The organism is Pseudomonas fluorescens group sp. (genome assembly GCF_020093335.1).
Taxonomy (GTDB): Bacteria; Pseudomonadota; Gammaproteobacteria; order Pseudomonadales; family Pseudomonadaceae; genus Aquipseudomonas; species Aquipseudomonas petroselini.
In genome coordinates, this window is record NZ_JAIOKW010000010.1 from 1 (window position 1) to 57,275 (window position 57,275).

A 57,275-nucleotide genomic window follows, 5' to 3' on the forward strand; every position below is an offset into this window, starting at 1 on the left:
CTCCTGCGTGCCCCCACCATGAACCTCGCCCCCAACTTCCCCGAAGACCCCGTCATGCAGCAACTCCTGCAACTGCTGCACGAAGAAATCGGCCTGCCGAAACACAAGACGATCCGCCTGCAAACTTCACTCAATTTCGACCTCGGTTGCGATGGCGGCGAGGCCAAGCAACTGATGGAAGCGCTGGAGCAGGAATTTGCCCTCGACCTGGGTGACTACGACACTTATCGTTACTTCAACCCGCCGGTGTTTGATGTGTTCCTCAAACGCAGGGCCAAGGGGCGCGGCGAAAAAGTGCCGCTGACCATCGGCATGCTCTACCTGGCCATCAAGACCCATAGCTGGGATACGCAGACGCTGGAAAACCTGAGCTGAGGAAACACGAATTCCAGGCACACCGGAACTCAAATGTGGGAGGGGACTTGCCCCCGATAGCAGAGTGTCAGTCAGCAGATGTGCGGCTGATACACCGCCATCGGGAGCAAGCCCCCCACATTGGATCTCCGCTAAGTTGGCGAGCTGTGTTGCAAACATATGGACGTAACAATGGGCCTGCTGGGGGCCTGCTGGTCGGCGCTGTGGTTTTGCACATCGCCGGCTAACATTGCACCCACAAAAAAGCCGCCCACAAGAGGCGGCTTTTTCACAACGATGGACTCTTACAACTTAGGACCCGCAGCCTTGATCGCATCGCTCACTTCAAACTTCTTGAAGTTCTCGATGAACAGACCGGCCAGCGCCTTCGCCGCTTCGTCGTAAGCGGCCTTGTCAGCCCAGGTGTTACGTGGGTTCAACAGGCCAGTCTCAACGCCCGGCACTGCCAGTGGCACGTCGAGGTTGATGGTGTCGAGGTGTTCGGTTTCAGCACCGATCAACGCGCCGCTCTGGATCGCTGCGATCACACCGCGAGTGGTCGGAATGTTGAAGCGTTTGCCGACGCCGTAGCCGCCGCCGGTCCAGCCGGTGTTGACCAGGTAGACCTTGGAGCCGAAACCGCGGATGCGCTTGATCAGCAGCTCAGCGTATTCGCCAGCCGGACGCGGGAAGAACGGTGCGCCGAAGCAGGTGGAGAAGGTCGACTTGATGCCGCCGCCGGAACCCATTTCGGTCGAGCCCACCAGTGCGGTGTAGCCGGACAAGAAGTGGTAGGCCGCTTGTTCTTCGCTGAGGATCGACACGGGCGGCAGTACGCCGGTCAGGTCGCAGGTCAGGAAGATCACCGCGTTTGGCTCGCCGCCCAGGTTCTTCTCGGAACGCTTGGCGACGTGCTCCAGCGGGTACGCCGCGCGGCTGTTCTGAGTGAGGCTGACGTTGGTGTAGTCGGCGTGCTTGGCGTCGTCGATGACGACGTTTTCCAACACAGCGCCGTGCTTGATGGCTTTCCAGATGACCGGCTCGTTCTTCTCGGACAAGTCGATGCACTTGGCATAGCAACCGCCTTCGATGTTGAACACTACGCCCTCGCCCCAGCCGTGTTCGTCGTCACCGATCAGGTAACGGCTTTCGTCGGCGGACAGGGTGGTTTTGCCGGTGCCGGACAGACCGAAGAACAGGGTCACGTCGCCTGCTTCGCCGATGTTGGCGGCGCAGTGCATCGGCAGTACGTCGGAAGCCGGCAGCAGGAAGTTCTGCACCGAGAACATGGCTTTTTTCATTTCACCGGCGTAACGCATGCCGGCGATCAGGACTTTTTTCTGCGCGAAGTTGAGGATCACGCAACCATCGGAGTTGGTGCCGTCACGCTCTGGCACGCATTCGAAGTTGGCGACGTTGAGCACTTGCCACTCATCACGACCGGCCGGGTTGTATTTCGCCGGGTTGATGAACAGGCAACGACCGAACAGGTTCTGCCAGGCAGTCTGGGTGGTCATCTTCACAGCCAGGTAGTGGTCTTCGGCGGACCCTACATGCACGTGGGAAACGAAGTGCTCTTGCGCGTTGTTGAACGCTTCGACACGAGCCCACAGGGCATCGAACTTGTCGGCCGGGAACTTGCGGTTGATCGGGCCCCAGGCGATAGCGTCCTGGGTGGAAGGCTCTTCAACGATGAAACGATCGACTGGCGAACGGCCGGTACGGTGACCGGTTTCGACAACCAGCGCGCCAGTATCGGCAAGCACGCCTTCACCGCGCTGCAGGGCTTCTTTGACCAGATCGTCAACACTCAGATCGGTGTATACGGCGTTATTGGCTTGCGTCATGAGGTTCCCCGTCGGCCTATGGCCGAGTGCTCCAAACGTTTTGTAGTAGAAAGTTGCGCACTACTACCGCGAAAAAAGTGGGCCGGATTATGCCAGAAAAGCCCAAAAAGAGTAGGGCCCTCCCGTCAGAACAGCGCTAATCCGGCATTTGTCAGGTGATTTACCTGTGCTTAAACGTTTTAGTGGCGGGTATCGGAAGGGCTGTCGATGCCTGCGCCCGCGAATAATTGGGCAACATCGGCGGCATCGAACAGGTAACGCTCGTTGCAGAACTGGCAGTCAATCTCGATATTTCCACCGTGCTCAACCACCAGATTTTGCGCATCTTCAAGGCCCAGGCTGACCAACGCATTGGCCGAACGCTCGCGCGAGCAACTGCAGTTGAAGCGCAGGGACTGCTCTTCGAACAGGCGCACGGCCTCTTCGTGGTACAGGCGGTGCAGGATGGTTTCGTTGTCCAGGCCCAACAGCTCTTCAGCCGTCAGGGTGCCGGCCAGGGCGGTCAGCTTGCGCCAGCTGTCGGTGCGCTCATCGTCGTCCTTGATGCGGTCAGCCGGCAATTGCTGCAACAACAGGCCACGGGCCCGCTTGCCATCGGCATTGAGCCAGAACTTGGTGCCGACTTGCTGGGACATCACGAAATAGTTGGTGAAGCAGTCCGACAGGGTTTCGCCGTCCAGATCGACAATGCCCTGGTAGCGCTGGCCTTCGGTCGGGTCCACGGTGATCGCCAGCACGCCGTTGGCCATCAAGTCGGACAAGGTCGCATCCGGGGCAATCTGGTCCGCTTCGTAACGGGCCAGGCCGCGGATTTCCCGCTCGCTGGAACATTCGATCATCAGCATCGGAACCGGGCCTTCGGAGCGTGCCTGCAGAATCAGCAGACCGTCGAATTTCATGGTGCCTACCAGCAGCGAAGCGGCCGCCATCAGCTCGCCGAGCAGTTGCGCGACCGGCTCCGGATAGGGGTGCTTGGCGAGGACTTCGGCATAGCTGCGCTCCAGCGAGACCAGTTCGCCGCGGGCGTCGTTCTCGTCGAAGATGAAGCGTTGGGTGAAGTCGGTATCCGGTAGATCAGTCATAGGTCTGGGTATCTGAATTGATGACAAAATGATTACAAGGTTTATAAAATTAAACGCTTTAGCACCATCTTGGTGCGGCTTTCTCCTGGAAACAGAGAGCTTCATAGAGCGAAGAGGGACAGTTTATGAACAATCCGGGTTTGTTCCAAGCCAAGTGGAACCTCCGGCGATGGGCTCTTTGCAATCTACTCGCTATCGGACTGCTGTGTTTTTGGCTGTGGCCCACGGGGCAGATGCTGTGTGTGATTTTCGACGAGTGGCTGTTTCATCTGCTTAATGACCCGCTGGCAACCCACTCCACGTGGCTGCACATATGGGCTGTGGCCAGTTTGCGGCCTTTTGATGCGGTGGTCGGGGTGATTCTGCTGGCGCTGCTGATTCGCGGTGACTGGGTGTTCAAGGCCGTGCAGGTGCGCCAGGCAGTGTTAGGTTTTGTCGGTGTTCTGCTGCTGTTGTTGTTTATCCGCATGCTGTTTTCCAAACTCGCCGCGCAAATGGGCTGGCAACACAGCAGCCCGTCGATGGTGATCAGCGGAGCGGTGCAGATGAGTGACTATTTCCCTGGGCTGGAGAAGACCTGGGAATTGAAGGACCGTTCGAGCCAGAGCTTCCCGGGAGATCATGCTTCGGTGTTGTTGATCTGGGCGATGTTCATGACGGTATTCGCCAGGCGCTTCGGGCAACTTCTGGTGATCTGGGGGCTGGCACTGCTATTCATGATGCCTCGGCTGGTAGCGGGGGCGCATTGGGGGCAGGACGATTACATCGGCGGGGTGTTGCTGGCGCTGTTGGCGTTAGGCTGGGGGTATTACACGCCGTTTGCGGCAAAGGTATCGAGTGGGTTGTCGCGGGTATCGGCGCCGCTGTTTGGGCTGGCTGCTCGTCTACCAGTAGTGAGGCGAATGAGCGTCGTTAGAACTGCGCAATAATTTGTGGTGAGCGAGCTTGCTCGCGCTGGGCTGCGGAGCGGCCCCAAAAAAGGGAGCGCTGCGTACTCCAGCGCGGGGCAAGCCCGCTCACTACAAAAGCCCGTTCGATTGAGGCTAGTCATCGTTGCCACTGCCGCGAAACTTGAAGAGATCGCGACGTTGTTTCTTGCTCGGCTTGCCATCGGTGGTCATGCCTGTGGCGCCCGCCTTGCGCATGGCCGCCGCGTTTTCGCGCTTGGCGATACTGGCTTCGGTCTCGGTGTAGAGCGCCTGCGCTTCGGGCGCACCACGGCGCACGATGGAAAGCGCCTGGACGACGACCGTCTTTTCATCAAATCCAGTACGAATCTGGAACTCATCTCCGACGCGCGGCTCCTTGCCCGGCTTGCAGCGCTCACCCCGATGATGCACCTTGCCACTCTCGATAGCGGCCTTCGCCAAGGCACGGGTTTTATAGAATCGCGCTGCCCACAGCCACTTGTCCAGACGGACCTTTTCTTCCTCTTCCTGCTTTTGAGCCACTTGAATTCCTCGCTCTGAAAAATGTCGCAACCTTACCGTTGAAACCCTTCGACGCATAAACCCCAAGGCTCACCTAAGATACGCCAGGTAGCACCCTGTTTTCGCGAGGATACGCTGTGACCGACTTCCCCCTTTCACTCACCTCGCCCAACCAGCGCTGCGTGGGTTGCCAGCAAAGCGAGCCCTTGGGGTTCGATTTTGCGTTCGCCTACCAGCCTATCGTAGACCTTCGGGACCATTCGATCTTCGCCCACGAAGCCTTGGTGCGCGGCACCCACGGCGAAGGGGCGCTGTCGGTGCTGGACCAGGTCAACGAAAGCAACCGCTACCGCTTCGACCAACGTTGCCGAACCCAGGCGATAGCCGGGGCGGCGGCCCTGGGGATGCAAACCCACCTTTCGATCAACTTCATGCCCAATGCCGTGTACCGTCCGGAATTGTGTATCCGTAGCACCCTGGAAGCGGCTCGCGCACACAATTTTCCACTGAACCAACTGATTTTCGAGACACTGGAAAGCGAGCATGTAGATAACTATCGCCATTTGACCAATATTCTGCGTGAATACCGCGAATTCGGCTTCAAGACCGCCATCGACGATTTCGGCGCGGGCTATTCGGGGCTGAACCTGCTGGCCGATTTCCAACCTGACCTGATCAAACTCGACATGGCGCTTATCCGCGATGTTGACCAGGATCGTGTCCGTCAGGTCATCGTCCAGGGGATTGTCACAATCTGTGAGCAGTTGGGGGTTACTGTCATCGCCGAAGGCATCGAAAGTGCCGGCGAGCGCGACTTCCTGTCCGACTGCGGAATTTTTCTGATGCAGGGTTATTGGTTCGCCAAGCCTGCATTCAACGCCCTGGCCGAGGTTTCACCCCAGGCCTGGGCGAATTGACCGGTTACCCATATTGAAGACATTTGACCATTTGACCGTTGTGGGTCTGCGTGAGTGGGTGGCACTTCCCGACCTGGGAGTGGCAGGCCTGCGTGCGAAGATCGACACCGGTGCCAGCACCTCCAGCCTGCACGCCACCGATATCGAGCCGTTTGAGCGCGATGGTGAAAACTGGGTGCGCTTTACCGCGCACCTGGGCAGCGTGGTGCAACTGCGTCACCGTCGCTGCGAAGCGCCCCTGGTGACGATGAAAACCATCAAGAGCTCCAACGGTCATGCGCAGGTGCGCTATGTCATCAGCACTACGCTGGCGCTGGGTGATCGGGTCTGGCGGGTGGAATTTACCCTGGCCTGCCGCAAAGCCATGCGCTACCGCCTGTTGCTGGGCTCCAAGGCCTTGATTGACGGCCAGTTGGTGGTCAATCCCGGCATCAAGTACGTTCAAGACAAGCCGGTGTTCCCGGTCTCCACTATTTCTGCCCCAGGTGCTGCATGAAGATTGCTGTGCTGTCGCGAAACCCGCGTCTGTATTCCACCCGCCGCCTGGTTGAGGCCGGCGTCGAACGTGGCCACGAAATGGTGGTGATCGATACGTTGCGTGCCTACATGAACATTGCCAGCCACAAGCCGCAGATCCACTACCGGGGCAAGCCGCTGGAAGGGTTTGATGCCGTCATCCCCCGGATCGGTGCATCGGTGACGTTTTATGGCTGCGCGGTGTTGCGCCAGTTTGAAATGATGGGGGTGTTTCCCCTCAATGAATCCGTAGCCATTGCCCGATCACGGGACAAGTTGCGTTCGCTGCAGTTGCTGTCGCGCCGGGGAATCGGCCTGCCGGTGACCGGCTTTGCCCACTCTCCCGACGACATCCCCGACCTGATCGACATGGTCAATGGCGCGCCACTGGTGATCAAGGTGCTGGAAGGCACCCAGGGCATCGGTGTGGTGCTGTGTGAAACCGCGACAGCGGCGGAGTCCGTGATCGAGGCATTCATGGGCCTCAAGCAGAACATCATGGTGCAGGAATACATCAAGGAAGCCGGCGGGGCCGATATCCGCTGTTTCGTGGTGGGCGACAAGGTGATTGCGGCAATGAAGCGCCAGGCCAAGCCGGGGGAATTCCGCTCCAACCTGCACCGTGGCGGCAGCGCCAGCCTGATCAAGATAACCCCCGAAGAGCGCATGACCGCACTGCGAGCGGCCAAGGTGATGGGGTTGAGCGTGGCGGGTGTGGATATCCTGCGCTCCAACCACGGCCCCCTGGTGATGGAGGTGAATTCATCGCCAGGGCTGGAAGGGATCGAGACCACCACGGGGAAAAATGTGGCAGGGATCATCATTGAGCATCTGGAGAAGAATGGCGGGCCGAATATGACTCGGACCAAAGGCAAGGGCTGATTAAACCCTGCTTTTGAAACGCCACAAACCAATATGGGAGCCTGCTCCCATATTGGCTGTGCGTTGTTGCTTAGACTGCGTCTCTAGGCAGCATCAAACCAAGCGGCAAGCGCACACGCGCTTCCAGGCCACCTTCTTCGCGGTTGCGTAACTCAACATTGCCGCCATGCATCGAGGCAATCCGCCGCACAATCGCCAACCCCAGGCCAGTCCCTTTGCCCCCACGAGCACGGTCGCCACGGGTGAACGGGTTGAAAATGCCCTCCAATTCGTCCGGGTCGATACCTGCCCCCCGGTCCATCACGCTCAACACCACATAGGGCGCGGCACTGTCGCCAGACACATAGGCCGCCACTTCCACATCGGAGCCTGCGTGGTGCAAGGCGTTGCCAATCAAGTTGTTCAACAGGCGCTTCATCGATACCCGACGCAACGCAAACGGTTGGATCGGCTCCAGGCGCATGCGTACCTGCTCACCGTTCTGGTTGTAGGGCGCGACGACCTCACGCACCAAGTCCGTCAGGTCGACCTCTTCTACCACCTCATCACGGCCATCGCGGATAAACGCCAGGAACTGGTCGAGAATAGCGTCCATGTCCTCAATGTCGCGGACCATGTCGTCGGTAAGGTCGGTATGGTTGCCCATCAACTCCAGCGACAAGCGCAGTCGCGTCAACGGTGTGCGCAAGTCATGGGAAACCCCCGCCAGCATCAGCTCGCGTTCGCGACCCGCCTGCTCGACGTCCTCCGCCATCTGGTTGAACGCGCCGTACACCTCGGTCATCTCACTGGGGGTATCGCTGACCGGCAGGCGCACACTGCGCCCCTGCCCCAGCTGACGGGCGGCAAACACCAGGCGTTTAAGTGGCTGGTTGAGCTGACGGACGAAAATCCACGCGGACGCCGTTGAAAGCAATCCGATGGCGAGGAACCATCCCAATACATTCCAGATTTTTTGTCCGCGCAACGGGTGCGGGTAAAGCGGCACCTTGATCCAGGCATCGCCAAGGCTCGGCGCTCTTACCCACAGTGCGGGAGAAACATGCATGCGAAGGCGCACTTCAGTGTCCTCTCCCAGTTCGTCGCGCATCTGGCGCTGGTAGATCTCGCTGTACGGCCAGTGCTGCTCGCCTTCGGGCACACCGGCCCCTTCGACCCGAATCAGCGTCGACGCCTTTGCCACCTTTTCGCGGTTCTCAGGATCTACGGCCCAGTAGGCACGCAAGGTCAAGGCAACACCGTGGGCGTACTGCCGGTCCACCAGCACGTCTTCGTTCATCAACAGATAAACCAGCGTGAGTGCCTTGGAAAACAGAACGACGATCAGCACCAGCCAAAGGGTGCGAGAGAAGAAACTTTGCGGGAACCACAGCGGGGTTTTCATAGAAGACAGCTAGATACCTTGCAGGAACGAGCGGCGCTCGCAGAATTGCAGACGCCGGGCATCCCGTCGACTCTGGTGGAGTCAAACACCGAGAGGCCCGCCCCGCAAATCATCGGTCAACTGGTTTTATTGCCATCCGGCACAAACACATAACCCACGCCCCACACCGTCTGGATGTACCGTGGCTTGGACGGATCCGGCTCGATCATCCTGCGTAGACGGGAGATCTGCACGTCGATAGAGCGCTCCAGGGCGTCCCATTCCCGGCCACGGGCCAGATTCATCAGCTTATCGCGTGTCAGGGGCTGGCGAGCGTTCATCACCAGAGCCTTGAGCACGGCGAATTCGCCGGTGGTCAGCATATGTACTTCATCGCCACGCTTGAGCTCACGCGTGGCCAGCGATAGTTCGTAGTCGCCAAAGGTCACGCTTTCGTCTTCGCTGCCCGGTGCGCCCGGCACAGGCAGGGCTTGGCGACGCAGTACGGCTTTGACCCGGGCCATCAGCTCATCAGGGTTGAACGGCTTGGCCAGGTAATCATCGGCGCCCAGTTCGAGGCCCTTGATGCGGCTCAGCTCATCACCCTTGGCGGTGAGCATGATGATGGGAATCTGGTTGTTCGCGCCGCGCAGGCGTTTGCAGGCGGTCAGGCCGTCTTCGCCGGGCAGCATGAGGTCGAGTACGACCAGGTTGAATACCTCACGCCCCAGCAGACGGTCCATCTGCTCGGTGTTCGGCACCGCGCGGGCGCGGTAGCCCTTGGAGTTGAAGAAACGCTCCAGCAGGCTGCTCAGCCCTGGATCGTCGTCAACGATGAGAATTTTTTCGCCTTCAGCAGTTTGTGCAGTGCTGCTCATTGGATGCTCCTCTTATCTCGGCGCGCATTATGGCCTAGCTGCCGTTATACGCACCGTGTGCATTGTTAGCAGATTTTTCCTCTACTGCCAGCGAACCCGCGCCCTACAACCGTTGGCGCAATCCCCCCCAAGGGCAGAACGCTGGTTATAATGCGGCGCCGTCGTGCAGGGCAACGTCAGATCGTTACCGTTTGATGCCGAGGCTTTTTTCACCCGCTTGTCGTGATTTTTTCGATTTCGAGGGTCAATAGGCTGCCTCTTGACCCAGGCAGCGGCGCCAGTCGGGCCGCTCAACCAGCCTCCCAAGGCCTTGTTCTCCGGGCCTGCGAGCTGCTTTTAAGAATTTCAGGTGGTTTTATGGACAGCATCAACAGCCGCATCGCCGAGGAACTCGGTGTACGCCCACAACAGGTCGAAGCGGCCGTCGCTCTACTGGATGAAGGCTCCACGGTGCCTTTCATCGCCCGTTACCGTAAAGAAGTGACCGGCAGCCTCGACGACATCCAATTGCGGCACCTGGAAGAGCGCCTGCGCTACCTGCGAGAACTCGACGAACGGCGTATCAGCATTCTCGCCAGCATCGAGGAACAGGGCAAGTTGACCCCGCAGCTTGAGCGCGACATCAAGCTCGCCGACACCAAGACCCGTCTCGAAGACCTCTACCTGCCGTACAAACAGAAGCGTCGCACGAAGGGCCAGATCGCCCTGGAAGCCGGCCTGGGCGAGCTGGCTGACGGCCTGTTCAACGACCCGTCGCTGACCCCGGACACCGAAGCGGCCCGTTTCATCGACGCCGAAAAAGGCGTCGCCGACGTCAAGGCCGCCCTGGAAGGCGCCAAGTACATCCTCATGGAGCGCTTCGCCGAAGACGCCAGCCTGCTGGAGAAACTGCGTACTTACCTCAAGCAGGAAGCCATTCTCAGCGCCCGCGTCATCGCCGGCAAAGAGGAAGAAGGCGCCAAGTTCCGCGATTACTTCGAGCACGACGAACCGCTCAAGAGCATGCCGTCCCACCGTGCGCTCGCCATTTTCCGTGGCCGCAACGAAGGCATTCTCAGTTCCGCGCTGAAGGTCGGCGACGAGCTGCCGGGCACCATGCACCCGTGCGAAGGCATGATCGGTCAACAATTCGGCATCCAGAATCAGAACCGTCCTGCGGACAAATGGCTCGGTGAAGTGGTGCGCTGGACCTGGAAGGTCAAGCTCTACACCCACCTGGAAACCGACCTGCTCGGCGAGCTGCGCGACGGCGCCGAAACCGAGGCGATCAACGTCTTCGCCCACAACCTGCATGACCTGCTGCTGTCGGCCCCAGCCGGCCCGCGCGCCACCCTGGGCCTCGACCCAGGCCTGCGTACCGGCTGCAAGGTCGCCGTGGTCGACGCCACCGGCAAGCTGCTGGACCACGCCACTGTGTATCCGCATGTGCCGCACAATAAATGGGACCAGACCCTGGCGATACTTGCCGCCCTGTGCGCCAAGCACGCGGTGGACCTGATCGCCATCGGCAACGGCACCGCCAGCCGTGAAACCGACAAGCTGGCCGCCGAACTGATCAAAAAATACCCAGCCATGAAGATGACCAAGGTCATGGTCTCCGAAGCCGGTGCTTCGGTGTACTCGGCGTCGGAACTGGCGTCCAAGGAGTTCCCGGACCTCGACGTGTCGATCCGTGGCGCGGTGTCCATCGCCCGTCGCCTGCAGGATCCCCTGGCCGAACTGGTGAAGATCGACCCTAAATCCATCGGCGTCGGCCAGTACCAGCACGACGTGTCGCAGCTGAAACTGGCGCGCGGCCTGGATGCGGTCGTGGAAGACTGCGTAAACGCCGTGGGCGTGGACGTGAACACGGCCTCCGTGGCACTGCTGGCGCGTATTTCCGGCCTTAACGCCACGCTGGCGCAGAACATCGTCACTCACCGTGACGAAAACGGCGCCTTCAAAACCCGTGCGGCACTGAAAAAAGTCGCACGCCTGGGTGAAAAAACCTTCGAACAATCCGCCGGCTTCCTCCGCGTAATGAACGGTGACAACCCGCTGGACGCTTCGGCGGTTCACCCGGAAGCCTACCCGCTGGTGCAACGCATCGCCGCCGAGACCGACCGTGACATCCGTTCGCTGATCGGTGACGCCGCGTTCCTCAAGCGCCTGGACCCAAAGAAGTACACCGACGAAACCTTCGGCGTACCGACCATCACCGACATCCTGCAAGAGCTGGAAAAACCTGGCCGCGACCCACGTCCCGAGTTCAAGACTGCCGAGTTCCAGGACGGCGTCGAAGACCTCAAGGACCTGCAGCTGGGCATGATCCTGGAAGGTGTGGTCACCAACGTGACCAACTTCGGCGCCTTTGTGGACATCGGCGTGCATCAGGACGGTTTGGTGCACATCTCCGCGCTTTCGGAGAAATTCATCAAGGATCCACGCGAAGCGGTAAAAGCCGGTGATGTGGTCAAGGTCAAGGTCATGGAAGTCGACATCCCACGCAAACGCGTCGGCCTGTCGATGCGCATGAGTGACACCCCCGGCGAAAAAATTGACGGTGCCCGTGGCGCACGCCCAGGCTCGGCGCCGCGCCAGTCGCAAAACAATGCACCGCGCAAGGAAGCCGCCACGGCAGCCCCAAGCAACAACGCCATGGCCTCGCTGTTCGCCAACGCCAAACAGTTGAAGAAACGCTGATGGAGATCCCGGCCGGGTTGACCCAGAGCGCATTCAGCGAGCTGATCGGCTGCCGCCTGCAGCGCCTTGAAGAAGGCGTTGCCGAGGTGGCCCTGACCCTGGAGCCGCACTTGCGCAACCGCGCGGGCAAACTCCATGGTGGGGCGATTTTCAGCCTGGTGGACATTACGATGGGGCTGGCCTGTTCCAGCTCACATGGTTTCGACCAGCAGAGCGCGACCATCGAGTGCAAGATCAATTACATCCGCGCCGTGGAAGACGGCGACGTGCTGTGCACCAGCCGGGTGATTCATGCCGGCCGCCGCACGCTGGTGGTCGAGGCGGATGTGTACCAGGACGAAAGACTTGTCGCAAAAGCGCAGGGCACCTTCGCTGTCCTATAGCTCCTCACCCTCGATTTGAGTTAATTTCGGCGCTGCGACAACAGCGTCGGAATTTTCTTGCCGCGCTGTAGCCAAATTCATGGAGTGAAGTAGGCATTTTCACAGCGGGTCAAATCGACTCTAAACCAGGCGATAACGCCAGTTTTAACTTCACCCTTGTAGACCGTCCTGCCCACCCCCATATTGGGGCGACTGACGCGTGAAGGAATCCAACTTGAGCGAACTTCTCAACCGCCGCCTGGCTTTGCTCGGCAAGCGCGAACACCTCTCCCTGCTAGAGCAGTGCTTGCACGGCATCGAGCGCGAATGCCTGCGCGTCACGGGTGAGGGTCGCCTGGCACAAACGCCGCACCCCGAAGCCTTGGGCGCCGCGTTGACCAACGAACTGATCACCACCGACTACTCGGAATCGCTGCTGGAGTTCATCACTCCCGCGCTGCCCAACCCGGCCGATACCCTGAGCAGCCTGGACAAGATCCACCGCTTTGCCTACACCAAGCTCGGCAGCGAATACCTGTGGAGCCCCTCGATGCCGTGCCCGTTGCCGGCCGAGGAAGATATTCCGATTGCCTACTACGGCACCTCCAATATCGGCCAGCTCAAGTACGTGTATCGCAAGGGCCTGGCCCTGCGTTACGGCAAGACCATGCAATGCATCGCCGGCATCCACTACAACTTTTCCCTGCCGGAAGCGTTGTGGCCGTTGCTCAAGGAGACTGAAGGGTTCGTCGGCACCGACCGCGACTACCAGTCCACCGCCTACATCGCGCTGATCCGTAATTTCCGTCGCTATAGCTGGCTGCTGATGTACCTGTTCGGTGCCTCGCCAGCCCTGGACGCCGGTTTCCTGCGCGGTCGTTCGCACCAGTTGGAAGTCTTGGACGCCGACACCCTGTACCTGCCGTACGCCACCAGCCTGCGCATGAGCGACCTGGGTTACCAGAGCAACGCCCAGGCCGGCCTTACGCCGTGCTACAACGACCTGGCCAGCTATACCGACAGCCTGCGCGAAGCGGTGGCAACGCCCTATGCGCCGTACGTCGAGGTCGGCACCCACAAGGATGGTGAGTGGGTGCAGCTCAACACCAACATCCTGCAGATCGAAAACGAGTACTACTCCAACATCCGTCCCAAGCGCGTGACCTACACCGGCGAGCGGCCGATCCAGGCGTTGGTGGCGCGTGGCATCCAGTACATCGAAGTGCGCTGCCTGGACATCAACCCGTTCCTGCCAATGGGCATTGACCTGCCGGAATCGCGTTTCCTCGACGCCTTCCTGCTGTACTGTGCGCTGAACGACAGCCCGCTGTTCGCCGACAACGAGTGCGGCAACGCCACCTCCAACTTCCTCAGCGTGGTCAAGGAAGGTCGCCGTCCGGGCCTGCAACTGCAGCGCCAGGGCCAGGCGGTGGACATGAAGGAATGGGCCGCCGAGCTGTTGGAGCAGATCGCACCGCTGGCCGCCTTGCTGGATGAGAGCCACGGCATTACCGAGCACAGCCAGGCGCTGGACGCTCAGTTGGCCAAGGTCAAGGACCCGTCCCTGACGCCATCGGCCCAGGTGCTGGCGGCGATGGCCGAGCGTAAGGAAAGTTTTGCGCAGTTTTCCCTGCACCAGAGCCAGCTGCACGCCGAGCACTTCCGCAAGGAGCCGCTGCCGGCCGAAGAGCAGACACGCTTTGAACAGCTGGCACGCACGTCGCTGGCACAGCAGGCGGAGCTGGAGCAGAACGAAGTGGGCGATTTCGATGTGTTTGTCGGCTCCTACCAAGCCAGCATCCTCGCCATCAGCAACTAAAAAATGTTGGGGTAATTTACTGTAGTGAGCGGGCTTGCCCCGCGCTGGGTGGCGAAGCCGCCCCAATAAGGCAACCGCATTGCTTCAGTTAACATGCGGCGCCAGATTTTAGGGCGGCTTCGCCACCCAGCGCGGGGCAAGCCCGCTCACTACAGGGCAACATTTTTCTCCTCATAAGCTAATTCGAAAATGTTATTTATTTTCGAATTCTTAGATCATTTAGTCTCCTCACACGCCGACCCTCGGCCGCCTGATTGAGGAGCTTCCCCTTGAAACTGCTAACCCCTCTGCGCCTCTTGGCCGCGTTGTCCCTGGCCGGTGCCAGCCTGTTTGCCCAGGCGGCGGATGTGACCATCGCTTACCAGACCACCGTGGACCCGGCCAAAGTCGCCCAGGCCGACGGTGCCTATGAAAAAGCCACCCACGCCAAGATCGACTGGCGCAAATTCGACAATGGCGCCGACATCATCGCCGCCATCGCTTCCGGCGACGTACAGATCGGCTACCTCGGTTCCAGCCCGCTGACGGCTGCGATCACCCGCAAAGTGCCGGTGGAAACCTTTCTCGTCGCCACCCAGATCGGCGGCGCCGAAGCCCTGGTGGCGCGCAACGGCTCAGGGATCAACAGCCCGCAGGACCTGATCGGCAAGAAAGTCGCCGTGCCCTTCGTGTCCACCGGGCACTACAGCCTGCTCGCCGCGCTGAAGCACTGGAACATCGACCCGTCCAAAGTGACCATCCTCAACCTCGCGCCACCGGCAATCATCGCGGCCTGGAAGCGTGGTGATATCGACGCGACCTACGTGTGGGACCCCGCCCTGGGCGTCGCCAAAGAGAACGGCAAGGTGCTGATCACCTCCGGCGAACTGGCCAAGTTCGGCGCGCCGACCTTCGATGCGTGGATCGTGCGCAAGGACTTCGCCGAGAAGCACCCGGAAATCGTCACCGCGTTCGCCAAAGTTACCTTGGACGCCTACGCCGCTTACCGCAAAGACCCACAAGCCTGGCTCGCCGACAAAGGCAACGTCGACAAACTGGTCAAGCTCTCCGGCGCCAAGGCCAGTGACATCCCCTTGCTGCTGCAAGGCAACGTCTACCCGCTGGCCGCTGACCAAGTGACCCTGCTGGGCGCACCGACCACCAGAGCCGTCACCGATACCGCTGCGTTCCTGAAGGAACAAGGCAAGGTCGACGCGGTGCTGCCGGACTACGCCCCATACGTCAGTGCCAAATTCATCACTCACTGATTGAGGAGTTCATTGCGATGGCCTTGCTACAACTGGAGCGCATCAGCGCACAGTACCAAGGCGCCACAGAACCGGTACTGTCAGACATTTCACTCGACCTGGGGCCCCAGCAATTGCTGGTGGCCCTCGGCCCGTCCGGCAGTGGCAAGACTTCGCTGTTGAACCTGATTGCCGGCTTTGTCGAACCGTCTGCCGGGCGCATCACCCTCGATGGTGTGCCGGTCAACGGCCCCAGCGCCGAGCGCGGCGTGGTGTTCCAGGACGACGCCCTGCTGCCCTGGCAGGACGTACTGGCCAATGTCGGCTTCGGCCTGGAGCTGGCCGGTGTGCCCAAGGCGCAACGCGAAGTCCGCGCCCGGGAAATGCTCGCGCTGGTTGACCTCGCCGGTTTCGACAGCCGCCGTATCTGGCAGCTTTCCGGCGGCCAGAAGCAACGTGTCGGCCTGGCCCGCGCGTTGGCTGCCGACCCGCGCGTACTGCTGATGGACGAACCCTTCGGCGCCCTCGATGCCTTCACCCGCGAGCAGATGCAGGAGCTGTTGCTGCAAGTCTGGCGGCGCACGGCCAAGCCGGTGTTCCTGATCACCCACGACATCGAAGAGGCGGTATTTCTCGCCACCGACCTGATCCTGCTGGCACCCAACCCCGGCCAGATCGTCGAACGCCTAAGCCTGGACTTCGGCCAGCGCTACGCCGCCGGTGAATCGGCGCGGGCGATCAAGTCCGACCCGCGCTTTATCGAAACCCGCGAACACGTGCTGAGTAAAGTGTTCTCCCAACGGCAGGTGTCCGCATGAGCAGCTACGAACTCCCCGCCACCACCACCCAGCCAGTGGCGCACGCGGTTATCCCGGTGCGTCGCAGCTTGAGTACGCGCTGGATCAGCCTGCTGACCCTGTTCACCTTGTTGGCCCTCTGGTGGGCCGTGACCGCCACCGGTTTGATCGAACCCTTATTCCTGCCACCGCCGTCCGCCGTGCTGCAAAAAGGCTGGCTGTTGGCGACAAGCGGCTACATGGATTCCACCTTGTGGCAGCATTTGGGCGCGAGCCTCAGCCGTATCGGCCTGGGCCTGGGTTTTGCCGTGCTGACCGCCGTGCCCGTGGGCATTGCCATCGGTTCCAATCGTATCGCCCGGGGTGTGCTCGACCCACTGATCGAGTTCTACCGACCGATCCCACCCCTGGCCTATCTGCCGTTGATCGTGATCTGGTGCGGCATCGGCGAGCTGTCCAAGGTGCTGCTGATTTACCTGGCGATCTTTGCGCCCATTGCCATCGCCACGGCCACCGGCGTGCGCACGGTCGACCCGGCCAAGCTGCGCGCCGCGCAGTCGCTGGGCGCCAGCCGTGCGCAGTTGATTCGTCATGTGATCCTGCCGAGCGCCCTGCCCGATATCCTCACCGGCGTACGCATCGGGCTGGGTGTGGGTTGGTCGACATTGGTCGCCGCAGAATTGATCGCCGCCACCAGCGGCCTGGGCTTCATGGTGCAGTCAGCGGCGCAGTTCCTGGTCACCGACGTGGTGGTGCTGGGGATCCTGGTCATCGCCTTGATCGCCTTCGCCATGGAAATGGGCTTGCGTGCACTGCAACGCAAACTGGTGCCTTGGCATGGCCAGGCACATTGAGTGAGAACCGCATGAGCAGCCTGACCGTTACCCCCTTAAGTACCGCACTGGGCGCCCAGATCAGTGGCGTCGACATCACCCAGCCGCTGGACCTCGAGCAGCGCCACGCCATTGAACAGGCGTTGCTCACGCACTCGGTACTGTTCTTCCGAGGCCAAGCCATCAACCCGCAGCAGCAAGCGCGGTTTGCGGCGAATTTCGGCGACCTGCATATCCACCCGATCTACCCCAACGTACCGGAACAGCCCGAAGTGCTGATCCTCGACACCGCCGTCACCGACGTGCGCGACAACGCCGTGTGGCACACCGACGTGACCTTCCTGCCCACCCCGGCGCTCGGTGCGGTGCTCAGCGCCAAGCTGCTGCCGGCGTTTGGTGGCGACACGTTGTGGGCCAGCGGGATCGCGGCGTATGAGGCATTGTCCGAACCGTTCAAACGGTTGCTCGACGGGCTGACCGCGACGCATGACTTCACCAAATCCTTCCCGCTGGAGCGCTTTGGCAACACCGCCGAAGACCTGGTGCGCTGGGAAGAAACCCGCAAGAAGAACCCGCCGCTGTCACACCCGGTGGTGCGTACGCATCCCGTCAGTGGCCGCAAATCACTGTTTGTCAGCGACGGCTTCACCACCAAAATCAACGAACTGGAACCGGCCGAAAGTGAAGCGATTCTGAAACTTCTGTTCGCCCACGCGACACGCCCGGAGTTCACCATTCGCTGGCGTTGGCAGGAAAACGATGTGGCGTTTTGGGATAACCGCGTGACGCAGCATTACGCGGTGGATGACTACCGGCCGCAACGGCGGGTGATGCATCGGGCCACGATTTTGGGGGACATCCCCTTCTAAAGCCTGGCATAAATCAAATGTGGGAGGGGGCTTGCCCCCGATGGCAGTTTGTCAGTCAACCAATCACTGACTGATCTACCGCTATCGGGAGCAAGCCCCCTCCCACATTGACCGGTTATTCAGCAGTGGAGGGTTTTTCCCACAGGTTGATCCCGCCTTCCTGCGCGAACCGATCAATCTCCGCCAGTTCTTCGGCGCTGAAGCTCAAATTCTTCAACGCCCCGACGTTTTCAATAATCTGCTCCGGCCGGCTCGCACCAATCAACGCACTGGTCACCCGTGGATCACGCAACGTCCAGGCCAATGCCAGTTGCGCCAGGCTCTGGCCACGCCGCTGGGCAATTTCATTCAGCGCCCGCACGTGGGCGATGTTGGCTTCGGACAGGTGCTTGGCCTGCAACGAACCACCACCCGGACGATTCACTCGCGCATCGGCCGGCACGCCGTTGAGGTATTTGTCGGTCAGCAGCCCTTGGGCCAGCGGCGTGAAGGCAATCACCCCGGCACCGAGTTCTTCGGTGGTGTCCAGCAGGTCTTTTTCCACCCAGCGGTTGAGCAGGTTGTAAGCCGGTTGGTGGATCAGCAGCGGCACTTTCCACTCATTGAGCAGGGCGGCGATTTCGCGGGTTTTTACCCCCGAATAGGACGAGATACCGATGTACAACGCCTTGCCTTGCTGCACGGCGGTGGCGAGGGCGCTGGCGGTTTCTTCCAGCGGGGTGTCGGCGTCAAAACGGTGGGAGTAAAAAATATCCACGTAGTCAACGCCCAGGCGCTGCAGGCTCTGGTCCAGGCTCGCCAGCACGTATTTGCGCGAACCGCCGCCCTGGCCGTAAGGACCGGGCCACATGTCCCAACCGGCCTTGCTGGAGATGATCAGTTCATCGCGGTAGTGCTTGAAGTCTTCGCGCAGCAAACGGCCGAAGTTGATCTCGGCGCTGCCATAGGGCGGGCCGTAGTTGTTGGCCAGGTCGAAGTGGTTGATCCCCAGGTCGAACGCGGTGCGCAGCAGGGCGCGCTGGGTGTCGATCGGGGTGCTGTCGCCAAAGTTGTGCCACAGGCCCAGGGACAGTGCCGGCAGCACCAATCCACTGCGGCCTACGCGGCGATACGGGATAGATTCATAGCGGTTTTCGGCAGCAATGTAAGTCATCGAATCCTCTCTTGGACGTAGGCAAATAAGGCCTGGGAATAACGATATTCCCAGGCCTTTTAACCAGCTGAATCGCTTAAGTCTGCCTGTCCGTTTTACAGCAATTTCCTACCAGAGTGGAACGACATAGCTGACATAGAGGCGGTTTTCATCCTGCACGGTGGCGCCGGTGATATCCGGGCTGGCGTGGGCGTTTTTCCAGGTCACACCGAGGCCTTTGAGGGTGCCAGTGGGTACTTGATAAGCCACGGCAACGTCACGCTCCCATTCACTCGTAGTGCCCTGCGCCGTGCGGATGTCATCGCCGTGGGCGTAGCCGGCGGAGAACGTCAGGCCGGTGAGGCCGAGTTTGCCGAAGTCATATTTGTACTGCGCCAGCCAGGTGCGCTCACCGGCATGCTGGAATTTATTCAACTGCAGGTTGGTCAGCGCCGGGGTGTCGGCACCTGAACCGGGGCCCTGGCGGTTGTCGCCGCTGTTCAGGCCGGAATCCAGGTACGGGAAGTCGCTGTCGCCGCTGTTCTTCTGGATCCCCAGGCCGACGGTGTGGCCGTCCAGGCTGTAGCTCTCGAGCAAGCTGGCGGTGGTCTGGTTGATGCGGCCTTTGCCGGTGCCGTCACCGTAGAGGCCGGCCGCCGCAAAGTCTTTGTCGCCATCGGCGTTGCCGCCCACGCCCAGGCTGCGGAACACGCGCACGTCGGTGTCGATGGCGCCCACGGACAAAGCGTCATGGCGCTTGGCGCCGAGGAAGAACTGCTGGTAGTAATCCTCAAGGTTGGAGTACCACAGGCTGACCGTGGTGTTCTGTAGGCCGGTGTAGTCCGCGCCGCCGAACAGGAAGCGATCACTCTCTTGGGTCCCCCCGGCAGTGATCATGCCCTGGTCGCCGGTTTCGTTGCGGATCTTGGTCTTGAAGATATCGCCGCCGGTGAAGGTGAAGTCGCTGAGGTCCTTGGACACCAGCTGCACACCCGTGTTGGTCTGCTGGTACAGGCGCCCGTCGGTGTTGGCCAGTACTGGGTTGTTGCCGTAGAGCGTACCGACGCGCAGTTCATCCTTGGCAAAACGCATCTTGAGCGTCGGGCTCAGCACGCCGAACTGGTCGGCGGACTTGCCGTTGTCCAGCGGGAACATGCTGCCGGGGTAACGGCCCTGGTGATCCTTGTCGTTGAGGTCGCCACCCGAGTCCAGTTTCAGCCCGTAGAACGCCTGCAGATCCAGGCCAAACCCCACCGGCCCGTCGGTGTAGCCGGACTTGAAGTTGAACTCGAAGCCCTGGCCCCAATCGCGAATGCTGTGGGCCTTGGCGTTGCTGTTCACCACATCACGCCCCTGCTGGTTGAGATAGCGATTGAGCAGGGTCACATCAGCGTGGCTGTCATCGATAAAATCGGCATGGGCGGACAGCATAAAGCTTGCCATGGCGGCACCCACCATGGGGCTTAATAACGTCTTCATCGGCACCGGTCTCCGTCACTGTTTTGAAATGAAAGCGTCAAACGCTTCACACAATTACGCAGTGGCCAGATGACAGTTGCGCGTCAAACCGAGGGTTTGACGGATGAAATTAAATTTAAGAAAGCCCTCTAGGACGGGGCTTTGCGGGGTTTTAAGGAGCGGGCAAGCCCGCTCCCACAGGCGACTAACGTACCAAGTGCAGGAACTGCAGATGCCGTTCGTACTGGTCGAGGATGTCGTTGATGATCTGCTCCTTGGTGTAGCCCACCAAGTCGTAGTCCTGGCTGCCCTCGCTCAAGTGCACTTCCGCCCGGTAGTAGCGACGGTTGTTGAGCTCTTTGGAGCCCATGCCACCACGGGCGAAGGACGGTGTGAAGTAACCGCGCATCTGCACCTGGTAGACGAAGGGATGCTCTTCGCCATGGCCGATTTCCAGGCTCACGCTGTCGTTGGCCGGGTCGGGCTGAGTCACCACATTCAGGCCCTTCTCGACAAACACCGCCGTCACTTCTTCGATGGCCGGACGCACCGTTGCCTCAAGGAAGCGGTACACCTCGTCACGCGACGGGAAGTGCACAGCCTGGCTCAGGCGCTGACGCCAGCCGCCACGCCCCTTGCGCGCCGCCGAGATCGGCGCCAGCGAATGCAGCTGGGCGATCTGCTTCTGCGATTCCAGGTGGAAGGCTTTGTGCAGTCCCCACATCATCAGCAGCAGGATCATCGAGAACGGCAACGAGGTCAGCACCACCGCTGACTTGAGCGAATCGATACTGCCGGCGAACAACAAGGCACTGGTGACCAGCGCGGTCATCGCCCCCCAGAACACCCGCAGCCACTTCGGCCCGTCTTCATCGGCGTTGCCGCCCTTGGACGACAGCGTCGACAGCACGACGGTGCCCGAGTCCGCCGAGGTGACGAAGAACACGAAGCTGATAAACACCGTGACCGCGATGACGGTCTTGCTCCACGGGTAGGTTTCCAGCAGCAGGTAGAGGCTCATCGACGGGTCATCGATGGCCGACTGGCCGAGTGCGGCCATGCCGTGGTTGAGCACTTGGTCGATGGCGCTGTTGCCGAAAATCGACATCCACGCCAGGGTAAAGCCCAGCGGGATCAGCAGTACGCCGAAGACGAATTCACGGATGGTACGACCACGGGAAATACGCGCGATAAACAGGCCCACGAACGGCGACCATGCGATCCACCAGGCCCAGTAGAACACGGTCCAACCGCCCAGCCAGTCGCTCGGTTTATCGTAGGCGTACACGTCGAAGCTCTTGGTCGGCAAGGCGCCCAAGTAGTCACCGATGTTCTGGATCAAGGTGTTGAGCAAGTGCTGGGTGGGCCCGGCGAACAACACGAACAGCAGCAGCGCACAGGCCAGCAGCATGTTGATGTCGGACATCACCCGCACGCCTTTATCGACGCCGGCCACGGCGACCAGGATCGCGGCGCCCATCATCAGGGTGATCAAGCCGACCTGGATCCACTGGGTGTGGGCGATGCCAAACAGGTAATCGAGCCCGGAGTTGAGGTGCAGCACACCAAAGCCCATATCGGCGCCGAGGCCGAACACCGTGGCGATGATGCCGAAGCCATCCACCGCATAACCGATAGGGCCGTTGATGCGCTTGCCGATCAGTGGGTACAGCGCCGATCGCAATGCCAGCGGCAGGTTATGCCGGTAAGCGAAGTACGCCAAAGCCATGCCGACAAAGGCGAACACGCCCCAGCCATGCAAGCCCCAATGCAGAAACAGCACCTGCATGGCCTGACGCGCGGCGTCGGCGTTGAGCGGCGCGCCCTGTGGCGGTTGCACCAGGTGCGTCAGCGGCTCGGACACGCAGAAAAAGAACAGCGTGATGCTGATGCCGGCGGCGAACAGCATGCCGGCCCAGGACAGGTAACTGAATTCGGGCTCGTCGTGGTCGGCACCGAGTTTTATCTTGCCGTAGCCCGATAGCGCGGTGACCACCACGAAGACCAGATACAGGGTCATCGCCAACATGTAGTACCAGCCGACCGTATTGGCCGCCCAGTTTTGCGCCGCCAGCAACCAGGCACCGGCCTGTTGCGGGATAGCGATGACCGTGATGCCGAACAGCAGGATGAAGGTCGCGGCAAAGTAGAAGACGGGCGCATTCATGCGCACCATGCCGCTGGCTGGGGTGGACGATGCACTCATGAACGATGCACCCCTGGTGTGTGAGATGTGGCTGTCAATAACGGACTCAGCAAAGGTAAGCCTCCTGTTGTGAGCGGGCAGCGAACCACCGGGTTTAACTTGAACGAGCATTCAAGTTAAACATGGATAGGCGGTCTGGGACTAATCGCAAGGCTGAGTGGTAGGTGATTCCTACACTAGCTCAAGGACTGGTATGACGGGCGAGAAGGGGAAATCGTTCAGCGGTCTGGAGGTGAAATGCACACAAAATGTGGGAGGGGGCTTGCCCCCGATGGCGGTGGTTCAGCCAATTCATTATTGACTGACACTCCGCTATCGGGAGCAAGCCCCCTCCCACAGGGTATTTGTGCAGGTGCTTTACTTCTGCGCGCCGTCCTCATGCTGCAAATTCGCCTGGGTAATATTCGCTCCCGCCGGCACGCTGCGCGTCAGCCACACATTACCGCCGATGGTCGAGCCCTTGCCGATGGTGATGCGCCCCAGGATCGTCGCGCCGGCGTAGATCACCACGTCATCCTCGACGATCGGATGGCGCGGGTGCCCTTTCTGCAACTGCCCATCTTCATCCGCCGGGAAGCGCTTGGCGCCCAGCGTCACCGCTTGGTAGATGCGCACTCGCTCGCCGATGATCGCGGTTTCGCCAATCACCACGCCCGTCCCGTGGTCGATGAAGAAGCTCGGGCCAATCTGGGCGCCGGGGTGGATATCGATACCGGTGGCCGAGTGGGCAATCTCCGAACTGATGCGCGCCAACAGCGGCAAACCGGCGCGATACAGGTGGTGCGCCAAGCGATGGTGAATCACTGCCAGGATCCCCGGATAGCACAGCAGCACTTCATCCACACTGCGCGCGGCCGGGTCGCCGTGATAGGCGGCCAACACGTCGGTGTCCAACAGGCTGCGCAGGGACGGCAAGGCCAGGGCGAAATCCTGGATCAGGCGGATGGCAAGGGCGTCGACCGCGCTGTCATCCTGGCCGCCTTGGCGCGCGGCGTAACGCAGTTCCAGGCGCGCCTGGGCCAGCAATGCGTTGAGGGCGACATCGAGGGTATGGCCGACGTAAAAGTCTTCACTTTCTTCACGCAGGTCCACCGGCCCCAGGCGCATCGGGAACAACGCACCGCACAAGGCTTCAAGGATCTGCGCCACGGCTTCGCGCGATGGCAGCTCACGGCCGCCATGTTCACCACTCAAGCGACCGTTGCGCGTTCGCCACTGGTCCCGGGCGCCGCGCAGTTGGCTGACGATGGTCTGTAATTGCCAATGACTGGAACGCTCACTCACGGTATTCACTCCTGACGAAATGGCCCTCACTTTACGGTATGCACCCTGGCCGCCCTTAAGAACCAATGGTGCGATGCTAAGAACCATCCGACATAAGCGATTGTCGGTTGCCCGATGAAAAGTGCCTGCCTATAGTCGCCCCACCACTCAGCAACCGTGCGTAACCATGATCAAACAACAGCTCGACCGTTTTAATCGCCTGGACCTGCTGGGCGGCGCCACTGCCCTGGAAAAACTCGAGCGGCTGTCGACTTGGCTGGGCCGGGACATCTACGTCAAACGCGACGACACCACGCCGCTGGCCATGGGCGGTAACAAGCTGCGCAAACTCGAATACCTCGCCGCCGATGCCATCGCCCAGGGCGCCGACACCCTGGTGACCGCCGGCGCCATCCAGTCCAACCATGTGCGCCAGACGGCTGCGCTGGCTGCCAAGCTTGGCCTGGGCTGTGTCGCCCTGCTGGAAAACCCCACCGGCACCGAAGACCCTAGCTACCTGGGCAACGGCAACCGCCTGCTGCTGGACCTGTTCGACGCCAAGGTAGAATTGGTGGAGAACCTCGACAACGTCGACGACCAGCTCAACGCCCTCGCCGACCGTCTGCGCAGCAACGGCAAGAAGCCGTACCTGGTGCCCATCGGCGGCTCCAATGCCCTCGGCGCCCTGGGTTATGTGCGCGCCGGCCTGGAGCTGGCCGGACAGATCCAAGACAGCGGCATCGACTTTGCCGCCGTGGTGCTGGCGTCCGGCAGTGCCGGGACTCACAGTGGCCTGGCCCTGGCCTTGAGCGAAGTGCTGCCGAACCTGCCGGTGATGGGCGTCACCGTGTCGCGTACCGACGAAGCCCAGCGCCCGAAAGTGCAGGGCCTGGCCGAACGCACCGCCGAGTTGCTGGGCGTGGCGATCCCCGACGCCTTCAAGGTGATCCTGTGGGACGAATATTTCGGCCCGCGTTATGGCGAACCGAACGCCGGCACCCTTTCGGCGGTCAAGCTATTGGCAAGCCAGGAAGGCCTGCTGCTGGACCCGGTCTACACTGGCAAGGCCATGGCCGGCTTGCTGGACGGTATCGGGCGTCAGCGGTTCGAGGATGGCCCGATTATTTTCCTGCACACCGGTGGGGCCCCGGCATTGTTTGCCTATGACTCGGTTTTCAACTGAATAAACGCAGGCTAAATGTGGGAGGGGGCTTGCCCCCGATAGGGCAGTGTCAGTTTATGCATGTATCACTGACCCACCGCTATCGGGGGCAAGCTCCCTCCCACATTAGACTCAACATATATTCAAAAATAGAATATGAATTTAGATTTATATTATTTTCAAGTCTTAAAAACCGGCTTTATCATCGCGCCGTAGGCGAAGACGCGCTACGCGCTTTAAGGCAGGATACGACTACTGCGTCACCTGCTTCGCTCAACATAAAAAACACAGGGGCTCTTCATGACTATTTCTGTATTCCGTCGCACGTTGTTGGTTGGCACTTTGGGCCTGGCTCTCGGGGCGGGCCTGCTGGGGCAGGCGGTTGCCGGTGAACAACTGGGCAACATCAAGAAAGCCGGCGAGATCAAGATCGGCCTGGAAGGCACCTATCCACCGTTCAGCTTTGTCGATGAAAGCGGCAAGCTCAGCGGGTTCGAGGTTGAGCTTTCCGAAGCCTTGGCCAAAGAGCTGGGCGTCAAGGTCAAGCTGCAAGCCACCCCGTGGGACGGCATCCTCGCAGCCCTTGAGTCCAAGCGCCTGGACGCCGTGGTCAACCAAGTGACCATCTCCGAAGAGCGCAAGAAGAAGTACGACTTCTCCAAGCCTTACACTGTCTCGGGTATCCAGGCGCTGGTCCTGAAGAAAAACGTCGACACCATCAAGACCGCCGACGACCTGGCCGGCAAGAAAGTTGGCGTGGGCCTGGGCACCAACTACGAACAATGGCTCAAGGACAACCAACCCAAAGCCATCATCAAGACCTATAACGACGACCCGACCAAGTTCCAGGACCTGCGCATCGGCCGCATCGACGCCATCCTGATCGACCGCCTCGCGGCTTTGGAATACGCCAAGAAAGCCCCGGACACCGCTGCCGCCGGTGATGCCTTCTCCCGTCAGGAAGCCGGTATTGCCCTGCGCAAAGGCGAGCCTGAGCTGCTGGCCGCTGTGAACCAGGCTCTGGACAAGCTGCGCGCCGACGGCACCTTGAAAAAGCTGTCCGAGAAATACTTCAACGCTGACGTCACTCAATAATGGAAGCAGGTTTCCAACTCGCGCTGGACTCCGCGCCCTTTCTGCTCAAGGGCGCGTATTACACGGTGATTCTTAGCCTGGGCGGGATGTTTTTCGGTTTGGTGCTGGGCTTCGGCCTGGCCTTGATGCGTTTGTCGCGCTTCAAGTTGGTCAGTTGGATCGCCCGTGTCTACGTGTCGTTCTTTCGCGGCACGCCCTTGCTGGTACAGCTGTTTTTGATCTACTACGGCTTGCCGCAAGTGGGCATCGAGCTGGATCCGATCCCCGCCGCCATGATCGGCTTTTCGCTGAACATGGCCGCCTACGCCTGTGAAATCCTGCGCGCCGCCATCGCCTCCATCGAGCGTGGCCAGTGGGAAGCTGCCGCCAGTATCGGCATGACCCGTGCGCAGACCCTGCGCCGGGCCATCCTGCCGCAGGCGATGCGCACGGCCCTGCCGCCGCTGGGCAACAGTTTTATTTCGCTGGTCAAGGACACGGCGCTGGCCGCCACCATCCAGGTGCCCGAGCTGTTCCGCCAGGCGCAACTGGTGTCTGCGCGAACCTTCGAAATTTTCACCATGTACCTGTCCGCAGCCCTGATCTACTGGATCCTGGCGAGCATCCTGGCGCATTTGCAAAATCGTCTGGAAGACCGGGTCAACCGGCATGACCTGGAGTCCTGAAGCATGATCGTGGTTGAAAAACTGACCAAACAATTCAACGGTCAGGTGGTACTCAACGGCATCGACCTTGAGGTCAAGGAAGGCGAAGTCATCGCCATCATCGGCCCCAGCGGTTCCGGCAAGACCACCTTCCTGCGCTGCCTGAACTTCCTCGAGCAACCCACCAGCGGCCGCATCAAGGTGGGTGACATCGAGATCGACACCAGCAAGCCGATCAACCAGCAACAGAGCCTGGTGCGGCGCTTGCGCCAGCACGTGGGCTTTGTGTTCCAGAGCTTCAACCTGTTCCCCCACCGCACCGCGCTGGAAAACGTCATCGAAGGCCCCACCGTGGTCAAGAAGATGCCGCACGACGCCGCTGTCGCGTTGGGCCGCCAGTTGTTGGCCAGGGTCGGCCTGGCGGGCAAGGAAGACGCCTACCCACGGCGCCTGTCCGGTGGCCAGCAGCAGCGCGTGGCGATTGCCCGTGCGCTGGCCATGGAGCCGGAGGTGATCCTGTTCGACGAGCCCACCTCGGCCCTCGACCCGGAACTGGTGGGTGAAGTGCTGGCGACCATCCGCAGCCTCGCCGAAGAAAACCGCACCATGGTCATCGTCACCCACGAAATGAGCTTCGCCCGAGATGTGGCCAACCGGGTGATCTTCTTCGACAAGGGTGTGATCGTGGAGCAAGGGGAAGCCAAGGCGCTGTTTGCCAACCCCAAGGAAGAGCGCACCAAACAGTTCCTGAGTAAATTCCTCGCCCACTGATACACCCTTGAATGTGGCGAGGCCGCTTGCTCCCGCTGGAGTGCCAAAAAGCTGGGCGCCGCTGCGCAACCCAGCGGGAGCAAGCGTCCTCGCCACAACAAGCGGCTCCTACAGGAATTCCGCGTACCCCCCCGGTAAAAGCCCTCTTCGCAGCCGCCATAAAAGCCCCCTCCCAGTCAGACCCTTCTGAATATCTCCAAACCCGCCGTTTAGCCTTTTGCCGCCATTGACGCTCCTTGGCCAACCCTCTTATCTAGCGCCCAGAGGATTGGATCCTATCCCGGCTACTCACTGAATCGTTCTTTTCGGCCCCCCGCGCACCCGCGCCAAAAGGTCCGGAACGATTGCTGCTGGCTGCATCAAGGAGATTACTTATGACGCACACCCTGCTCACCGCCCCGACGCTGCCCCAGGCCATCGGTCATGGCATCAACGCCCTGGCCGCCACCCACCTGCAAGTCGACATTGCGCCGTATCCCGGCATGGATGAAGGCGACCTGATCGAGCTGTTCTGGAACAACTGTTTTGCCGCTTCACGCCGGGTAACGGCCTGCAGGATCGGCGCGATCACCCACCTTCGGGTGCCGGAAAGTTTCGTGCTGGATGGCCCGGCCCGGGTGCATTACCAGGTCATGCAAGTCGGCCGTTGCCCTGCACGTTCGGCGGTGGCGCAAGTGCGCGTAAAGACCCTCTACCCAGGCGGCCAGCCCTCGCCCCTGTACCGCGACGAAAACCACAACCTCGCCCCCGTAGGCCTGCCCGACACCATCCGCCGCTATGGCGTCAACGCCAGGCAGGTGCGACGCGGCATTCCCCTGACCATCGAGCCCTACCTGAACATGACCCGCGGCGATGCCATCACGCTGCGCTGGGGCGATGCGCGCCTGGATCTGCCCCAGGTCCAGGCCAAGGACATCGGCCTGGCGTTACAGGTATGGGTACCGTCAACGGTGATTATCGAAGCCGGCGACGACTGCCGACTGGAAGTGACCTACTGCATTCTGGATCGCGTCGGCAACAATTCACGCTGGGCGCCCGCCCGTACTGTGCGCATTGCCGCCGAGGCCCCCACCCGCACGGCCGGGGCTGAGCTGATCTACCAGCCGCGACCAATGGGGTCACCTTGCGAACCGGGGTGAGAGACCTTCTATGCATATTCCCAAAAGTTAGTTTATTTAAATATTTAACACGCTTAGGGTATATACACCGGACCACCGGACATTCCTGATTTTTCTGTTTTTATTTCATTGAATGCGAGGTCGGTATGGTCAGAATTACCCCGGTGCATAACGCCAGGGCATTACGTGCAGCCAAGGAGCGGCGCTGATGTCTAACTTGGCTCTAACACCCCCCCAGAGTGATCTGGACGTAGCCCCCCTGCTGTTGCCGGCCGCCGTGCTGCGTAACGACGCAGAGGCGCTGACGGCCGCTCATGAGCTGGCCCAGGCTGCGCGCCTGCAAGCCGCCAAGCGTGACCAGCAGCGCAAGCTGCCATGGGCGCAGATCGAGCAGTTCACCCGCAGTGGGCTGGGCAGTATTTCCATTCCGCGTGAATACGGCGGCCCGCAGGTGTCGTTCGTGACCCTGGCCGACGTGTTCGCGATCATCAGCGCGGCAGACCCGGCCCTCGGGCAGATCCCGCAGAACCATTTCGGCATCCTGCACCTGTTGCAGGGCGCCGCTACCGAACGCCAGAAAAAGCAGCTGTTCCAGAGTGTGCTCGACGGCTGGCGCATCGGCAACGGCGGCCCGGAGCGCGGCACCAAAAACACCCTGGAACTCAAGGCGCGCCTCACCACCGTAGGTGACGGTTACGTGATCAGCGGCCAGAAGTTCTACTCCACCGGCGCATTGTTTGCCCATTGGGTCGCGGTAAAAGCCCTGAACGATGACGGTAAGCAGGTCATGGCGTTTGTGCGCCGTGGCACCGAAGGGCTGCGCATCGTTGACGATTGGTCCGGCTTCGGCCAACGCACCACCGCCAGCGGCACGGTGCTGTTGGACCACGTGCCGGTGGATGCCGAACTGGTCGTTGAAAACTGGCGTATCGGCGAAACCCCGAATATCCAAGGTGCCGTCTCGCAACTGATCCAGGCCGCCATCGACGCCGGCATCGCCCGTGGTGCACTGGATGACACCGTGGCGTTCGTGCGTGAGCGCTCGCGCCCGTGGATCGACGCCAAGGTCGAACGCGCCAGCGATGACCTGTATGTGATCGCCGACATCGGCAAGCTGAAGATCGAACTGCACGCCGCCGAAGCACTGCTGCGCAAGGCCGGCCAGGTGCTGGACCAGGTCAGCGCCGCGCCGATCACCGCGCAATCCGCGGCACGTGCATCCATCGCGGTGGCCGAGGCCAAGGTGCTGACCACCGAAGTGTCGCTGCTGGTCAGCGAAAAGCTCTTCGAACTGGCCGGCAGCCGCGCCACCCTTGCCGAATTCAACCTCGACCGCCACTGGCGCAACGCCCGCGTGCACACCCTGCACGACCCGGTGCGCTGGAAGTATCACGCCATTGGCGCCTATCGATTGAACGGTACCTTGCCGGCTCGCCATTCCTGGATCTGACCGACCAGACATCTGGAGAACATCATGACTTTCTCTCACCCCGTCGCGGTCATTACCAGCGACGAACAAGCCCTTATTGTCGCCAGCGACCTGGCCGAAGACTTCCGCCGCGACAGCGCCCAGCGTGACCGCGAGCGGCGCCTGCCCTTGCCCGAGCTGGACGTGTTCTCGCGCTCCGGCCTGTGGGGCATCAGCGTGCCCAAGGAGTACGGCGGCGCGGGCGTGTCCAACGTCACCCTGGCTAAGGTCATCGCCTTGATCGCCCAGGCGGATGCGTCCCTGGGCCAGATCCCGCAAAATCATTTCTATGCCTTTGAAGTGCTGCGTGTGAACGGCAGCCCCGCACAACAACAGCGCTTGTACGCCGAAGTGTTGGCCGGTCAACGCTTCGGTAACGCCCTGGCGGAACTGGGCACCAAGACCGCCCATGACCGCGTCACTTCAATCACCCGCGACGGCGACGGTTTGCGCATCAGCGGCCGCAAGTTCTACTCCACCGGTGCGATCTACGCTCAACGCATTCCCACCTCGGTGGTGGATGAACAGGGCGTGCAGCAACTCGCCTTTGTGCCGCGCGACAGCGACGGCTTGACCGTAATCGACGACTGGAGCGGCTTCGGCCAGCGCACCACCGGCAGCGGTTCGGTGGTGTTCGACAACGTGTGGGTCGCCGCTCAGGACGTGATTCCGTTCCAGAGCGCCTTCGAGCGCCCGACCACGGTCGGCCCCCTGGCGCAGATCCTCCACGCCGCCATCGACACCGGCATCGCCCGTGCGGCCTTTGAAGACGCGCTGCACTTCGTACGCACCAAGACCCGCCCATGGATCGACTCCGGCAGCGACAAAGCCACCGAAGACCCGCTGACCCTGAAAAGCTTCGGCCACCTGAGCATCCGCCTGCACGCTGCCGAAGCGCTGCTGGAGCGCTCGGGCGAATTCCTCGACCGTGCCCAGGCCGACAGCAATGCCGAGACGGTTGCGGCCGCCTCGATTGCCGTCGCGGAAGTGCGCGCCTTGAGCACCGAAATCTCCCTGGCCGCCGGCAGCACCTTGTTCGAACTCGCCGGCAGCCAGGCGACCCTGGCCGAGCACGGCCTCGACCGCCACTGGCGCAACGCCCGCGTGCACACCCTGCACGACCCGGTGCGCTGGAAGTACCACGCGGTGGGCAATTACTACCTCAACGATGAAAACCCGCCGCTGCGGGGGACCCTCTGATGAGCAAAAAGAAGATCCTGCTCAATGCCTTCAACATGAACTGCATCGGGCACATCAACCACGGCCTGTGGACCCATCCACGGGACACGTCCACCCAGTACAAGACGATTGAATACTGGACCGACCTGGCGCAAACCCTGGAGCGCGGGCTGTTCGATGGCCTGTTCATCGCCGATATCGTCGGCGTCTACGACGTGTACCAGAACTCCATCGATGTGCCGCTCAAGGAGTCCATCCAGCTGCCGGTGAATGACCCGTTGCTGCTGGTCTCGGCGATGGCGGCTGTCACGAAGAACCTCGGCTTCGGCCTTACCGCCAACCTCACCTACGAGCCGCCGTATCTGTTCGCCCGACGCATGTCCACGCTCGACCACCTGAGCCGTGGCCGCGTGGGCTGGAACATCGTCACCGGCTACCTGGACAGCGCCGCCAAGGCCATGGGCCTTACCGAGCAGGTCGAACATGACCGCCGTTACGACCAGGCCGATGAATACCTGGAGGTGCTCTACAAACTCTGGGAAGGCAGCTGGGAAGACGGCGCGGTGCTCAATGATCCGCAGGCGCGGGTGTATGCGCAGCCGGGCAAGGTGCACAAGGTCGAGCACCACGGCGAGTTTTATCAAGTGGAGGGTTATCACCTGTGCGAGCCGTCGCCACAACGCACGCCGGTGCTATTCCAGGCCGGCAGCTCGGATCGCGGCTTGCTGTTCGCCGGGCGGCATGCCGAATGTGTATTCATCAGCGGGCAGAACAAGGCGGCGACCAAGGTCCAAGTCGATAAGGTGCGCGCCAGCGCGGTCGAGGCCGGGCGTAATCCCGATGACATCAAGGTGTTCATGGGCCTCAACGTGATCGTGGGCACCACCGAGGAGCTGGCCTGGGCCAAGCACGCTGAATATTTGAGCTACGCCAGCCCGGAAGCCGGCGTGGCACATTTCTCGGCGTCCACCGCCATCGATTTTGCCCAATACGCACTGGACGAACCGATCCAGTACGTGAAGAGCAACGCGATCCAGTCGGCCACCAAGAACCTGCAGAACAACGACTGGACCCGGCGCAAGTTGCTGGAGCAACACGCCCTGGGCGGCCGCTACATCACCCTGGTCGGCTCACCCGAGCAGGTTGCCGACGCGTTGGAATCCTGGATCAGCGAAACCGGCCTGGATGGCTTCAACCTCACGCGCATCGTCACGCCGGAAAGCTACGTGGACTTTATCGACCTGGTGGTGCCGGAGTTGCAACGCCGTGGGTCGTACAAGACCGCTTATGAGACCGGCACCCTTCGGGAAAAAGTCTTCCACGGCACGGCTCGCCTGCCCGAACAACACACCGGATCCACCTACCGCCACTGATCAAAAATGTGGGAGGGAGCTTGCCCCTCCCACATTGGATCTCCATTGCTTTCACCAACACCTTATGACTGGAAATCGACCATGAAAAAAACACTGCTCTCCCACCCAGTCAAAGCACTGGCCTTGGCTTTCGGACTGTTCAGCTCGGCGGTGTTCGCCGCCGATGCACCGTTGAAAATCGGCACCACCGCTGCCTTCGCCATTCCATTGGAAGCCGCCGTGGCCGAAGCCGGTAAACAAGGCCTGAAGGTCGAGCTGGTGGAGTTCACCGACTGGATCGCGCCCAACGTCAGCCTGGCCGCCGGCGATATCGACGTGAACTACTTCCAGCACATCCCGTTCCTGGAAAACGCCAAGGCCGCCGCCGGTTTTGACCTGGTGCCGTACGCGCCGGGCATCATCAACAACGTCGGCCTGTATTCGAAGAAGTACAAGCGCATCAGCGACCTGCCCGAGGGCGCCAGCGTGGCGATTGCCAACGACCCGATCAACAGCGGGCGTGGCCTGCAATTGCTGGCCAAGGCGGGCTTGATCACGCTCAAACCGGGCGTAGGCTACAAGGCCACCGAAGAAGACATCGTCACCAACCCGAAGAAGATCAAGATCCTGCAAGTCGAGGCCGTGCAATTGGTGCGCGCCTATGACGATGCCGACCTGGTGCAGGGTTACCCGGCGTATATCCGCCTGTCCAAGACCTTCGATGCCGAGTCGGCGCTGTTGTTCGACGGCCTCGACCATCCGGAGTACGTGATCCAGTTCGTGATCCAGCCCAAGAGCAAGACCGACCCGCGGGTGATCAAGTTCGTCGACATCTACCAGCATTCGCCCGTGGTGCGTGCTGCGTTGGACAAGTCCCTCGGTAAGCTCTATCAGGTCGGCTGGGAAGATAAAAAATGACCGCCGCCCACTCTCAACTGCGCGACCTGGGCTTGCCGCCCAGGGACGCCGAGCAGACCGAACTGCATCCGGACCTGAACCGCGCCCACGTGCGTTTTATCAACCTGGGCAAGACCTACGACGGCACCGTGCATGCTTTGCAAGGCATCGACCTGGCGATCCAGCGCGGTGAAGTGTTCGGCATCATTGGCCGCAGCGGTGCCGGCAAGTCGTCGCTGATTCGCACCATCAACCGCCTCGAACAACCTAGCAGCGGACGGGTGCTGATCGACCAGGTGGACATCGGTGACTTCGACGAAGACCGCCTGGTGGCGCTGCGTCGGCGCATCGGCATGATCTTCCAGCACTTCAACCTGATGTCGGCCAAGACGGTGTGGCAGAACGTCGAGCTACCGCTGAAAGTGGCGGGCGTACCGAAGCCGCAGCGTGAGAAAAAGGTGCGCGAGCTGCTGGAGCTGGTGGGTCTGCAGGACAAGCACACGTCCTACCCGGCGCAGCTGTCCGGCGGGCAGAAACAGCGCGTGGGCATCGCCCGCTCGCTGGTGCACGACCCGCAGATCCTGCTGTGCGACGAGGCCACGTCGGCGCTCGACCCAGAGACCACCCAGTCGATCCTCGGCCTGCTGCGCGAGATCAACCAGCGCCTGGGCCTGACCATCGTGTTGATCACCCATGAGATGGCGGTGATCCGCGACATCTGCGACCGCGTGGTGGTGCTCGAACACGGGCGCATCGTCGAGCAAGGCCCGGTGTGGGAAGTGTTCGGCAACCCGCAACATGAGGTCAGCAAGACCCTGCTGGCACCGCTGCAACATGGGCTGCCGGACGAGTTGCAAAGCCGTTTACAGGCCAAACCAGCGACCGCCGATGCCTCGGTGGTGCTACGCCTGCGATTCACCGGCAGTGATACCGACGAGCCGGACCTGGCCGCGCTGTTCAGCGCCCTCGGCGGGCGCGTGCGCTTGCTGCAAGGCGGCGTGGAACGCATCCAGGGGCATGCCCTGGGGCAACTGCTGCTGGCGGTGAAGGGCTCGCCCCACAGCGCAGAAGAACTGCGTAACCGCGCCGGCAATTGGGCACAACAGGTGGAGGTGCTGGGCTATGTGGTTTGATCGTTTAGTGCAGGGCGCCATCGACACGTTGTTGATGATCGGCGTGTCGTCATTGATTGCGCTGCTGGTGGGGATTCCACTGGCGGTGTTCCTGGTGACCAGCGACAAGGGCGGCATCTACCAGGCACCGGCGTTGAACCGCGTGCTGGGGGCGTTCGTCAATCTGTTCCGCTCGATTCCGTTCCTGATCCTGATGGTGGCGTTGATCCCGTTCACGCGGCTGATCGTCGGCACTACCTACGGCGTATGGGCGGCCGTGGTGCCGCTGACCATCGCCGCCACGCCGTTTTTTGCGCGCATTGCCGAAGTGAGCCTGCGCGAAGTCGATCACGGCCTGATCGAAGCCGCGCAAGCCATGGGCTGCCGCCGCTGGCACATCATCTGGCACGTGCTGCTGCCGGAAGCGCTGCCGGGGATTGTCGGCGGGTTCACCATCACCCTGGTGACCATGATCAACTCGTCAGCCATGGCCGGCGCGATTGGCGCGGGCGGCCTGGGCGATATCGCCTACCGCTACGGCTACCAGCGTTTTGATACGCAGATCATGCTCACCGTGATTGTGCTGCTGGTGATCCTCGTGGCGGTGATTCAGTTGGGCGGTGATCGGTTGGCGCGGGTGCTCAACAAGAGGTGAGGTATAGTCGGGCCATCGAAGACGCCCGGTATTACCCGTCATGACTCTTAAGCCCGACGACCTCAACACCATCACCGCCACCACCCTCGGCCACTACAACACAGTGGCCGAAGACTTCCGCGAAGGCACCCGCGACCACGACGTGAGCCAGAACATCGACGCGCTGCTGCGGCATATCCAGGGCACGGCGCCCTTTACCGTGCTGGATTTCGGCTGCGGGCCGGGGCGCGATTTGCAGACGTTCACGCGCATGGGGCATATCGCCGTAGGACTGGACGGCTCCGAGCGGTTTGCGCAGATGGCGCGGGAAGACAGTGGTTGTGAGGTGATGCAGCAGGACTTCCTGAAGCTGGACCTGCCCGCCGAACGCTTCGACGGGATTTTCGCCAATGCCGTGCTATTTCATATTCCCAAGCAGGAACTGCCGCGTGTGCTCAAGCAGTTGCAAGGGGCGTTGAAGCCGGGTGGCGTGCTGTTCAGTTCCAACCCTCGGGGTGAAAACCAGGAAGGCTGGAATGGACCTCGGTACGGGTCGTATCACGACCTGGCGGCGTGGCAAGCGTTGCTGACGCAGGCAGGGTTCGTGGAGCTGGAGCATTACTATCGACCAGCGGGATTGCCGAGGGAGCAGCAGCCGTGGTTGGCCAGTGTGTGGCGCAAGCTGTAGATTTTCGTTGCCTCGTCTGACGCCATCGGGGGCAAGCCCCCTCCCACAGTTTGATTTGTGAATACAGTCAATATGTGGGAGGGGGCTTGCCCCCGATGACGCCTGCTGAGGCAACCTTACTCCACCTGATACGCCAGCGTTTTTTCACCCACCCCATGTGCAGTCACGCTGCGCCCGGCATAGCCCTCTCTTTCCTCGCCAGAAAAATTAGCCACCAACCGCGTCCCATCGGCAAAGGTGGTTTCCTGCACCTGCCTATCCGCCGTCAACCAACGAAAACCCGTCATCGCCTGGGTCGCCAACCGCTGGTGCAACGGCCGGAAAAACCGGTCTTGGCGCTGTATCGCCGGCAGCCGCCGCTTAACCGTCGAAGCACTCAAGTGATACAGCGGCGGCACGTTATAGAGCAGCTGCGTCAGCTCGTTTTCAGCCCGCACATTGCTCAGCTTCAAGCTGTCGAACAGCCAGTGATGGGTAGTGATCACCGAGCCGTGGAACACCGCCTGGTACAGCGGCAGGCGCATGGTCGGCTCGAAATACACCGTACGAAACGGCTCTTTTAACGGCACGGGCTTGAAGAACACGGCCGGCTGCTCCGGCGGATACCAATTACCCACGTAATAGGCCGATTGCTTGTCTTGGGTCATCTCCCGATCCCCCCAGCCAATCACCGGCGTCTGCATGCCATGGGCGAACAGGATGCCTTGGGCGGTGATAGCGTTGCCGTCTTCGGAACCGGCGGGCAACTTGAGTACGGTATTGAGCCAGCGCGAAGCGTCGATGTTGCCTTCGGCGTTCTGCGCCTGGGTCATTGTGGCCCCGTCACGGTAGCTGTCGAAGACCATGCTGGTGGCGTAAGCATCGAGAAACCAGGCGTTGAAACCGGCCTTTGCCTGGACAGCCTGTACACGCGCCTCCAGCAGAGGCCGCACGCAGCGCGGATCGGTGTAGTGGCCGGACTGCTGGAAACCGGTTTTCAGCTTGCCGTCCTTCAGCACAATCGCGCACTCGCGGTACGCCCTGCCGCCCAGGTGCGCGGTGGTCCAATCCGGATTTTCCGTGGCCGACAACGCGGTTTCATAGGAGTCATAGGGGGCCATCAGGAAGCCCGCGTCGACCCCGGCCCGGATCGCCTCGGGGTGCCAGAGACCGCCTTCCCAGCCTTCGCCCAAGGTCAGCAGCAAACGCGGCAGGCCTGAGCTGCGCAATGCCTGGATCACCTGGCTGCCCCAGTGTGCGGGCGTATCACTCAGCGCCCCGGCAAAGTCCACGGCCAGCTCGCTACGCAGCTCGCCATAGCGCGCGGCGAGCGGGGTCATGTCGGGTTCCTCTACCTGCCAACGCTGCCGAGCCTTTTTGTTGATCGCCGCATTCAGGCCCCGGAGCACTACCGTCTGTTCATAGCGATTCAAAGGGGAACCCTGCGCGAGGAACTTGGCGGATTCCCTGTCCAATAAGCCTTGGAGCGCATGCCCGCGCAAGCGCTTGAGCAATAGCGGCCAATCGCGCACATCCTCGGGGGCCAGCAAGTCATTGCCCCACAGGTAGACATGACTGGCGCCCAGCAGCTTCTCGGCCTCGGGCGTCTGCCGCAGTTTGTCAGCCAGTGGCTCATACCGGCCCTGCTCCACCAACCATTGGCGGTAGCGCTTGGCGCCAGCCAACGGATCGGCCTCACCCAGGTGCAACAGCAGGGTCATGGGGGTGCTGGGGTTGAGCGTGGTGAATTCATGGGCCACTGACAGGGCCTGGTTTTCCTGCCAGCGCAGGCGGTTGTTGTAGGGATTGGTCAGTAACCAGCTGAGGGTGAACCCACCGTGATCGACACCCCACAGCGGCAGGCTGAGATCCTGGGTGGTGTTGAAGTCACCTTGCTCCAGCAGGAAAGCCTTCCACACGGCATTCCCGGTGGGCACGTAATGCCCCTCGGCCAACGGCCACATCAGCCCCCTGCCCAGGGCATTCGCCGGTTGCAAGAGGATCGGCAGCTCACCCGCTTCCCGCGCCGTGATGGATAGCGCCAGGTCACGCTGCTGGAGGCTGGCGCTCACCCGAAAGGCGCCGTCATCCCATTGCCAGCTCGCTTGCTGATCGCGCTGCTCAAGCTGGCTGACGGCACGTGCCGCGACGCCGCTGGAGGCCTGTATCGTCGGCTGGCCGTTAGGCGTAACGCGGATAGCAAGGGTGGCCGGGTCGAGTTCGACCCGCCACAGGGTGTTTTCCAGAACGGTGGCGAACGTCAGCGGCGAGAGGAATGCACCGCAGAGCAACAAAACAGAACGCAGGTAGCGCATGGGATTGGACCCGAACGGAATGAAAGTCGGGAGGGTAGACCACTCAATGGCTGGCGGGGGCAACGCGTATCACCTCCAGACGTTTCCCACGGAGCAAAAGGTCAATGAGGATCAAAATGTGGGAACGGCCTTGCCGTGGCGAGGGAGCTTGCTCCCGTTGACTGCGTAGCAGTCTCCGGCTTTTTAGGGGCGCTTCGCGCCCCAGCGCAATCAAGCTTGCTCACCACAGCAAGCCTCCACATTTTTAAACGCGTTTTTCCTGAGGGTCCTGCTTGGGTTCGCGGATTTTGTACCAGGCCACATACAGCGCGGGCAGGAACAACAGCGTCAACAAGGTCGCAATGATAATCCCGCCGATCATCGCGTACGCCATCGGCCCCCAGAACACTTCGCGGGCGATAGGGATCATGCCCAGGCTTGCCGCAGCCGCCGTCAGCAGGATCGGCCGGCGCCGGTGCTCGGTGGCTTCCACCACCGCGTCCCACGGCGTATAGCCGGCCACTTCGTACTCATGAATCTGCGTCACCAGGATCACCGAGTTACGGATGATGATACCGATCAACGCCAAAATCCCGAGGATCGCCACGAAGCCCATGGGCGTACCGGTGGGTATCAACGCCAGCACTACGCCGATCAGCCCCAGCGGCGCGACACTCGCCACCAGGAACATCTTCTGCACGCTGTGCAGCTGGATCATCAGGAAGGTCGCCATGAGGAACAGCATCAGCGGCACCACGCTGGCAATCGGGCCCTGGGCCTTGCCGCTTTCTTCCACGGTGCCGCCGGTGGCAACCTTGTAGCCCACCGGCAGGCCGGCGCTGAATTTGTCGATCTCAGGCTTAAGTTGCTTGACCAAGTCCGTCGGCTGCATCTCGTCGCGCACCGAGGCCTTGATGGTGATGGTCGGCTTGCGGTCGCGACGCCACACCAGCGGCTGCTCCAGTTCATAGCGTACGGTGGCGAAGGCCAGCAGCGGGATCGAGGTGCCGTTGGGCGTGACGATCTGCAGGTTCTGCAAGGTTTCCGGCGTGCCGCGTTCGGCGTCTTCGGCGCGGCCGACGACGTTGATCAGGTAGATATCATCGTGTACCTGGGTCACCGAGGCACCGCTGACCACGCTGTTCATCAACTGCGCCACGTCTTCCGATGACAGCCCCAGTTGCCGCGCCTTGTCCTGGGCGATGTCGATGCGCAGCACTTTGCCGGGCTCGTTCCAGTCGTAGATGATCTCGCCCAGGTGGGTGTTCTGGTCCAGTAAGGTCGCCAGTTCGATGGCGTGTTTACGCACCTGGTCGGTGTCTTTGCCCGACACGCGATACTGAATCGGCCTACCCACCGGCGGCCCCATTTCCAGCGGCTGCACGTAGCTGCCAATCCCCACGAAGTCATCGCGCAGGCGCTTTTGCAGGCGCGCGATCAACTCACCACGCTCTTCCAGGCCCTTGCTCACGATCACCAACTGCGCGTAGTAGGGGTTTTCCAGTTGCTGGTCGAGGGGCAGGTAGAAACGGATCGCACCCTGACCGATGTAGGTGCTCCAGCGCGCAATGTCCGGGTCGTCCTTGATGATTGCTTCAAGGCGGTCGACGGCCTTGCGCGTCTCGTTGATCGAGGCGTTTTGCGGCAGGTTCAGGTCGACGAGGATTTCCGGACGGTCCGACGACGGAAAAAACTGGTTCTGCACGAACTGCATGGAGAACACCGAGGCCACAAACAGCGCCACGGTGATGCCGATCGCCCACCAACGGTTACGCATGGCCCAGAGCATGCCGCCATTGAAGGCACGGCCAATACGCCCGGGCTCAGCGCTGTGGGGTTTGACGTTGGCGCTGAGGATATGCACCCCGATCACCGGCGCAAACAGCACCGCCACCACCCACGACACCAGCATGGCCACGGCAATCACTGCGAACAGGGTGAAGGTGTACTCGCCCGCCGAGCTGGCGTTGAGGCCAATCGGCACAAAGCCTGCCACGGTCACCAGCGTACCGGTGAGCATCGGGAACGCCGTGGACGTGTAGGCGTAGGTCGCCGCCTGCTCCTTGGTTTCGCCTTTTTCCAGGCGCGTGATCATCATCTCGACGGTGATCATCGCGTCGTCCACCAACAGGCCGAGGGCGATAATCAACGCGCCCAACGACACGCGCTGCATGGTGATGCCGCTGTATTCCATGAACACAAACACCAGCGCCAGCACCAATGGAATCGAGCACGCCACCACCAGCCCGGCGCGCATGCCGAGGCTGATAAAACTCACCACCAGCACGATGATCACCGCTTCAAACAGCGCGCTGGTAAAGCCGCCGACGGCCTCTTCCACCACCTCCGCCTGGTCGGACACTTTGTGCACGCCGACGCCCACGGGCAGGTCGGCGGTCAATTCGTCCATGCGTTCATGCAGGGCCTTGCCGAACGACTGGATATTGCCGCCCTTCTGCATGGCAATCGCCAAGCCAATCGCCGGCTTGCCGTTGAAACGGAACATCGGCCGCGCCGGGTCCACATAGCCACGGCTGATCTCGGCAATGTCCGCCAGCCGATAGAAACGGTCATTGAGCCGCAGGTTGACGTTGGCCAGGTCTTTCTCCGAGGCGAACTGCCCCGACGTGCGCACCGAAATCCGTTCCGGCCCGGCCTCGATCACCCCGGCCGGGGTCACCGCATTCTGCGATTGCAGGCTCTGCACCACTTGGCGTTGATCAATGCCCAGGGCGGCCAGTTTGCGCGTGGAGAAATTCAGGTAAATCACTTCGTCCTGCTGGCCGATCATCTCGACCTTGCCCAGGCCCGGCACCGAACGGATCTCGGCGCGCACCTGCTCCACGTAGTCGCGCAGCTGGCGCATCGACAGGCCGTCGCCGGTAAAGGCGTACACCGAGCCAAACACATCACCGAACTCGTCGTTGAACGACGGCCCTTGCAGACCTTGGGGGAAGGTGCCGCGAATATCGTCGATCTTCTTGCGCACCTGGTACCAGACCTCAGGGATGGCCTTGGCGCTGGTGGTGTCCTTGAGGAACACGAAGACCGTGGACTCACCCGGCCGCGTGTAGCTTTTCACGTAGTCGAGGGAGTCCAGCTCTTCGAGTTTTTTCTCGATGCGGTCGGTGACCTGCTTGAGGGTCTCCTCCTGGGTCGCGCCCGGCCAACGGGTCTGGATCACCATGGTCTTGATGGTGAACGAAGGGTCTTCCTCGCGGCCCAGGTTCATGTAGGAGAACACGCCCATCAGCAGCGCGACGAACATCAGGTACCAGACGAAGGACTGATGCTTGAGGGCCCAGTCGGATAAGTTGAAGCTCCCTTTCATCGCGGGCTGTCCTCGTCGATTTTGACTTTTTGCCCGGGTTTCAGGCTGTTCACGCCCGCGGTGACGATGCGCTCGCCGGGTTTGACGCCACCACTGAGCACCGCGCTGTCGGCGTCACGGCTGATCACGGTGATGTCGCGCGGTTGCACGGTCTGGTTCTGGGTATCGAGCAGCCAGATACGGGTCTTGCCGTCGACTTCCTGCAAGGCGCTCAGGGGCAGTTCGATGCGCGGGGCGATGGCGGTGCTCAAGGTCACGCTGATCGCCGTGCCCAGGCGGAACGCAGGCGGTGTTTCGGCCAGGGTCAGGCGTGCTCGGCGGGTGCGCGTGGCGCTTTGGGCCTGGGGTTCGATCTCGCGCACGATGGCAGTGGTCTGCACGCTGGGGTCGAGTTGCCCGGCGACCAGGAACACCACGTCTGGCGGCAGACGCTCGGCGAGGCCGGCCGGCAGGTCGATCACCGCTTCCTTGATGTCCGGTCGGGCCAGGGTCACCACTTGCTGGCCGGCGCTGACCACCTGGCCGGCCTCGGCATTCCAGGCGGTGACGATGCCGGCGTGATCAGTGCGCAGTTCGGCGTAGTTGAGTTGGTCCTTGGCTTGATTGACCGCAGCCTGGGCCTGGTCGAGGGAAGCCTGGGTGGTCTTCAGGTCGGTCTGGGCGATATCCAACTGAGCCTGGGCGCCGACGCCACGGTTGAACAGTTCCTGCTGACGGCGGGCGTTAGCCTGGGCGTTGATGTATTGCGCCTGCACGCGGGCCAGGTCGCCCTGGGCCGAACGCAATTGGTTCTGTTGGTCGGTGGGGTCGAGGACGGCGAGCAAGGCGCCCTTCTCCACCTCGGCGCCCACGTCCACGGCACGCCGGGCAATCCGGCCGGGCACGCGAAAGCCCAGGTTACTTTCGTAGCGGGCCTGGATGGTGCCGGCGAAGCGGCCAAGGTTTTCCTGGTTCTCAGACGTCACTTCCATGGATAACACCGGACGCACCGGCTCGGGCGGCGGTTCTTCTTTGGAGCAGGCCACCAGTAACAGGCTGGCAGCGAGTATGAGCGTCAGGCGCTTCATGGTTGGGCTCCTTGCTGGGCGATCTCGACCAGCATGCCGGGGTGCAGCAATTGCCCGCCGGCCACCACGACTTTTTCGCCGCCCTTGAGGCCGTCGCCAATGATCACCTTGCCGGTGAGATAACGCGCCACGGTGACCTTGTGCAGTTGCGCCTTGCCGTCGCCGTCGATCAGCCAAACGGCGGGCTCGCTGAGGTCTTTCGTCAGCGCGGCCCACGGCAATTCGATACTCGCCTTGGCCGGGCCATTGGCGGTCGCGCTCACCACCGAGCCCAATTCCATGCCTTTGGGTAATGCTTGCAGGGCGATTTTCACCTGCACAGTGCCGGTGTTGGCGGCCACGGCAGGCGTGACTTCGCGTACTTTGCCCTGGACCTTGATGCTTGGGTTATCCAGCAGGCTCACGGTGATCGGTGCATCCGGCGGTGGCTCCACCAGCAGGGATTCATACACGTTGAACACAGCATCGCGCTCGCCATCGCGCGCCAGGCTGAAAATCGGCACGGTGGCCTGCACCACCTGGCCGACTTCGGCCTGGCGCGCGGTAATCACGCCCGGCGCTTCGGCCACCAGCGAGGTATAGCCGAGTTGCTCCCGTGCGTTAGCCAATTGGGCCTGGGCGGCGGCCAGTGCGCTTTGGCTGCTGCGCAACGCGGCCTGGGCGGAATCGTATTCGCTGCGGCTGGTGTAGCCCTTGGGCAAGAGTTTTTCCTGGCGCACGAAGGCGGCGGCGGTCTGCTTGACCCGTGCCTGCTCGGCCACGACCTGGGCCTGGGCGGAATCGACGTTGGTCTGCAGGTCCTTGGGGTCGAGCTTGGCCAGCACCTGCTTGGCGCTCACACGGTCGCCCACATCCACCGTGCGCTGGATGATCTTGCCGCCGACGCGAAAGGACAGATCGGTTTGCACCCGGGCCTGGATATCCCCCGTCAAGGTGACGGCCGCGGCAAAATCCGCCGGCTGCACAGTCTGCACAAACACCCGTGAGTGCGCCTTGGGTTCAGCCTTTTCCTCGCCACAGCCGCTCAACAGCGCCAGTAGGCCAAGACCAACAATACAGGTGGAAATACGACCGCCCATGCAGGCTCCTTTTGCGTGATGCCGACTTGCCAGTGTTTATGCGACTGTGAGCTTAGTTCAGGGTTCCACCGATGCATGCTTTCTGCTTGTCGTGAGCGGGCTTGCCCCACTGCCATCCGGTTAAGGGCAAGACGCACCCTGTGGCGAGGGAGCTTGCTCCCGTTGGACTGCGAAGCAGTCCCAAAAGGTTATGATCCTTGTGCAGGCCGTTAGGGCCTCGCGCGGGGCAAGCCCGCTCACTACAGGTAGGTGACCGATGCTCAAGACCCTCGCGGTGGCCAATTACCGCTCGATCAACAAATTGGTGGTGCCCCTGGACCGGCTGAACCTGGTCACCGGCCCCAACGGCAGCGGCAAGTCCAACTTGTACCGCGCCCTGCGCCTGCTGGCGGAAACCGCCCAAGGCGGGGTGATCAATGCACTGGCCCGTGAGGGCGGGCTGGACTCCACCTTCTGGGCCGGCCCGGAAACCATCAGCCGGCGTATGCGCAACGGTGAGGTGCCGGTCGAGGCCGTGGTGCGCCAGGGCGTGAAGCGCTTGCGCCTGGGGTTTGCCGGGGAGGATTTCAGCTACGCCATCTCACTGGGGTTGCCCGAACCGAGCCGGTCGTTTTTCTCCCTGGACCCTGAGGTGAAGAAAGAATGCATCTGGGCGGGCCAGATCTACCGCCCGGCCAGCCTGCTGGTGCAGCGCTCAGGGCCGATGGTGCGTGCCCGTGACGGTCGCAACTGGGATGTACTGGCCCAGCACACGCCCAACTACCACAGTCTGTTCGACCAGGTCGGCAGCCTGCGCGGCTCGCCGGAAGTGCTGCTGCTGCGCGAAAGCATTCGTGGCTGGCGCTTTTACGATCACTTTCGCAGCGATGTCGATGCGCCGGTACGCCAGCCACAACTGGGCACCCGCACGCCGGTGCTGCACCACGACGGCCGCGACCTGGCGGCGGCGTTGCAGACCATTCGCGAGATCGGCGACCCCGAGGCGCTGCAACGGGCAGTCAGCGACGCATTCCCCGGCGCACGCCTGAACATTGAACCGTTACAGGGCGGGCGCTTCGCGATTGAGTTCTATCAGGAGGGCTTGCTGCGGCCACTGTCAGCGGCGGAATTGTCCGACGGCACCTTGCGTTACCTGCTGCTGATCGCAGCGCTGCTCACGCCTCGGCCACCCACCATGATGGTGCTGAACGAACCGGAGACCAGCCTGCATCCGGACCTGCTACCCGCGTTGGCGCGCTTGATCATCCAAGCCTCCCAGCAGTGCCAGGTGTGGGTGGTGTCACACGCCAGCCGGTTGATTGCGGCGTTGCAGCAGGACCAGGCGTGCAATTCGATTGTGTTGGAGAAGGTGATGGGAGAAACCCGGATCGTGGGCCAGGGGATTTTGGATGCGCCGGCTTGGCATTGGCCGGAATAGGGGGTGACTGGAAGGCCTCATCGGGGGCAAGCCTCCTCCCACACTTGAATGTATTCACAGATCAATAATGTGGGAGGGGCTTGCCCCCGATAGCGGTATCAACCCTGCCACTTCCCGCCTTCAACAATCACACTCTCAGGCTGGGTGTCATCGCTCAGCTCTTTACGCACATATTGGTCGTACAGCTTGAGCAAAAACTTTTCCTCACCCAACTTCGCCAACTCGGCATTCACCCAGTCACGCAGTTCGACGTTGCCCTTTTTCACCGCTGGCGCAATCGGCGCTTCATCACCGAGTTTTTCTTCCAGCACGCGGTAGCCCGGGTTCTGCTTGGCCCAGCTGAACAGCACCAGATTGTCCTGAGCGTAGGCATCACCCCGTCCAGCCGACAGCGCCTGCAACGACTCGGAGTTCTTCTCGAACTTGAGCAGTTTCCAGTCCGGGTGGTGCTTGGTCAGCCAGATATCAGCCGTGGTGCCGGTGGTCACGATGGTGGTGCGGGTGGCCAGGTCATCCAGGCTTTTCACCGAGCTGTCCTGAGGCACCAGGGCCTGTACCGCAACTTTCAAGTTGGGGTTGGTAAAGTCCACCGCTTCCTTGCGCTCCGGCGTCACCGTCATGTTGGCGAGGATCAAGTCGACCTTGTCGCTTTGCAGGAACGGAATACGGCTGGCCGGCTCGACGGCGACAAACTCAACCTTGTTTTCATCGCCCAGCAGGTCCTTGGCGAATCGGCGGCCGATATCGGTATCGAAGCCGACATAGCGGCCTGCTTCGTTGACGAAGCCGAACGGTGGCTTATCGGTGAAGACGCCGACAATCAGCTTGTCCCGCGCCTTGATCTTGTCGATATAGCTCACGGCGGCAGCCGTGGGTTTGGTGGGCTCTTCAGCCTTCTTATCGCAGCCGGCCAGCAGGGCGACGGCCAACAGTGGCAGCAGTAACTTTTTCATATCAGCTCCAGTTCCTGGGTCTTTTTGGGCAGTGTTGAAACAAAGGAGAACTTCTCCAGGAACTGCTGCGCGCGTGCGGTTTGCGGGTTCGTAAAGAATGCTTCGGGGGTGTTGTGTTCAAGGATGCGACCGGCCTCCATGAACACCACGCGGTCGGCGACGGCGCGGGCGAAGGCCATTTCGTGGGTGACGATCAACAGGGTCATGCCATCGCGGGCCAGGCCCTGGATCACTTCCAGCACTTCCTTGACCATCTCCGGGTCGAGGGCGGCGGTGACTTCGTCAAACAGCATGACCTGGGGGTTCATGCACAACGAGCGGACGATGGCGATGCGTTGCTGCTGGCCGCCGGACAGCTGACGCGGGAAGGCGTCGCGCTTATCGGCCAGGCCTATGCGATCGAGCAGTTTTTCTGCCTGTTCACGGGCTTCGCGAGGGTCACGTTTTTGTACTTTCAAGGGGCCAAGCAAGATGTTATCGAGCACGCTCATGTGCGGGAACAAGTGGTAGCTCTGGAACACCATGCCCACGTCCTGGCGCACCTGGCGCCAGTCGGTGCTGTTGTCCAACAGCTCTTTGCCGGCGAAACGCAGGCTGCCGCTGTGTGCGACTTCCAGGCCATTGAGGCAACGCAGCAAGGTGCTTTTGCCGCAGCCGCTGGGGCCGAGGATCACCACCACTTCGCCGCTTTGCACGCTCAGGTCGATGCCCTTGAGCACCTGCTGGTCGCCGAAAAATTTGTTGAAACCCTGGAACTCGATCAACGCACTCATGTTTGGGCCCAGCGCCGTTCCAGCACCTTGGAGGCGGCCGACAACGGGTAGCAGATAAAGAAGAAAAACAGGAACAGCACGCCGTAGATCAACACGGACTCATAGGTGCGCTCAATGATTTGCTGACCGACCTTAATCACGTCCACCACGCCGATCAGCACCGCCAGGGAGCTGGTCTTGATGATGCGCGTGTAGACGTTGATGGTCGGTGGCGTCATGCGTTTGAGAGCCTGGGGCAGCAGCACGTAGCCGTACAGTTGCGGGTCGGACAGCCCAATCGACAACCCCGCTTCACGCTGGCCACGGGGCAGCGAATGCAACGCGCCACGCACCACTTCGCCGACCTCGCTGGCGCCCCACAACGACAACACCAGCACGGCGCACCAGAAACTCGGGATGCTCAGGCCAAAGAAAATCGGCAGGCCGAAAAACAGCAGGTACAGCCACACCAGCACCGGAATCGCGCGGAACAACTCCAGGTACACCCGTAGCACAGCGTTGATCAGCCGGTTGTTCAAGGTGCGCAGCACGCCATACAACACGCCGCCGACAGTACTGAAGGCGATGCTCAAAAACGAAATCGACAGGGTCTGCGCAGCGCCCTTGCCCAGTTGCGGCAACGACACCCACAACAACTCAAGACCCGAACTGGCCATGCTGGAGCCTCCTTTCCAGGCGGCTGAGCAGCAGCGACAGTGGCAGGAACAGCAGCACGCAAATCAGCGTCAGCACGGCAAGCATTTCGTAAGTCTTGTAGTAAAGGGCGATGTAGCTTTTGGTGGTGTAGAGAATCTCCGGCACCGCCACGGCGGAGACCACGGTGGTCTCCTTGAGCAGGAAGATGAAATTGGCGAACAGCGCCGGCAAGCTGAGAATGCCGGCCTGGGGCAGGATCACGTGGCGCAGCAGCTGCCAGTCGGACAGGCCGATGGACTTGCCCGACTCGATCTGCGCCAGCGGCACCGCTTCCACACCGGCGCGCAGCACTTCGGTGAGGTAGGCGCCGCCAAGGAACGTCATGGTGATGATTGCCGCCCAGAACCCGGAAATATTGAAGCCCAGAGCCGGTAGCGCGAAGTACACGAAAAACAGTTGGATCAGCAGCGGCGTGTTGCGCGCCAGCTCCACATACAGCGCCACCAGCCGCGACAGGTACGGCGTGCGAAACACCAGCAGCGCCGCGTTGATCAGTGCCACCAGCAAGGAGGTGGCAATGGCGATCAAGCCCACTTGCAGCGTCACCCCCACGGCCTTTAGAAACGCCGGCAAGGTGCTGAGGATAAAATTGAAATCGAAGGTCATTTCTAGTCCATGACGCCGCAGGGGTAATGCGGCGAGCGCCGTCCGATCCAGCGTGGGTAACGCCGGGTAGCGCGAACTTTAAAGGTATAAAAAGTAAAATTTAAATACCTAAATAGCATATTCATATCACCCAAAAAGATAACCGTCGAATTCGCGGGTTTGGCAGGTGACAGCTATGGTTGGGGGGTCTGTATTTCGAGGGATTGAATAATGAACCCAACAACACCAATCGATCCAAAGGAACTGGTGAAGTGGCTGGTGGCATTGCACCGGGCGATCAATAGCTGTAGTGGCTTGCAATCGAAAACAGCCGTGCTCGCAATCAGCGCAATTTTCGGCTCAGATTAACTGCGACTGTCGGAGCCGTCTGGCTCAGATTAATTGCGAGCGAGCCTGCATTCAGCCGCATCGGCTTGCATTCCATCGTCTCCGGCTCACATTAACTGCAGCTGGTCGGTTCGAGGTTGTAAGCCGGAACCGCCGAATTTTCTGTCAGACAATTAACATGGCTTGTCTAGTGCTCGGTCGATGCGTTCCTGCATCACCTGGATGACTTCTTCTTGGGTATACAACTTGCCGTTGGGGTAGTCGGCCTCATGGAGAGTTCTCTCGATCTCGCGGGTCATCCGCTCATACTTCTTCTGGCCATAGCATTTGCTCCCTGCGCAACGACGCCTGCCCATAGCGAAAAAATATAAGAAACTGTCATTTCTTACAGGTGCGGGTAAAAATAAAGTCCTCTAACCTCTCTCATGCATATGCAATAAAGCAAAATGAATAGATCAATAAAGTCTATGCGTTTTTTATTGCACCATGCAAACTAAAACACACGCATTGACAAACAACACTGATCGCATTTGCTGCGAAAAAAATAATGGAGAAACTAATATGGCAGTTACAAGTATTAAACTAAACTACTGTTCCTCACCAGGAAGTGCTGTAATTTCCGGCACCGTTAACCGGCCGCACGACCCAGTTTACGCATGTATTACAGGTAGCGGGGGGCTTCTGGGGTCCACTATGGCTGATGCGGCGGGGAATTTCATTCTTAACATTTCTGCTCCACCAAATACGTATAGCGCCCAACTAACAGATGTGCCAGGCGGTAGCGGGACTTGGAGTACCCCTATCATAATTACTACTCAATAACGACATCATCCGATTATATGGAGTGTTGACTTAGTTTGATGGCCGCCTTGCGGTTTATACCAGCCAGTTAAGCTGGCTGGTTTTTATTTGCGGTCATAATGCATAAGGCATAAAGCCCCCCTGACTTCAATACATAAGTGTAGCGGCTTGCAATCGAAAACAGCCGTTCTCGCAATCGGCGCAGTTTTCGGCTCACATTAACTGCAACTGACCAGTCTTCGGCCCGAATCAAATCGGCAGCCCTGCGGCCAGCATTTTGTCACGCAGTTCAGCGGCTCGGGCCGGATCAAGCGCGTTGCTGAACAGCGCTTTGATCTCGGTGGGCGTGGCGTCGAACTGCTTGAATTTGCAACGGCGTGCGCAGCTTGGTGGCGAGTAGCTCAATTGCTTCCTCGGTCAGAATCGATTCAGCCTCGACCTTGTCCTCCGTGCAGGTTTCCAGCAGCCAGTGAATGTACTCACGCTGACTGCCGGCGATGCCGTCGAGCGAGAAGATGTCAGTGCGGTAGCCGATTTCCTCCATCGTTCGGCGACGCAGGTCGTTACGCAGTTTGGGATGCCCGGCCAGCACTACCGATAGCCGGCCTTCGCCGTCCTCGACCAGCTCCATCAAGCGCTTGAGCCCTGTTAGGGTATGCCCGTTGAGGTCATGGGCCTCATCCACGAACAGGGCCACCGGGCGCTTGTTCTTCCTCACCAGTTCGCGCAAGTCACGCTCACGCTTTTCGGCCTGGGTCAGAATGCGCACCTGCTTTTCGGTAGACAAGTCGTAGGAGCGCAGCGATGAAGGTGGCCAGCCTGATGCTGTGCTTCTCGATGGCTAGGGATTTGGAGACGGTGATTTTCTTCTCCGCCTCCATCACCTGTTGAAGTCGTCGCAGCATCACAGTTTTGCCGCTGCCGATGACACCACAGAGTGCAATCAGGCGGCGTTCGGGCTCGCGGGCAAAGCGGCAGAATTGTTCCCAGGTACACATCTCACGAATGCCTTCATCGGTCAGATTGAACTGCCAGTCCTCAATTCGTGAATGCGCTCGCTGCGATGGCTCTGCACATTGTAGGTGCGCACCAGGTAACGCATCAGCCATTCGTTGGCCCGCGCTTGTGGAAGTGATACAGCGTCTCATGGGCTTCCTTGACGGTGCGAAATGGCCGTTCAACCTTGCCCTTTGAGCGAGCAGTTGTAAGTGTTCCATCCTTGCCGGCGGGAATATGTGTCTGCCACTTGATGCCCAGTGCCTGCATGACGTTCTGGAAAACGCGGCGCTTGGCCACCCGGCCATTGCCCAGGTAGATCATCTTCGGGCGGCCTTGGAACGGAAAGTTGGAGTAGGCACTTCGGCACGGTGAGCCGCATGGGGTTTATGGATAAGGTTCAACGCCCGGTACACGGTGCTGGGAGACACGCCACACAACTCCGCTATCGCGGCCACCTGGGTAGCTCGCTCCGGCTTTTCTTCGGCAAACGGTCGAGCCGCTGCCGCAACTGCGTCAGCGATTCGTCAGGGATGGCGCTATGCCGCCCGCTGGGCATTGCGCTCGGCCTCGGTCAAATAGTTGTAGAGCGTCGAACGTCCGATTCCCATCAAACGGCAGATCTCTGCCACGGTGTGTTTTCGCTCGCGGTACAGGCGCAAAGTCAGTTCTTGCTTGGCGGGTCGAGCCTTTTCTTACGCCCGCCCTTACGCCCGCGTGCTCGTGCTGCTGACAACCCCCGCTTGGGTGCGCTCACGAATCAAGTTGCGTTCGAACTCGGCCAGGGCACCGAACAGCTGAAATATCAAACGCCCAGCACTCGAAGCGGTGTCGATGCTTTCTTGCAAGCTGACGCTAGCGGCGTCCAACTGCCCGACCAACCGGATCAAATCCTTCAGCGAGCGACCAAGACGATACAGACGCCAAAGCACTAAGGTATCTCCTCGGCGTAGCGTGGTCAGCAAGGCAGTCAAACCTACTCGCTCGGCTTTGGCACCGCTGGCGGTGTCTTCGAACACGCGCTCACAGCCTGCTTTCTCCAATGCATCGCGTTGCAGATCGAGGAGTTGGTCGTCGGTTGAGACGCGGGCATATCCAATCAGCACGGTTTCGTCCATATATTCAATGAAAATTCGGTGTAGTCGGATATTGAAAATTGGAAGCTGTTACTGGATACAGATAATGCGGCGTTCGGAGCGGACGACCTCATCTCAACCTGATGCCAACAAACCTACGTTTGACGGACAGGGTCGGCAGAACTAGAGTATCACTAGGTATTACTCTGTAATAGGAAGCCAACTATGGCCACGTCTCTCAAGATTGATGACACCCTAAAAGGTCGCGTCCAGCACCTCGCCAGCCAGCGCCGCCGCTCGTCCCACTGGATCATGCTCGAAGCCATCCAGCAATATGTCGAGCGTGAGGAAGCCCGCGAGAGCTTCAAGCAGGAAGCCTTGGCATCCTGGGCGGCCTATCAGGAAACCGGTCGGCACCTGACCGGCCAGGAAGTGCGTACCTGGTTGAACACCTGGGGCACCGAAGACGAAAAGGCGGTGCCTGAGTGCCGCAAGTAATCGTCACCGAAGACGCGGCGCAAGGATTGGAGCGATGCCGACAGTTCTTGGCCGCAAAGGCGCCGGAAGCCGCGAAGCGGGCCGGTCAGGCCATCGAACGGCAATTCTTGCTACTGGAAACAGCCCCCGACATTGGTCGGCCATTCCCTGAAATGCCAGAGCTGCGCGAGTTGGTGATTGCTTTCGGGGATTCTGGCTATGTGGCCCTGTATCACCACGAGCCGACCGCTGATGCGGTGTATGTCCTGGCATTCCGACACCAAAAAGAGGCGGGAAACTGATGAGCATAAACGAATTCCGCCAACTGGCCGCGAGGATAGATCAGCAGATGCTGCAACTCGCCGTCGAAGGTGTCATCGAGGCGTAGGCCGTCATCAATCGCATGATGGGACACGTGCATCAAATTTGGGTCAGTACGTCCGACCAGCAGCTCATGGCGCTGTCCCACGAGCTCCCTGGGTTCTACCGCTACGCCCGTATCATGGAAGAAGCATCCGAAGCCTAACGCAACAAGCCATCGCGGCCCTATCACGGCATGGCCGAGTTCTCCGAACAGCATAAGCAAATGGGGGCTCAACTGCTGACAATGGCAGCCACGCTGAAGCGCGGCTATCAGGCACTTCATGCGGGCGAGAACCTGCAAGTTCTCCAGCCACATATCAAGGATCTGGAAAGATTGCATGGGCAATGGCTGTCTGACTTGGACAACTTCAAGACCTCCCTACGTGAGCAGGGAGCAGAACCCAAGGTGCTGGACTACGCGAACGAAGCATTCGGACGATGGGTGGAGCGCATCAAGCAGCTTGCCAGTTGAATAGCCTCTGTCACCAGCAATGCAAAAGTGACCTCTTGGGCTGCCTGAGGGGGAGGATGTTCAGTTGCAGTTAATGTGAGCCGGAGACGATGGAATGCAAGCCGATGTCGCTGAATGCAAGCTCGCTCGCAATTAATCTGAGCCGAAAACTGCGCTGATTGCGAGCACGGTTGTTTTCGATTGCAAGCCGCTACAAATAGCAGAGCCCTGTAAAACACCGAAATATCCGCTGTGAGATGAAGATCAAATGTGGGAGGAGGCTTGCCCCCGATGGCGGTGTATCAGTTACAGATTGATTGGCTGACACACTGCAATCGGGGGCAAGCCCCCTCCCCCATTTGGATTGCATTCCAAATTTCAGGCATAAAAAACGCCGACGCTATATAAGCCATCGGCGTTGAAACCTTGAAGGGGGTTTTCAGTTACATCAGAACGCAGGCACTACCGCACCGTTGTACTTCTTCTCGATGAAAGCTTTGACTTCCGGGCTGGTCAGGGCCTTGGACAGTTTCTGGATAGCGTCGCTGTCCTTGTTGTCCGGGCGAGCCACCAGGAAGTTCACGTACGGCGAGTCAGCGCTTTCGATGATCAGCGCGTCCTTGGCTGGGTTGAGGCCAGCTTCCAGGGCGTAGTTGGTGTTGATCAAGTCCAGATCAACCTGATCCAGCACGCGTGGCAGCAGGGCCGATTCCAGCTCTTTGAACTTCAGGTTCTTGGGGTTGCTGGCGATGTCTTTTGGCGTGGCCAGGGCGTTGGTCGGATCTTTCAGGGTGATCACACCGGCTTTCTGCAGCAGCAACAGGGCGCGGCCGCTGTTGGAGCCTTCGTTAGGAATGGCCACGGTGGCGCCATCTTTCAGCTCGGAGATGTTCTTGATCTTTTTCGAGTAACCGCCGAAGGGTTCAACGTGCACGCCAACCACGGTGACCAGGTTGGTGCCCTTGCCCTTGTTGAAGTTTTCCAGGTACGGCAGGGTCTGGAAGTAGTTGGCATCCAGGCGCTTCTCAGCCACCTGCACGTTAGGTTGTACGTAGTCTGTGAAGACTTTGATTTCCAAGTCCACGCCTTCTTTGGCGAGGGTTGGCTTGACCAATTCGAGGATCTCGGCGTGCGGCACTGGGGTCGCGGCCACCACCAGTTTCTCGTTAGCCTGGGCGAAGCCAGCAGTCAGGGCAGCCGCCAGTGCGGTAAACAACAGAACCTTTTTCATGCAGTGTCCTTATCAAAATTCCGGGTCGTCTCTGACGGCCGTTTTTTTATTTGGTGTGCCAGCGAAGTGCTATCGCGGCGTGGGAGGGACAATACCTAGATTTTTTATTCCCGAACAATATCTTTTATTCACGTTGATATTCCATTTTGCTCATGTAGTTGCTTGTTCACGTAGAAAGCTGCGCAAGGCTTCCTGCTCGGCGGGGCTGGCCGTGTTGAAAATTCGCTGTACCTGCTCCAACGGCGTGCCCCCCACAGGCAAATTCAGATGCTCGGGCAAAATCTCGTCGCCGCTGCTGACCAGCAATGCAAAGTGAATAACGTTTTCCAGCTCACGCGTATTGCCCGGCCAGGTGTGGTGCTCCAGCACGCGCTGGGCGGCGTCGCTGATCAGCGGCACCGGCAGGTCCAGGCGCTGGCTGTAGATGCCCAGGAAATACTCGGCCAGGGACAGGATGTCACCGACACGCTCGCGCAAGGCGGGCAAGTCCAGCTGGCCTTCGCTCAGGTAATGAAACAAGCGCTCATGGAACTTGCCGGCGGCCACGGCCTGGGCCAAGTCGATGCTGGTGGCTGCTACCAGACGCACATCCACCGGGCTGGGCTGATGGGCGCCGACGCGGGTGACTTCATGGTTTTCCAGCGCGGCCAGCAGTTTTACCTGGATCGGTAGCGGCAAGTCGCCGATCTCATCCAAGTACAAGGTGCCGCCATTCGCCGAACCGAACCACCCCGCCCGGCTGCTGGCCGCGCCACTGTGGGCACCGGCCGCATAACCGAACAACTCGGCATCGGCATAGGTCGGGCTGATGGCGCCGCAATTGACCGAGACAAACAGCCCGGTGCGGTCGCTGCCACGGTGGATGTGCCGCGCCAGCAGCTCTTTACCGCTGCCGGTTTCGCCGCGAATCAACACCGGCAGGGCGCGCGGCGCGAGGCTTTCCAGGTCTTCGCGCAGTTGCCGCGAGCGTGGATCAACAAAGACCAACGCTTTGGCGCGAATGCTCAGCGGGCTTTTTTCCGCGTCGGGGAAGGTCAGCAGTGGCTGGCCGTAGGTTTCATGCAGGCTCATGGCAGGCTCCCGCCCCAAATCCACTCAGGGACGGGGCGTTTAAAGATAGTCAGGCAGTGCGCCGGGCGTGATGCTCAAGGCGGCTTTGCAGGCGATAAAGGTAGGCGAAACCCTGCTCCCAACGCTGGTGGCCGGACTTCACATTGATATGGCCGGCACCGGACAGAATGCCGGCTTCAGCGCCCCAGTTACGCGCCAGTTCCACGGCCCGGGGAGCGCTGACGGCGCTGTCGTTATCGGAGCTGACCACCTGGGTGGGAAACGGCAGCAAGTCGGTCGGAATTGGCGCAAAGTTGCGCAGGGCAGGCGAGCACGCCGGGCGTTCGACATCGGCCGGAGCCACCAGCAAGGCGCCACGCACCTGGCGCAGGAACTGCACTGGCGCGGTAGCCGCCCAATGCGCCACGGTGATGCAGCCCAAGCTATGGGCGATCAGGATCACTGGCGTGCTGTCGGCCGCAATGGCCTCGGCCAGCGCGGCGACCCAGTCTTCGCGCCGTGGCGTCAGCCAGTCGGCCTGTTCCACACGGGCGCTGTTGGGCAGGCTGTTCTGCCAATGACTTTGCCAATGATCTTCTGGCGATCCTTGCCAGCCCGGCACGATCAGGTAACGAATCGACTCGCTGTGCATGGGTGTGCCCTCCTGCAGCGTTTAACGTTGCTGAACAGTATAGGGACGAGGGTTATATTCGTTAAGGAATAAGAAGCTATTTATTAATAACCAAAATATCAAAGCCGATGAAGATCAAACTGTGGGAGGGGGCTTGCTCCCGATAGCAGTGGGTCAGTTGATACAGGTGGCGGCTGATACACCGCCATCGGGAGCAAGCCCCCTCCCACATTGACCAGGTTCCACATAGGGACTCGGGGGTGTTGAGTAAATCCCAGGCAAAAAAAAGGCCGCACCCTGCCAAGGAAACGGCCAAAAAGTTGTCGAGGCTATTGGTGGAAGCGTTGCAACTAACGTGCGGTAATCACCGACAGCTTGGTAATCCCCGCGCGCTCGATAGACGCCATGGCTCGCGCCACTTCGCCGTAGTTCACACCATCGTCAGCCTGCAGTTGCACCCGCACATCGGGGTCCTTGGCCTTCGCCGCCTGCAGGTTGAATTCCAGCAGGTCCGGCTGGATTTCGTCCTTGTTGATAAACAGTTTGCCCGCGCCGTCGATGCTCACCACCAGCGGGTCTTTCTGCTCCACCGGGGCCACGGCCTCGGTCTTGGGCAGGTTGATCGGGATCGCGTTGGTCAACAGCGGCGCGGTGACGATAAACACCACCAGCAGTACCAGCATCACGTCCACCAGCGGCGTGACGTTGATCTCGCTCAGCACCTCATCACTGTCTTGCGTGGAAAAGGCCATCTCAGGACGCCTCCTTCACTTTCTGCGGGTTGCCAGGCGCATGCTTGGTCAAGGCAGGATGCAGCAGCACGCGGAACGAATTCTTCTGTGCCAGGCTGTAGAAGTCGTGGGCAAAATCATCCAGGTCGGCAGCCGTCAGTTTCAGGCGACGCAGGAAATAGTTGTAGACCAGCACCGCCGGCACCGCGACAGCGATGCCCACGCCCGTCGCAACCAGTGCTGCACCGATCGGACCGGCCACGGTTTCGAGGCTGGCGGAACCGGCGGCGCTGATGCCCTTGAGCGCTTCCATGATCCCCCACACGGTGCCGAACAGGCCGATAAACGGCGAGGTGCTTCCGATACTGGCGACCACGGCCAGGCCGGTCTCCAGGGAACGGCGCTCGCGCACGATCTGCTGGCGCAGGGCACGTTCGAGACGGTCCTGATGATTGATCGCCTGGCTGAGGTCAGCGGCGTGCGGGGTTTCACCCACCTGGATCGCGGCATAACCGGCCTGGGCGACACGGGCAGCAGCGCCTGGCTGGGTTTCGGCCAGTTCGGCGGCCGAGTCGAGACTCGACGCCGCCCAGAACTGTTTATGGAACCTGCGATCCTGGGCCTTGAGGCGACCGAACTGCACGCCCTTGAGCAGGGCCAGGCCCCAAGTGGCGACCGAAAAAACCACCAGCAGCCAGATCACCGCGCTTTCGATGGATTCAAGTGGAGATGCTAATGCCATGATGTTTTCCCTCTGTACTAGTCGCGGCGTGTGCTGCACACCGCAGCGCAATAGTTAGTGAATCTTGAAGTCGATCGGTACGCTGACCCAGCCGTCCTGGGCCACATCGCCCTGCTTGGCCGGCACGAAGCTCCACCGCTTCACGGCGGTCAGTGCGGCGTCGTCGAG

51 protein-coding genes and 3 pseudogenes (1 of these 54 running past the window's edge) are annotated in these 57,275 nt (G+C 60.8%); 28 read left to right on the forward strand and 26 right to left on the reverse strand.

Annotated elements, in window-relative coordinates; translation table 11 throughout:
- Positions 1-375 (forward strand): DUF1493 family protein (locus K7431_RS13250; RefSeq protein WP_224316743.1); only part of this gene is annotated, 375 nt, incomplete at its 5' end.
- Between the two features lie 284 nt (positions 376-659).
- On the opposite strand, the gene K7431_RS13255 is transcribed toward K7431_RS13250, so the two are convergent.
- Complete coding sequence (locus K7431_RS13255; RefSeq protein WP_012721692.1) at positions 660-2,201, reverse strand: phosphoenolpyruvate carboxykinase; 1,542 nt, start codon at positions 2,199-2,201, stop codon at positions 660-662.
- Positions 2,202-2,380: 179 nt separating this feature from the next.
- Entirely contained in the window at positions 2,381-3,283 is a 903-nt protein-coding gene (hslO, locus tag K7431_RS13260) for an Hsp33 family molecular chaperone HslO (protein WP_012721691.1), read from the reverse strand.
- Between the two features lie 125 nt (positions 3,284-3,408).
- On the opposite strand from hslO, the gene K7431_RS13265 reads away from it, so the two are divergent.
- The gene (locus K7431_RS13265; protein WP_012721690.1) at positions 3,409-4,212 is read left to right on the forward strand and encodes a phosphatase PAP2 family protein; all 804 of its coding nucleotides are present in this window, start codon (positions 3,409-3,411) and stop codon (positions 4,210-4,212) included.
- Between the two features lie 114 nt (positions 4,213-4,326).
- On the opposite strand, the gene K7431_RS13270 is transcribed toward K7431_RS13265, so the two are convergent.
- Positions 4,327-4,734 (reverse strand): RNA-binding S4 domain-containing protein, encoded by a 408-nt coding sequence (locus K7431_RS13270; RefSeq protein WP_012721689.1) that lies wholly within the window; start codon positions 4,732-4,734, stop codon positions 4,327-4,329.
- 116 nt (positions 4,735-4,850) lie between these two features.
- Here K7431_RS13270 and rimA point away from each other — a divergent pair, with 116 nt between their 5' ends.
- The 3 genes from rimA to rimK are packed head-to-tail and all read left to right on the forward strand — an operon-like array spanning position 4,851 to position 7,028.
- Positions 4,851-5,630, forward strand: coding sequence for a S6 modification regulatory phosphodiesterase RimA (gene rimA / locus K7431_RS13275; protein ID WP_012721688.1), 780 nt, complete (start codon positions 4,851-4,853; stop codon positions 5,628-5,630).
- Between the two features lie 13 nt (positions 5,631-5,643).
- Positions 5,644-6,126, forward strand: a complete 483-nt coding sequence (rimB, locus tag K7431_RS13280; RefSeq protein ID WP_012721687.1) for a retropepsin-like aspartic endopeptidase RimB — start codon at positions 5,644-5,646, stop codon at positions 6,124-6,126.
- Positions 6,123-7,028, forward strand: a complete 906-nt coding sequence (gene rimK / locus K7431_RS13285) for a 30S ribosomal protein S6--L-glutamate ligase (protein WP_012721686.1) — start codon at positions 6,123-6,125, stop codon at positions 7,026-7,028. Before rimB ends, rimK begins: the two co-directional genes overlap by 4 nt.
- Positions 7,029-7,098: 70 nt before the next feature.
- Here the strand turns inward: rimK and K7431_RS13290 are convergent, their stop codons facing one another.
- Positions 7,099-8,412, reverse strand: coding sequence for an ATP-binding protein (locus K7431_RS13290; RefSeq protein ID WP_012721685.1), 1,314 nt, complete (start codon positions 8,410-8,412; stop codon positions 7,099-7,101).
- A 116-nt stretch (positions 8,413-8,528) separates the two neighbouring features.
- The gene (gene ompR / locus K7431_RS13295) at positions 8,529-9,269 is read right to left on the reverse strand and encodes an osmolarity response regulator transcription factor OmpR (RefSeq protein WP_012721684.1); all 741 of its coding nucleotides are present in this window, start codon (positions 9,267-9,269) and stop codon (positions 8,529-8,531) included.
- Positions 9,270-9,626: 357 nt separating this feature from the next.
- Here ompR and K7431_RS13300 point away from each other — a divergent pair, with 357 nt between their 5' ends.
- The 7 genes from K7431_RS13300 to tauD all read left to right on the forward strand — a co-directional run bounded on the left by K7431_RS13300 (position 9,627) and on the right by tauD (position 17,857).
- Positions 9,627-11,951 (forward strand): Tex family protein, encoded by a 2,325-nt coding sequence (locus K7431_RS13300; RefSeq protein ID WP_012721683.1) that lies wholly within the window; start codon positions 9,627-9,629, stop codon positions 11,949-11,951.
- Positions 11,951-12,334, forward strand: coding sequence for a PaaI family thioesterase (locus K7431_RS13305; RefSeq protein ID WP_012721682.1), 384 nt, complete (start codon positions 11,951-11,953; stop codon positions 12,332-12,334). The genes K7431_RS13300 and K7431_RS13305 overlap by 1 nt, the downstream gene beginning before the upstream one ends.
- A 214-nt stretch (positions 12,335-12,548) precedes the next feature.
- A complete protein-coding gene (gshA, locus tag K7431_RS13310; RefSeq protein ID WP_012721681.1) occupies positions 12,549-14,132 on the forward strand; it encodes a glutamate--cysteine ligase in 1,584 nt (527 codons plus the stop codon).
- A 269-nt stretch (positions 14,133-14,401) separates the two neighbouring features.
- Complete coding sequence (gene tauA / locus K7431_RS13315) at positions 14,402-15,379, forward strand: taurine ABC transporter substrate-binding protein (protein ID WP_012721680.1); 978 nt, start codon at positions 14,402-14,404, stop codon at positions 15,377-15,379.
- A 17-nt stretch (positions 15,380-15,396) separates the two neighbouring features.
- Entirely contained in the window at positions 15,397-16,176 is a 780-nt protein-coding gene (tauB, locus tag K7431_RS13320; RefSeq protein WP_012721679.1) for a taurine ABC transporter ATP-binding subunit, read from the forward strand.
- Positions 16,173-17,009: a taurine ABC transporter permease TauC gene (tauC, locus tag K7431_RS13325; protein WP_012721678.1), complete on the forward strand. Its 837-nt coding sequence runs from the start codon at positions 16,173-16,175 to the stop codon at positions 17,007-17,009. The genes tauB and tauC overlap by 4 nt, the downstream gene beginning before the upstream one ends.
- Positions 17,010-17,020: 11 nt before the next feature.
- Positions 17,021-17,857, forward strand: coding sequence for a taurine dioxygenase (tauD, locus tag K7431_RS13330; protein ID WP_012721677.1), 837 nt, complete (start codon positions 17,021-17,023; stop codon positions 17,855-17,857).
- A 115-nt stretch (positions 17,858-17,972) separates the two neighbouring features.
- Here the strand turns inward: tauD and mgrA are convergent, their stop codons facing one another.
- The 4 genes from mgrA to epsC all read right to left on the reverse strand — a co-directional run bounded on the left by mgrA (position 17,973) and on the right by epsC (position 23,937).
- Positions 17,973-19,010 (reverse strand): L-glyceraldehyde 3-phosphate reductase, encoded by a 1,038-nt coding sequence (mgrA, locus tag K7431_RS13335; protein ID WP_012721676.1) that lies wholly within the window; start codon positions 19,008-19,010, stop codon positions 17,973-17,975.
- 108 nt (positions 19,011-19,118) lie between these two features.
- Positions 19,119-20,447, reverse strand: coding sequence for an OprD family outer membrane porin (locus tag K7431_RS13340; RefSeq protein ID WP_080567156.1), 1,329 nt, complete (start codon positions 20,445-20,447; stop codon positions 19,119-19,121).
- 205 nt (positions 20,448-20,652) lie between these two features.
- On the reverse strand, positions 20,653-22,614 hold the full coding sequence (gene betT / locus K7431_RS13345) for a choline transporter BetT (RefSeq protein ID WP_163825780.1): 1,962 nt from the start codon (positions 22,612-22,614) through the stop codon (positions 20,653-20,655).
- Between the two features lie 396 nt (positions 22,615-23,010).
- Positions 23,011-23,937: a serine O-acetyltransferase EpsC gene (gene epsC / locus K7431_RS13350; protein WP_043204635.1), complete on the reverse strand. Its 927-nt coding sequence runs from the start codon at positions 23,935-23,937 to the stop codon at positions 23,011-23,013.
- A gap of 166 nt (positions 23,938-24,103) precedes the next feature.
- On the opposite strand from epsC, the gene K7431_RS13355 reads away from it, so the two are divergent.
- From K7431_RS13355 to K7431_RS13410, 12 genes are all read left to right on the forward strand, one after another.
- Positions 24,104-25,099, forward strand: coding sequence for a D-cysteine desulfhydrase (locus K7431_RS13355; protein WP_012721672.1), 996 nt, complete (start codon positions 24,104-24,106; stop codon positions 25,097-25,099).
- A 279-nt stretch (positions 25,100-25,378) separates the two neighbouring features.
- Positions 25,379-26,173 (forward strand): cystine ABC transporter substrate-binding protein, encoded by a 795-nt coding sequence (tcyJ, locus tag K7431_RS13360; RefSeq protein WP_012721671.1) that lies wholly within the window; start codon positions 25,379-25,381, stop codon positions 26,171-26,173.
- Entirely contained in the window at positions 26,173-26,838 is a 666-nt protein-coding gene (tcyL, locus tag K7431_RS13365) for a cystine ABC transporter permease (protein ID WP_012721670.1), read from the forward strand. Before tcyJ ends, tcyL begins: the two co-directional genes overlap by 1 nt.
- 3 nt (positions 26,839-26,841) lie before the next feature.
- Positions 26,842-27,588, forward strand: coding sequence for an L-cystine ABC transporter ATP-binding protein TcyN (gene tcyN, locus K7431_RS13370; RefSeq protein ID WP_012721669.1), 747 nt, complete (start codon positions 26,842-26,844; stop codon positions 27,586-27,588).
- A gap of 374 nt (positions 27,589-27,962) precedes the next feature.
- Entirely contained in the window at positions 27,963-28,727 is a 765-nt protein-coding gene (locus K7431_RS13375; RefSeq protein WP_043204634.1) for a hypothetical protein, read from the forward strand.
- 187 nt (positions 28,728-28,914) lie between these two features.
- The gene (locus K7431_RS13380) at positions 28,915-30,156 is read left to right on the forward strand and encodes an SfnB family sulfur acquisition oxidoreductase (protein ID WP_012721667.1); all 1,242 of its coding nucleotides are present in this window, start codon (positions 28,915-28,917) and stop codon (positions 30,154-30,156) included.
- A 24-nt stretch (positions 30,157-30,180) separates the two neighbouring features.
- Complete coding sequence (locus K7431_RS13385; protein ID WP_012721666.1) at positions 30,181-31,374, forward strand: SfnB family sulfur acquisition oxidoreductase; 1,194 nt, start codon at positions 30,181-30,183, stop codon at positions 31,372-31,374.
- Positions 31,374-32,726 carry an LLM class flavin-dependent oxidoreductase gene (locus tag K7431_RS13390; protein ID WP_012721665.1) on the forward strand — a complete coding sequence of 451 codons (1,353 nt, stop codon included), beginning with the start codon at positions 31,374-31,376 and terminating at the stop codon, positions 32,724-32,726. Before K7431_RS13385 ends, K7431_RS13390 begins: the two co-directional genes overlap by 1 nt.
- A gap of 81 nt (positions 32,727-32,807) precedes the next feature.
- Positions 32,808-33,623, forward strand: coding sequence for a MetQ/NlpA family ABC transporter substrate-binding protein (locus K7431_RS13395; RefSeq protein WP_012721664.1), 816 nt, complete (start codon positions 32,808-32,810; stop codon positions 33,621-33,623).
- The gene (locus K7431_RS13400; RefSeq protein ID WP_012721663.1) at positions 33,620-34,735 is read left to right on the forward strand and encodes a methionine ABC transporter ATP-binding protein; all 1,116 of its coding nucleotides are present in this window, start codon (positions 33,620-33,622) and stop codon (positions 34,733-34,735) included. Before K7431_RS13395 ends, K7431_RS13400 begins: the two co-directional genes overlap by 4 nt.
- On the forward strand, positions 34,725-35,369 hold the full coding sequence (locus tag K7431_RS13405; protein ID WP_012721662.1) for a methionine ABC transporter permease: 645 nt from the start codon (positions 34,725-34,727) through the stop codon (positions 35,367-35,369). Before K7431_RS13400 ends, K7431_RS13405 begins: the two co-directional genes overlap by 11 nt.
- Before the next feature lie 40 nt (positions 35,370-35,409).
- Positions 35,410-36,036 carry a class I SAM-dependent methyltransferase gene (locus K7431_RS13410; RefSeq protein WP_012721661.1) on the forward strand — a complete coding sequence of 209 codons (627 nt, stop codon included), beginning with the start codon at positions 35,410-35,412 and terminating at the stop codon, positions 36,034-36,036.
- A 116-nt stretch (positions 36,037-36,152) separates the two neighbouring features.
- Here K7431_RS13410 and K7431_RS13415 read toward each other — a convergent pair whose 3' ends face one another.
- From K7431_RS13415 to K7431_RS13430, 4 genes are all read right to left on the reverse strand, one after another.
- The gene (locus tag K7431_RS13415; RefSeq protein WP_012721660.1) at positions 36,153-38,330 is read right to left on the reverse strand and encodes a glycoside hydrolase; all 2,178 of its coding nucleotides are present in this window, start codon (positions 38,328-38,330) and stop codon (positions 36,153-36,155) included.
- A gap of 244 nt (positions 38,331-38,574) precedes the next feature.
- Complete coding sequence (locus K7431_RS13420) at positions 38,575-41,640, reverse strand: efflux RND transporter permease subunit (RefSeq protein WP_012721659.1); 3,066 nt, start codon at positions 41,638-41,640, stop codon at positions 38,575-38,577.
- The gene (locus K7431_RS13425; protein WP_012721658.1) at positions 41,637-42,707 is read right to left on the reverse strand and encodes an efflux RND transporter periplasmic adaptor subunit; all 1,071 of its coding nucleotides are present in this window, start codon (positions 42,705-42,707) and stop codon (positions 41,637-41,639) included. The genes K7431_RS13420 and K7431_RS13425 overlap by 4 nt, the downstream gene beginning before the upstream one ends.
- The gene (locus K7431_RS13430; RefSeq protein ID WP_012721657.1) at positions 42,704-43,786 is read right to left on the reverse strand and encodes an efflux RND transporter periplasmic adaptor subunit; all 1,083 of its coding nucleotides are present in this window, start codon (positions 43,784-43,786) and stop codon (positions 42,704-42,706) included. Before K7431_RS13430 ends, K7431_RS13425 begins: the two co-directional genes overlap by 4 nt.
- Positions 43,787-44,042: 256 nt before the next feature.
- On the opposite strand from K7431_RS13430, the gene K7431_RS13435 reads away from it, so the two are divergent.
- On the forward strand, positions 44,043-45,203 hold the full coding sequence (locus K7431_RS13435) for an AAA family ATPase (RefSeq protein WP_012721656.1): 1,161 nt from the start codon (positions 44,043-44,045) through the stop codon (positions 45,201-45,203).
- A 98-nt stretch (positions 45,204-45,301) separates the two neighbouring features.
- Here K7431_RS13435 and K7431_RS13440 read toward each other — a convergent pair whose 3' ends face one another.
- From K7431_RS13440 to K7431_RS13475, 7 genes and pseudogenes are all read right to left on the reverse strand, one after another.
- Entirely contained in the window at positions 45,302-46,156 is an 855-nt protein-coding gene (locus K7431_RS13440) for a transporter substrate-binding domain-containing protein (RefSeq protein WP_012721655.1), read from the reverse strand.
- A complete protein-coding gene (locus tag K7431_RS13445) occupies positions 46,153-46,929 on the reverse strand; it encodes an amino acid ABC transporter ATP-binding protein (RefSeq protein ID WP_012721654.1) in 777 nt (258 codons plus the stop codon). Before K7431_RS13445 ends, K7431_RS13440 begins: the two co-directional genes overlap by 4 nt.
- Positions 46,926-47,585: an amino acid ABC transporter permease gene (locus K7431_RS13450; RefSeq protein ID WP_012721653.1), complete on the reverse strand. Its 660-nt coding sequence runs from the start codon at positions 47,583-47,585 to the stop codon at positions 46,926-46,928. The genes K7431_RS13445 and K7431_RS13450 overlap by 4 nt, the downstream gene beginning before the upstream one ends.
- Positions 47,566-48,231, reverse strand: coding sequence for an amino acid ABC transporter permease (locus K7431_RS13455; protein ID WP_012721652.1), 666 nt, complete (start codon positions 48,229-48,231; stop codon positions 47,566-47,568). The genes K7431_RS13450 and K7431_RS13455 overlap by 20 nt, the downstream gene beginning before the upstream one ends.
- A gap of 1,377 nt (positions 48,232-49,608) precedes the next feature.
- Positions 49,609-50,315 (reverse strand): annotated as a pseudogene (locus K7431_RS13460) (AAA family ATPase); the annotation flags it as partial.
- Positions 50,295-50,706, reverse strand: a pseudogene (locus K7431_RS13465) (IS481 family transposase); the annotation flags it as partial. The pseudogenes K7431_RS13460 and K7431_RS13465, both read right to left, overlap by 21 nt.
- A gap of 188 nt (positions 50,707-50,894) precedes the next feature.
- Positions 50,895-51,461, reverse strand: a pseudogene (locus tag K7431_RS13475) (recombinase family protein).
- A gap of 195 nt (positions 51,462-51,656) precedes the next feature.
- On the opposite strand from K7431_RS13475, the gene K7431_RS13480 reads away from it, so the two are divergent.
- The 3 genes from K7431_RS13480 to K7431_RS13490 all read left to right on the forward strand — a co-directional run bounded on the left by K7431_RS13480 (position 51,657) and on the right by K7431_RS13490 (position 52,743).
- Positions 51,657-51,929: a CopG family ribbon-helix-helix protein gene (locus K7431_RS13480; protein WP_012721651.1), complete on the forward strand. Its 273-nt coding sequence runs from the start codon at positions 51,657-51,659 to the stop codon at positions 51,927-51,929.
- On the forward strand, positions 51,917-52,210 hold the full coding sequence (locus K7431_RS13485; RefSeq protein WP_012721650.1) for a type II toxin-antitoxin system RelE/ParE family toxin: 294 nt from the start codon (positions 51,917-51,919) through the stop codon (positions 52,208-52,210). The genes K7431_RS13480 and K7431_RS13485 overlap by 13 nt, the downstream gene beginning before the upstream one ends.
- 254 nt (positions 52,211-52,464) lie before the next feature.
- On the forward strand, positions 52,465-52,743 hold the full coding sequence (locus K7431_RS13490) for a transposase (RefSeq protein ID WP_224265917.1): 279 nt from the start codon (positions 52,465-52,467) through the stop codon (positions 52,741-52,743).
- Between the two features lie 427 nt (positions 52,744-53,170).
- Here the strand turns inward: K7431_RS13490 and K7431_RS13495 are convergent, their stop codons facing one another.
- From K7431_RS13495 to K7431_RS13520, 6 genes are all read right to left on the reverse strand, one after another.
- Entirely contained in the window at positions 53,171-53,953 is a 783-nt protein-coding gene (locus tag K7431_RS13495; RefSeq protein WP_012721649.1) for a MetQ/NlpA family ABC transporter substrate-binding protein, read from the reverse strand.
- Positions 53,954-54,103: 150 nt separating this feature from the next.
- A complete protein-coding gene (locus K7431_RS13500) occupies positions 54,104-55,024 on the reverse strand; it encodes a sigma 54-interacting transcriptional regulator (protein WP_012721648.1) in 921 nt (306 codons plus the stop codon).
- 49 nt (positions 55,025-55,073) lie between these two features.
- Positions 55,074-55,655 (reverse strand): alpha/beta hydrolase, encoded by a 582-nt coding sequence (locus K7431_RS13505; RefSeq protein ID WP_012721647.1) that lies wholly within the window; start codon positions 55,653-55,655, stop codon positions 55,074-55,076.
- Between the two features lie 329 nt (positions 55,656-55,984).
- Positions 55,985-56,386, reverse strand: coding sequence for an ExbD/TolR family protein (locus K7431_RS13510; protein WP_010565408.1), 402 nt, complete (start codon positions 56,384-56,386; stop codon positions 55,985-55,987).
- Position 56,387: 1 nt separating this feature from the next.
- Positions 56,388-57,107 carry a MotA/TolQ/ExbB proton channel family protein gene (locus K7431_RS13515; RefSeq protein WP_012721646.1) on the reverse strand — a complete coding sequence of 240 codons (720 nt, stop codon included), beginning with the start codon at positions 57,105-57,107 and terminating at the stop codon, positions 56,388-56,390.
- Between the two features lie 54 nt (positions 57,108-57,161).
- Positions 57,162-57,275: the 3' portion of an energy transducer TonB gene (locus K7431_RS13520; protein ID WP_012721645.1), read on the reverse strand. Its footprint extends 702 nt past the window's final position; only the last 114 of its 816 coding nucleotides appear in the window; its start codon lies beyond the right edge, outside the window; the stop codon is at positions 57,162-57,164.

What these genes read in the sequence shown, in the direction of transcription:
- K7431_RS13255 (WP_012721692.1), bottom strand. Translation starts at nt 2,201, where the DNA reads ATGACGCAAGCCAATAACGCCGTATACACCGATCTGAGTGTTGACGAT.
- hslO (WP_012721691.1), bottom strand. Translation starts at nt 3,283, where the DNA reads ATGACTGATCTACCGGATACCGACTTCACCCAACGCTTCATCTTCGAC.
- K7431_RS13265 (WP_012721690.1), top strand. Translation starts at nt 3,409, where the DNA reads ATGAACAATCCGGGTTTGTTCCAAGCCAAGTGGAACCTCCGGCGATGG.
- rimK (WP_012721686.1), top strand. Translation starts at nt 6,123, where the DNA reads ATGAAGATTGCTGTGCTGTCGCGAAACCCGCGTCTGTATTCCACCCGC.
- K7431_RS13290 (WP_012721685.1), bottom strand. Translation starts at nt 8,412, where the DNA reads ATGAAAACCCCGCTGTGGTTCCCGCAAAGTTTCTTCTCTCGCACCCTT.
- ompR (WP_012721684.1), bottom strand. Translation starts at nt 9,269, where the DNA reads ATGAGCAGCACTGCACAAACTGCTGAAGGCGAAAAAATTCTCATCGTT.
- K7431_RS13300 (WP_012721683.1), top strand. Translation starts at nt 9,627, where the DNA reads ATGGACAGCATCAACAGCCGCATCGCCGAGGAACTCGGTGTACGCCCA.
- K7431_RS13305 (WP_012721682.1), top strand. Translation starts at nt 11,951, where the DNA reads ATGGAGATCCCGGCCGGGTTGACCCAGAGCGCATTCAGCGAGCTGATC.
- tauB (WP_012721679.1), top strand. Translation starts at nt 15,397, where the DNA reads ATGGCCTTGCTACAACTGGAGCGCATCAGCGCACAGTACCAAGGCGCC.
- tauC (WP_012721678.1), top strand. Translation starts at nt 16,173, where the DNA reads ATGAGCAGCTACGAACTCCCCGCCACCACCACCCAGCCAGTGGCGCAC.
- tauD (WP_012721677.1), top strand. Translation starts at nt 17,021, where the DNA reads ATGAGCAGCCTGACCGTTACCCCCTTAAGTACCGCACTGGGCGCCCAG.
- mgrA (WP_012721676.1), bottom strand. Translation starts at nt 19,010, where the DNA reads ATGACTTACATTGCTGCCGAAAACCGCTATGAATCTATCCCGTATCGC.
- K7431_RS13340 (WP_080567156.1), bottom strand. Translation starts at nt 20,447, where the DNA reads ATGGTGGGTGCCGCCATGGCAAGCTTTATGCTGTCCGCCCATGCCGAT.
- betT (WP_163825780.1), bottom strand. Translation starts at nt 22,614, where the DNA reads ATGAATGCGCCCGTCTTCTACTTTGCCGCGACCTTCATCCTGCTGTTC.
- K7431_RS13355 (WP_012721672.1), top strand. Translation starts at nt 24,104, where the DNA reads ATGATCAAACAACAGCTCGACCGTTTTAATCGCCTGGACCTGCTGGGC.
- tcyJ (WP_012721671.1), top strand. Translation starts at nt 25,379, where the DNA reads ATGACTATTTCTGTATTCCGTCGCACGTTGTTGGTTGGCACTTTGGGC.
- tcyL (WP_012721670.1), top strand. Translation starts at nt 26,173, where the DNA reads ATGGAAGCAGGTTTCCAACTCGCGCTGGACTCCGCGCCCTTTCTGCTC.
- tcyN (WP_012721669.1), top strand. Translation starts at nt 26,842, where the DNA reads ATGATCGTGGTTGAAAAACTGACCAAACAATTCAACGGTCAGGTGGTA.
- K7431_RS13375 (WP_043204634.1), top strand. Translation starts at nt 27,963, where the DNA reads ATGACGCACACCCTGCTCACCGCCCCGACGCTGCCCCAGGCCATCGGT.
- K7431_RS13380 (WP_012721667.1), top strand. Translation starts at nt 28,915, where the DNA reads ATGTCTAACTTGGCTCTAACACCCCCCCAGAGTGATCTGGACGTAGCC.
- K7431_RS13385 (WP_012721666.1), top strand. Translation starts at nt 30,181, where the DNA reads ATGACTTTCTCTCACCCCGTCGCGGTCATTACCAGCGACGAACAAGCC.
- K7431_RS13390 (WP_012721665.1), top strand. Translation starts at nt 31,374, where the DNA reads ATGAGCAAAAAGAAGATCCTGCTCAATGCCTTCAACATGAACTGCATC.
- K7431_RS13395 (WP_012721664.1), top strand. Translation starts at nt 32,808, where the DNA reads ATGAAAAAAACACTGCTCTCCCACCCAGTCAAAGCACTGGCCTTGGCT.
- K7431_RS13400 (WP_012721663.1), top strand. Translation starts at nt 33,620, where the DNA reads ATGACCGCCGCCCACTCTCAACTGCGCGACCTGGGCTTGCCGCCCAGG.
- K7431_RS13405 (WP_012721662.1), top strand. Translation starts at nt 34,725, where the DNA reads ATGTGGTTTGATCGTTTAGTGCAGGGCGCCATCGACACGTTGTTGATG.
- K7431_RS13410 (WP_012721661.1), top strand. Translation starts at nt 35,410, where the DNA reads ATGACTCTTAAGCCCGACGACCTCAACACCATCACCGCCACCACCCTC.
- K7431_RS13415 (WP_012721660.1), bottom strand. Translation starts at nt 38,330, where the DNA reads ATGCGCTACCTGCGTTCTGTTTTGTTGCTCTGCGGTGCATTCCTCTCG.
- K7431_RS13420 (WP_012721659.1), bottom strand. Translation starts at nt 41,640, where the DNA reads ATGAAAGGGAGCTTCAACTTATCCGACTGGGCCCTCAAGCATCAGTCC.
- K7431_RS13425 (WP_012721658.1), bottom strand. Translation starts at nt 42,707, where the DNA reads ATGAAGCGCCTGACGCTCATACTCGCTGCCAGCCTGTTACTGGTGGCC.
- K7431_RS13430 (WP_012721657.1), bottom strand. Translation starts at nt 43,786, where the DNA reads ATGGGCGGTCGTATTTCCACCTGTATTGTTGGTCTTGGCCTACTGGCG.
- K7431_RS13435 (WP_012721656.1), top strand. Translation starts at nt 44,043, where the DNA reads ATGCTCAAGACCCTCGCGGTGGCCAATTACCGCTCGATCAACAAATTG.
- K7431_RS13440 (WP_012721655.1), bottom strand. Translation starts at nt 46,156, where the DNA reads ATGAAAAAGTTACTGCTGCCACTGTTGGCCGTCGCCCTGCTGGCCGGC.
- K7431_RS13445 (WP_012721654.1), bottom strand. Translation starts at nt 46,929, where the DNA reads ATGAGTGCGTTGATCGAGTTCCAGGGTTTCAACAAATTTTTCGGCGAC.
- K7431_RS13450 (WP_012721653.1), bottom strand. Translation starts at nt 47,585, where the DNA reads ATGGCCAGTTCGGGTCTTGAGTTGTTGTGGGTGTCGTTGCCGCAACTG.
- K7431_RS13455 (WP_012721652.1), bottom strand. Translation starts at nt 48,231, where the DNA reads ATGACCTTCGATTTCAATTTTATCCTCAGCACCTTGCCGGCGTTTCTA.
- K7431_RS13480 (WP_012721651.1), top strand. Translation starts at nt 51,657, where the DNA reads ATGGCCACGTCTCTCAAGATTGATGACACCCTAAAAGGTCGCGTCCAG.
- K7431_RS13490 (WP_224265917.1), top strand. Translation starts at nt 52,465, where the DNA reads ATGGCCGAGTTCTCCGAACAGCATAAGCAAATGGGGGCTCAACTGCTG.
- K7431_RS13495 (WP_012721649.1), bottom strand. Translation starts at nt 53,953, where the DNA reads ATGAAAAAGGTTCTGTTGTTTACCGCACTGGCGGCTGCCCTGACTGCT.
- K7431_RS13500 (WP_012721648.1), bottom strand. Translation starts at nt 55,024, where the DNA reads ATGAGCCTGCATGAAACCTACGGCCAGCCACTGCTGACCTTCCCCGAC.
- K7431_RS13505 (WP_012721647.1), bottom strand. Translation starts at nt 55,655, where the DNA reads ATGCACAGCGAGTCGATTCGTTACCTGATCGTGCCGGGCTGGCAAGGA.
- K7431_RS13510 (WP_010565408.1), bottom strand. Translation starts at nt 56,386, where the DNA reads ATGGCCTTTTCCACGCAAGACAGTGATGAGGTGCTGAGCGAGATCAAC.
- K7431_RS13515 (WP_012721646.1), bottom strand. Translation starts at nt 57,107, where the DNA reads ATGGCATTAGCATCTCCACTTGAATCCATCGAAAGCGCGGTGATCTGG.